The following is a 54638-nucleotide window of genomic DNA, read 5'->3' on the forward strand; positions in this document are numbered from 1 at the left end:
CATGAACCTGCTGCGGCGCGGCGGCTACCGCTCGATCCGACGGGGGCTCCGGGAACTGGCTTACGACATCAGAGGGATGCTGGCGTTGGGCGGGGTTCAGCTCGCGGGAGCGAGGTTGGAGTGACTTTCAGGCAACCCTGCCTGGGGCCTGTTGCGGCGAGCCTTTCTCATTCTCCTGGAAGAACCTTTTTTCTAGGGAAGGCAGCAAGAAAGTGGGCTACTATTGCCTCAGTGTTATCTCTCCTGCTCTCGTTTTCAATGCCGCACCTGCGTTATGGCCAAAAAAGCCATCATGGCTTTATTGAGGCAATATTTGAGCCGGTCAGCTCGCCTCTGGTCATCACTCTGACGGCCATGGATAGACAAAGGAGGGAAAAGTCATTTAGTCTTACCGTTGAGTCAGAGTTCAATGGGCATGTCTTCTTCAACAGTTACTATTTAGACGATGGAGGCCATAGGCTGACAATGGCAGTCAATGAATCAAGAACAGGAAATACTTGCACGCTTACCAAGCAGGTCTGCGTCAAGAATGGGGCGTCCGGGTTGGCGCAGTCGCTCCGAGGCGAATTCAGGGGCGCGGAGGGGCGGGCACTTGTTGCTAACAGGCTTGATTCGTCATATTTTCTTCCACTTTCTGACTCCTTTCAAGAGGCTAATTATCCTTTAAGTCATCGGCAGGAAGCACGCCCTCGGGTGTTGAGCTCCCAGCAGATAGCCGACTACGACAGCAATGGCTACATCCAGCTTGAGGGTGTTTTTAGCAGGCGAAGCATGGAGGCTGCCCGCCAGTCCCTTCGCAAAGTCTCTGCATCTGAAAGCCATGGCTTCATGCGGGGAAGCAGTAATCGCATCGTCAACTTGCATCAATCTTTTGATGCGCTTAAGGCGATCTACGCATCCAAGTTAATCTATGACATTGTCAGCGACCTGTTTGGCTGCCAGGCGTTCCCTTGTCAAAGCCTAACCTTTATCAACGGATCAACGCAGGACGCCCATCAAGATACAGTTCACCTGACGCCCTTCCCCAGGGGGCTCATGTGCGGAATCTGGATTGCTTTGGAGGATGTCATCCCTGGCTCTGGAGAATTATTCTATTATCCAGGATCGCACCATCTTCCTGCAGTTCTGTGCAGGTCTCATGGCGTCCCTAAAGTCGATTCTGAGATAGGCGACTACAGAGAGTTCGGGGAAGTCTATACGCCGGCAATCCAAAATCTGCTTGCCGAAAATTCCCATCTACAGCCACAGACTTTTTTGCCCAAGGCTGGTGATGTCTTGATCTGGCAGGAAAACCTCATCCATGGCGGATCTCGGCGCCAAACCAAAGATCAGACTCGTATGAGCATGGTCATCCATGCGTTTGCAGAGCCCGCCCTCGTCTATTATGATTCCACGGGAATCAGCGGGAAAAGAGATATTTAGATGCCACAAGGGGCCTCGGGCGTGGCTGTGCGCATCAGCTTGCAGGTGAATGCCTGAATGCTTCTGGCTGGGCTTCTACGGCGTGTTCCACACGAATCGCGAAGACGCCGCGTAATTCCAGACAAACACCACGAGGATGCCGGCCAGTTGAGCCAGGAAAGTATTACGGGAGACCAGGTTGTAGAAGCTGGAGGCCACACCCACATTGGCCAGGACCGGCAGGGAGGCCACCAGCAGGAACTTGAGCAGGCCCTTCAGCAGCGCCGTTCCCTGCTGCCGCTGGAAGCGGAAGGTGAGGGCATTGTTGATCAGATAGTTGGAGCTCGCGGCCACCACCACCGCGATCGGCAGGGCCTGTTTGAAGGCCAGCCCCGTTCCGCCCATCAATGCCTGTACCGCCAGCATCTGAACCGCCACACCGCTGAGCCCCACAAGGGCGAAGCTGATGGCGCGCCGGGGAATCGAGCGCAGCAGAAGGGTGTGCAGGATCGAGACCCCCAGATCCCAGACGATCGCCAGATCCAGCTTGGAATCCCCAGCCACCCGGGCCTGGAAGCGCAGGGGAATTTCACTCACCCGCAGGGACCCGCGGCAGATCGAGAGCAGCTCGTAGAGAAACTTGAACCCATTCACATCCACCCGTCGCACATAGGGCAACGCGGCATCGGGCCGGAGGGCAAAGAAGCCGCTCATGTAGTCGGTCAGCCTGCGGTAGCTGGGCAAGCTAAAGCGGGCGATCGTGTTCGCCCAGGTGGAGTTGCGGGTGCGTTTCACACTCAGGCCATGAATGGCGGCGTCGGGGTGGAAGCGGCTGCCCACCACAAGATCGCTTCCCGTGCTCAGCAGGGTCTCCACCGCTGCCTCCACGGCGGCCGGCTCGTGCTGGCCGTCGCAGTCCATCACCACGATCACATCGCCTGTGGCATCGAGAATGCCTTCCTTGATGGCACTGGCGAGGCCAGCGCGCCCCACCCGGCGGATCAGATGCACTCCGGATTGGCCATGGGCCAGCTGCTTGATCAGATCAGCTGTGCCATCCGCCGAGTCATCGTCGACAAAGAGGACTTCGAGATCGAAGCGCTGCTGCAGCGGCAGCAGTTCCTCCAGGATCCTGCCGACGTTCTGCCGTTCGTTGTAGGTCGGCAGAACGATCGACAGGCGTTCCGGTGCGCTCATCGCCCCTTGGGCCAGGGTGGCTGACGGGATGCGGCTCAGAGCGCCTTGGCCTTGGCGACCACGTTCTCCACGGTGAAACCGAACTTCTCCAGGCAGACAGCGCCAGGAGCCGAAGCGCCGAAACGGTCGACGGAAACGGTGTCACCGTCGAGGCCGACGTACTTGTGCCAGCCGAAGGACCCGGAGGCCTCCACCACCAGACGCTTGCGCACCGCAGCCGGCAGCACCGACTCGCGGTAGGCGGGATCCTGCTCTTCGAACAGCTCCACGCAGGGCATCGAGACCACACGCACGTTGTGGCCTTCGCTGCTCAACACCTTCGCAGCTTTGACGCAGAGATCCAGTTCGGTGCCGGAGCCGATCAGAATCAGGTCGGGGCTGCCGTTGCTGTCTTCGAGGATGTAACCACCCTTGGCCACATGCTCGGGAGCGGAGTTGGGCTGGTTCACCATCGCCTGGCGGCTGAGGGCCAGCACTGTGGGCCGTTTGCGGTTGGTCACGGCCACCTGGTAGGCGCCACTGGTTTCGTTGCCATCGCCAGGGCGGATCACCAGCAGGTTGGGGATCGAGCGCAGCGAAGCCAGAGTTTCCACAGGCTGGTGGGTGGGGCCGTCTTCACCGAGGCCGATCGAGTCGTGGGTGAGCACGTAGATCACACCCAGCTCGGAGAGGGCCGAGAGGCGCATGGCGCCCACCATGTAGCCGGCGAACACCAGGAAGGTGCCTCCGTAGGGGATCAGGCCGCTGTCGTGATAAGCGATGCCATTGAGAACCGCCGCCATGGCGTGCTCGCGCACCCCGAAGTGCAGGTAGCGGTTGGCTTCGCTGCCCTTCTGAAAACTCTTCTCGCCCTTGATGTCGGTGAGGTTGGAGTGGGTGAGGTCGGCGGAGCCGCCGATCAGCTCAGGCAGGTCGGGGCCGATCGCATTGAGCACGTTGTAGGAGTACTGGCGGGTGGCCAGGCCCTTGTCCTCGGGGGTGAAGCGGGGCAGATTCCGGTCCCAGCCCTCGGGCAGCTCACCGCGCAGCATCCGCTCGAATTCAGCCGCTTCGGCAGGGTGCTGGCTGCGGTAGGCGGCCAGGCTGTTGTTCCACTCGGCTTCCAGTGCCGCACCGCGCTCACGCGCCTTGCGCCAATGCTCATAGGCCTCCTCGGGCACCTCGAACGGTCCGTAGCTCCAACCCAGCGACTTACGGGTGAGATCGGCTTCCTCGGCGCCCAGGGCCGCGCCGTGCACACCGGCGGTGTCGGCTTTGTTGGGGGAGCCGTAGCCGATGGTGGTGGTGACCTTGATCAGGCTGGGCCTGTCGGTGACGGCCTTCGCCGCCTCGATCGCCCTCCCGATCGCCTCGATGTCGGTGTTGCCATCGGCCACGTGCTGCACGTGCCAGCCGTAGGCCTCATAGCGCTTGAGCACATCCTCGGTGAACGACACCTTGGTGTTGCCGTCGATCGTGATGTGGTTGTCGTCGTAGAGGGCGATCAGCTTGCCCAGACCCAGGTGGCCGGCCAGGGAGGCGGCTTCCCCGGAGATGCCCTCCTGGTGGCAGCCGTCGCCCATGATCACGTAGGTGTGGTGATCGACCAGGGAGACGTCGGGGCGGTTGAATTTCGCGGCCAGATGGGCCTCGGCGATCGCCAGACCAACCGCGTTGGAGATCCCCTGGCCCAGGGGCCCGGTGGTGACTTCAACCCCGGGGGTTTCGAAGGTTTCGGGGTGGCCGGGAGTCTTGGAGCCCCACTGGCGGAACTGCTGGATGTCCTCGATCGAGACGCTGTCGTACCCGCTCAGGTGCAGCAGCGCATAGAGCAGCATGCAGCCGTGGCCGGCGGACAGCACGAAGCGGTCGCGGTTGAACCACTTGGGGTTGGCCGGGTTGTGGCGCAGGTGCTTGTCCCACAGGGCATAGGCCATCGGTGCCGCGCCCATCGGCAGGCCGGGGTGCCCCGAGTTGGACTTGTTGATCGCGTCGATCGCCAGGAAGCGAATGCTGTTGACGCAGAGGTTGTCGACGGACAGGGTGTCCACTGTGGGGGCGGCGACCATGGTTTGGGAAAGGGGTTGGGAGAGTGAGGCGTTCCGGGCGGCGGATGGCTGGTGGTACCAGGCCCTCAGCGCATCCGACGGAAAGCGAGGCAGACGTTGTGACCGCCAAACCCGAACGAATTCGAGAGCACGACGTTCAGTTTCTGTTCCCGTGCCTGATTGGGCACGACATCCAGATCACAGGCCGGATCCGGATTTTGGTAATTGATGGTAGGTGGTACGAGGTTGTGGCCTATCGCCAGGACGGCGGCCACCGCCTCGATTCCGCCGCTCCCTCCCAGCAGGTGGCCGGTCATCGACTTGGTGGAACTGACGGGGATGCGATGGGCGTGCTCGCCCAGGGCCGCCTTGATCGCCGCAGTTTCGTTGCTGTCGTTGGCCTGGGTGCTGGTGCCGTGGGCATTGACGTAGTCGACTTGCTCGGGTTCCAGTCCCGCATCGACCATCGCCAGCCGCATCGCTTCGGCGCCGCCGAGGCCCCCTGGGGTTGGTGATGTGATGTGGTGGGCGTCGCAGGTCATGCCGTAGCCCACCACCTCGGCCAGGATCTCGACGCCGCGGGCGCTGGCGTTCTCCAGGCTTTCCAGCACAAGAATCCCTGAGCCCTCGCCGATCACGAAGCCATTGCGCTCCGCATCGAAGGGGCGGCTGGCGGTGGCGGGGTCGTCGTTGCGAAAGGACAGAGCCTTGGCACTGGCGAAGCCCGCGACCCCAAGGGGTGTGATCGCCGATTCGGCTCCACCGCAGACCATGGCGTCGGCCAGGCCGAGCTGAATCAGGCGGAAGGCATCGCCGATGGCGTTGGATCCCGCTGCACAGGCGGTGGCCACCGCGCTGCTGGGACCCTTGGCACCGAGGGCGATGGCGGTCAGCCCGGCCGCCATGTTCGGGATCATCATCGGAACGCAGAACGGGCTGACCCGGTCAGGACCCCGTTCGGCGAGCACATGGGCCTGGCTTTCCATCATCAGCAGACCGCCCACGCCGGAGCCAATGGCCACACCGATGCGGTGCTGGGTGCTCTCGTCGAAGACAAGCTGCGCCTGGTTCACCGCCTGCTTGGAGGCCACCACACCGAACTGGCAGAAACGGTCCCAGCGCTTGGTCTCCTTGCGATCCAGCATTCCGCTCGGATCGAAATTCTTCACTTCGGCCGCGAACCTGCAGGCATGCCGTGAGGCATCGAAGAGGGTGATCGGTGCCACCCCGTTTCTGCCGAGCCGTAACCCCTCCCAGTACTGGGAGACGTCGTTGCCGATCGGTGTGACCGCGCCGAGGCCCGTGACCACGACACGGCGGAGACCCTCCACCATCGACACCCTCAGGCCTGCTTGTCCAGGATGTACTTCACGGCGTCACCCACAGTGGTGATTCCTTCGCCCGACTCGTCGGGGATCTCGATGTCGAAGGCCTCTTCCAGGGCCATGACCAGTTCCACCGTGTCGAGCGAGTCGGCACCCAGATCATTCTGGAAGTTCGACTCGGGCTTCACTTCAGCGGCATCGACGCTGAGCTGCTCGGCAACGATCGAACGGACTTTCTCGAAGATCGCTTCCTGTGACATGGCCGGTGTGTGGGAGGCCGCATCCTACGGGTCCGCCCTGAGCCGACCCCCGGCCCGTATGAAAAAGGATGACGGCATGGGGCCCGTGCCGGTGGGCTCCCGAACCGTTTGAGTACTTTGACCGGACGCCGTTCGCTTTCCGGCCGGGCATGTCCCATTCCGTCAAGATCTACGACACCTGCATCGGCTGCACCCAGTGCGTCCGTGCCTGCCCTCTCGATGTGCTCGAGATGGTTCCCTGGGACGGCTGCAAAGCTGGCCAGATCGCCTCATCGCCCAGAACCGAAGACTGTGTGGGTTGCAAGCGCTGCGAAACCGCTTGTCCCACCGATTTCCTCAGCATCCGTGTCTATCTCGGAGATGAAACCACCCGGAGCATGGGTCTGGCCTACTGAGGCCATCCCCCTGCTTCTCACCCTGAGCCCGGCCCTGCCGGGCTTTTTCATGGGTCAACCTCTGGCTCAGGCCTTCCGCTGCAGTGCCAGCAGGGTTTGCGGGCGGGCGTTGATCCTTTAGAAACAGCCGAAGTCCGGCCCCTCAGCCATGTGCGGCATCGTTGCGGTCATCGGCTCCCGTGAGGCGGCCCCCCTGCTGCTGGAAGGTCTGCGCCAGCTCGAGTATCGCGGCTACGACTCCGCGGGCATCGCCACCGTCCAGGCGCCTGGCGCCGGCAGCGGCATGTCATCCGGTCACCTCACCTGCCTGAGGGCCGAAGGCAAGCTCATCAACCTCACAGCCCGCTACGACGCGCTGGGAGCCCTGGGCCACTGCGGCATCGGCCACACCCGCTGGGCCACCCACGGCAAGCCGGAGGAGCGAAACGCCCACCCCCATCTCGATGGCAGCGGCAGCCTCGCCGTGGTTCAGAACGGCATCATCGAGAACCACCGCCCCCTGCGTGAGGCGCTGCAGTCGGAGGGGGTTCAGTTCCGCTCGGACACCGACACCGAGGTGATTCCCCACCTGATCGCCCGCCGGCTGAGGGAGTTGCGCCAGGCCGGGGCTGAGGCCTCGCCCCAGCTGCTGCTCCAGGCGGTGCAGGAGGTGCTTCCACAGCTGCACGGGGCCTATGCCCTGGCCGTGATCTGGGCGGAGATCCCCGGAGCGGTGGTGGTGGCCCGCCGTCAGGCGCCGCTGGTGATCGGTCTGGGCGAGGGGGAATTCCTCTGCGCCAGTGATACTCCTGCCCTGGCGGGCTTCACGCGCACCATCCTTCCTCTTGAAGATGGCGAAACGGCCCTGCTCACTCCCCTGGGCATTGAGCTCTACGGAGCACAAGGCGAGCGGGTGCAGCGCTCCCCCAGCTTGCTGCAGGGCACCGAGCACGTGGCGGACAAGCGCAGCTTCCGCCATTTCATGCACAAGGAGATTCATGAGCAGCCCGAGACGGCCGCGCTCTGGGTCGCCAGGCATCTGCCCACCCAGTCGATCGGCGCCCCCGGCACCCCTTCCCTGGTGGCCCTGCCTCTGCAGGATCAGCTGTTCGAGGGGGTGGAGCGGATCCAGATTCTGGCCTGCGGCACCAGCCGCCATGCGGCCCTCGTGGGGGCCTACCTGCTGGAGCAGCTGGCCGGTCTGCCCACGGCGGTGCATTACGCCAGCGAATTCCGCTATGCGCCGCCGCCCCTGGTGCCCCACACCCTCACCATCGGTGTGACCCAGTCGGGCGAGACCGCCGATACTCTCGCGGCGCTGCAGATGGAGCAGCAGCGGCGGGAGCTGATCGCCGATCCGGCTTTCGCCCCGAGGTTGCTGGGAATCACCAACCGGCAGGAAAGCTCCCTCGGTCGGCTGGTGCCCCACCTGCTGGACATCGGCGCCGGAATCGAGGTGGGCGTTGCCGCCACCAAGACCTTCCTCGGCCAGCTGCTCGCCTTCTACGGCCTGGCCCTGTCCTTCGCCGAGCGCCGCTCCAGCCGCTCCCCCGCGCAGTTGCTCGAGCTCGTGGCCGGACTGCGGGCCCTTCCTGCCCAGCTGCAGACGCTGCTCGAGGAGCAGGATCTGCTCTGCGCCGAGCTGGCCCACCAGTTTGCCGACACCCAGGATGTGATCTTCCTGGGACGGGGCATCAACGTCCCGATCGCCCTCGAAGGCGCCCTGAAGCTCAAGGAGATCAGTTACATCCACGCGGAGGGCTATCCGGCCGGTGAGATGAAGCACGGACCCATCGCCCTGCTCGACGCACGGGTGCCTGTGGTGTCGATCGCAGTGCCAGGCAGCGTGTTCGACAAGGTGCTCTCCAATGCCCAGGAGGCCAAGGCCCGGGATGCGCGGCTGATCGGCGTGGCTCCCCGGGGACCCGACACGGAGATCTTCGATGTGCTGCTGCCGGTGCCGGAGGTGGATGAACTGCTCAGCCCTCTGTTGACGGTGATTCCGATGCAGTTGCTGAGTTATCACATTGCCGCCCACCGTGGCCTCGATGTGGATCAGCCCCGCAATCTGGCCAAGAGCGTCACCGTGGAGTGAACCTCAACCCGCTCGCTGTTCTCCTTCCGATGCGCCTGCTCGTTCTGCTGGTGGCCCTGCTGGCGTTGCTGGCCTTTTTTGCGGCCAGCGAGTTCGCCCTGATTCACCTGCGCCCCAGCCGGGTCAAGGTGCTCGCCGCCGATGGCCACCCCGGTGCTCTGTCGGTGGAGCGACTGCAGCAGCGCCTGCGGCGGGTGCTGGTCGCCACCCAGCTGGGGGCGGCCCTGGCCCTGGTGGCCCTCGGCTGGGCCGGTCGCGGCCTGGCGGTGCGGTTCGATCCGATGGCGGAGCGCCTCTGGGTCGATGTGCTGGTGTTCCTGGCTCTGGTGGCCCTGGCCACAGTGCTGGGCGGTGTGGCCCCCAAGGCCTGGGTGCTCCACCGACCGGAGCGATCGGCCCTGCAGCTGGCGCCGCTGCTGGAGTGGGTGATCCGCACCCTCTTCCCCCTGCTGGTTCTGGTGGAGCGCTGTGCCAATGGCCTGTTGCGTCTCCTGGGCCTGCCCCGCAACTGGGACGAGCTTGTGCCCGCCCTCTCCGCCGGCGAGCTGGAAACGCTGATCGAATCGAACAGCGTCACCGGCCTGCTGCCGGATGAACGCAGCATCCTCGAAGGGGTCTTCTCCCTGCGGGACACCCAGGTGCGTGAGGTGATGGTGCCCCGCTCCGGCATGGTCACCCTTCCCCTTGAGGTGACCTTCGCCGAGATGATGGAAGCTGTGCACGCCACTGCCCACGCCCGCTTCCCCGTCATCGGCCAGTCGCTCGATGATGTGAGGGGCGTGCTCGACCTGCGCCGTCTGGCCGAGCCGATCGCCCATGGGCTGCTGCAGGGCGATACGCCTCTGGCCCCCTACATCACACCGGTGGCACGGGTACAGGAAACCGTGTCCCTGGCGGTGCTGCTGCCGTTGATTCGCAGTGGTCAGCCCCTTCTGGTGGTGGTGGATGAACACGGCGGCACCGAAGGTCTGGTCACCGTGGCCGATCTCACCAGCGAGATTGTCGGCGATGAGGACGATCTGGTCACGACCCGCCAGAACCTGCAGCGGCTTCAGGACGACACCTGGCTGGTGGCAGGGGATCTGGAAATTTTCGAGCTCAACCGCCAGCTGGACCTCTCCCTGCCGGAGGCCGACGGCCACCACACCCTGGCCGGCTTCATGCTCGAGCGGTTGCAGCACATTCCCGCACCCGGCGAGAGCCTGCGCTGGAAAGGGCATCAGTTCGAGATCAGCGCCATGGACGGCCCCCGCATCGAGCGGGTTCAGATCACCCGACGCGGCTCCGACTAGGACGGCTCAGCCTCCGGGCTGGAGCCGCCGGAGCGGGTGATCATTGATAATGCCTGCACTGGAGCGGCGGGAGTTCACGTTGGCGGGTGTGCTGGTGCGGCGATGAGCAGCGATCCCATCACCCCGGTCAAGGTGGGGGTCATCGGCATCGGCAACATGGGCTGGCACCACGCCAGGGTCCTGAGTCTGCTCAGGGATGCCGAGCTGGTGGGAGTGGCCGATCCAGATCAGCGCCGCGGCCAGCTGGCCGTTGAGCAGTTCGGTTGCCGCTGGTTTGAGAACTTCGACGACCTGCTCCCCGAGGTGGAGGCGGTCTGCATCGCCGTACCCACCCTGCTGCACCACCGGGTGGGCATGGCCTGCCTCCAGGCCGGGCTGCACGTGCTGATCGAGAAGCCGATCGCCGCCAGCCGGGAGGAGGCCAGCGAACTGATCCAGGCCGCCGAACAGGCCAGCCGACAGCTTCAGGTGGGCCATATCGAGCGCTTCAACCCCGCCTTCCGCGAGCTGCTCAAGGTGGTGGCGAACGAGGAGGTGGTGGTGCTCGAAGCGCGCCGTCACAGCCCCCATGCCGATCGCGCCAACGACGTGTCGGTGGTGCTTGACCTGATGATTCACGACATCGACCTGGTGCTCGAACTCGCCGGTGCTCCGGTGGTGCGGCTCGCGGCGGCGGGCGGCCGCAGCGCGGAAGGCCCGATTGATTATGTCAATGCCACCCTCGGCTTCAGCAATGGTGTGGTCGCCAGCCTCACGGCCAGCAAGATGGCCCACCGCAAGATCCGCAGCCTCAGCGCCCACTGTCGCGCCAGCCTGGTGGAAACCGACTTCCTCAACCGCCGGCTCCATGTCCATCGCCGCGCCCATGAGTGGGTGTCGGCCGACCATGGCGAGCTGCTCTACCGCAACGACGGTTTCATCGAAGAGGTGAGCACCACCTCGATCGAGCCGCTCTATGCCGAGCTGGAGCATTTTCTGCTCTGCCTGCGCGGCCGGGAAGTGCCCGCCGTCGATGGGCAGCAGGCCTCCAGGGCACTGATGCTGGCCAACCTGATCGAGCTGGCGGTGGATCAGCCCTCGCTCTGCATGGCCCTCGACGCACCGATCTGAGCCCCGACCTCCACGGTCTCCACGGTTTCGGTGAGGTCACGCAGGGCCATGATCTGCCAGCGGCGGCAGCTGGCCGGTGAGGAGGTGTAGAAGAGATCCCAGGCTGCAGCTTTGTGCTTGGCGTAGTCCTCGCCGGCCAGTTCAGGGTGTGACAGCTGCCAGCCCACCCGCACCGCGTGGCCGATCACCACGTCAAGGGCCAGGTAGTCGTCGAAGCGCACCTGGGGGTTGGCCCCCACGAACACGACGAGGGAGAGGAGGGTCTCGGTGCAGAGCTGGCGGTATTCCGGCGCCTCGATCTTGCTGAGCAGGTGATCCACCAGGGCCGCGAAGTTGCGCTCCCCTGGCGTCTTCTCCGAGAGCAGGGGCTCGCTTTCCAGGCGGTTGCGTCGCTCCAGCTTGTCGCCGATCACCAGGCCGCGGCAATGGTGCAGCAGGTCCCAGATGCCGGCGTAGAAATCGCGCGGTACCCGCTGCAGGGCCCCCAGGCGCTGGCGGTGCTGCATCCAGCCACAGCCACTTCCCAGCGGCAGGTCGTCGAGGGGATCGGGCACCTCCCAGAGCACGCGCCCGCTCAGGTGGAGCTGTTCCTTGCGGCGCAGGGCCTCGCGGGCATGATCCACATCCTTCAGCACCGAGCGCAGGCGCCGCCGGATGGCGTGGGGCGGCAGATCACAGAGCGCTTCGAAGGCAGCGTCGGCGGTGAGATCCAGTTCAGCCGCCAGTTCACCGGTGAGCAGAAGCAGCAGTTGTCCCAGCTGGATCGTCAGACTGCCGCTGAGCAAGGTCGGCTCCGAGCGGGCCAGGCCGTCGAGGGCCAGCAGCAGTTCCTGCTGCAGCATCCACTCCCGGCCGTCCTCTCCGCTGAAGCGGCGGATCATGGCGCCGATCATCGCGCTGCCCTGGGGTTGGCTGATCAGCGACTCGTGGGTGTAGTTGCGGCCCACCGCCAGCTGTTTCTGGCGCACCAGAAGATCGGTGAGAGCGTCTTCCAGCTGGGGATGCACCAGTTGCATCAGGCCGGCGCAGCGCCGCACCACGTTCCAGTCGCCTTCCACCAGGCCCCGGCGGTAGATCTCCTCCACCAACGCCTGAAGCTTCAGCGGCCCTGCGCTCTCTGGACCCTGCAGGATCGCGCTCTGGCCCAGCCGCTGGACCAGCTGTTCCAGCACCTCCGCCTGCTCGGGCAGGGAGGTGCTGCGCCAGAGCAGATCCGCCAGAGCGGGAATGGCAATGTCCTCGAGTTCCTGTTCCTGCTGGATCGTCAGCGGCTTCTGGCTGGTGCTGCTGTGCAGCACCGGGGCCGCCGGCTGGCTGAGCCTCGGCGGGGCATGTCCCGGGGGTGGTGGCAGCTCTTCCCAGCAGACCTGATCGATCAGGCCCTCGAGGCGATCAAGCTGAACCGGGACTCCTTCCACCGTTCCGCTGCCCAGGGTTTCACCCAGGCGGATCAGGGCGGCGGGATCCCGTTGGAACGGGCTGGCGGCCAGGGGGATCATCAGCAGGGGCAGGCCATCGCCCCGCCATTGCCGCTGCAGCAGCCGCAGTTCACTGGTCACCGCGTCGACCAGTTGCTCCGGGTCGTCCGCCAGGTAGAAGGTTCCCTCTTCCAGCACCGAAGGCAGAAAGGCCATCACCTCCTCGCCGCTGCCATCCGGCCCTCTGCCGGCGGGGCTGCGGTACAGCAGGGCTGTGGCCATGGTCTCCATCCGCACCGGCGGGTAGCCACTCAGACCGAGCCTGGTGTTGGCGCCCACCGAAGCCATGCGGTGTCCAAGCTCCCTGGAGCTGGCCACCCGCAACGGGCCGTGCGGATCGGTCACCGGCAGACCCGCCTGTTCCAGTGCCGCGGCGATGGCATCGTTTTCAGGCACGAGGGCAACGAGCACCCGCTCGGCCCCGAGGGCAGCCGGCAGGCGCCGGCCGCAAGGATCGATGTCCTCCGGGCTGAGCAGACCGTTGAGCAGCAGATCTCCCAGCCAGGTCAGACTCTGGGTCCAGAGCAGGGGCACGTTCTCATTGGCGATCCTCGCCTGTGTGCCGGGATGGCGCCGCTCCGCTTCGATGGCATCGGCCGGCACCAGGTAGAGCTCGGGCAGCTCGGGCACGCCATCGACCTCCACGCTCACCGCTTCCAGGCGCCGCCGCCAGTGCCAGGCCTCGCCCCAGCGTTCCTCACAGCAGGCCGTGACCAGCTCATAGGCGAAGAACAGGGGCCATTCACATTCGATGCCCTCGAACTGAGCCAGTTCCTCGGGCTCGTAGTGCAGGCGTTCGTGGTCCTCCACCAGGGTCTGGTGCCCGTCGCGACGAAAACGCTTGTAGCCGTAGGCGCCGCCCAGGTCACGGCGGATCTTGCGGCGTGTGCGCTCCACCAGCTCGGGGTCCTCCACGGCCCAGGCGGGGTAGCCGATCACCGAGAGACAGGCGCTGTCCACCTCCTTGCTGGCCGACTCCCGCGGCAGCAGGGCCTTGAGGGCCCGCCGCAGCCGCACGATCGCCGGGTGGGGGATGTGCAGGCAGCAGCTGCCGTCACCGTGGGGGCCGTAGAGGTCGAGGCCCTCGAGGGCCTCCAGGGCCGCCTTGACCAGGCCGATGGAGCTGGCGTTGCGTTCCGGTTCACCATGGTTGCCTTTGTCGCCCCGCTCCCAGATGCCGTAATCGGCAATGCGATAGGCCCGGGCCACGTAGTAGACGAGGTTCTGCAGGAAATCCCGCTCATGGCTGCTCTGCACCACCACCAGCCCCGCCCGGGTCAGCTGGGCCAGCTGAAGCAGGTAGAGGGCCGTGGCGTCGAGCTGGAGGTGTCCCCAGCCGTCATCGGGCACCACCGGATTGCCCGTGCTGGTGTCGAATTTGGCGTGGATGGCGTCGAGCCGGTCGAGGCTGTGCTTGAAGCGCTCCACCTTCGCGGCCTGGCGCAGCATGGCCGTGAGCAGGCCACGCATCAGTTGCAGCACCCGCTGGTTCAGCTCATGGCCGCGGGTGCACGGGCCATTCAGGCGGCGGTGAGCCTGGGCCAGACCCCAGACGCACTGAATCGAGTAGACGCAATCACGCACCCAGGCATCGCCGTAGTTGCCGTGCACCGTGTTGGCGGTGCTGGCCGGAAGCAGTCCGCTGATCGGGTGCTGACGCGCCAGCACCACCCGCTCGATCTGCTCATCGAGATGGTGAAGAAGATTACGGGCGTCCTCGTCGCTGAGCTGGCGCGGTCCCAGCTGCTCCCGCAGGGGTGGCTCCACGCTTGCGTCGCTCGTCCACTCGCTGGTCATCGTCGGCCTGGCTGCGAGGTTGATGGAGGAATCTGCGCTGCAGATGGGTACTCTCCCTAGATTCTCCCCTGCGGTCCGATCGGACCTGGCCGTGATGGTGACCGAAACTCAGGCTCCCGGGGGACTGCGCTCAAAGGTGCTCGGTCTTCCGGTTGACGTCTGCAGGGATGTGGCCGATGCCGCCTTGGCGCTCCATTCCCGCGGCGGCGGTCAGATCGTCACCCTCAACGCCGAGATGACGATGGCGGCGCTGGAAGATCCCGCCCTCGGGGATGTGATTCGTGCCGCCGAACTGGTCATCCCCGATGGTGCCGGGGTGGTCTGGGCCTTGGGGCGGCAGGGACATCGGGTGAGACGCAGCCCCGGCATCGAGCTGGCCGATCGGCTGCTGGTGGAGGCGGCCGAGCGGGGTTGGCGGGTGGCCCTGGTGGGGGCGTCTCCGGCGGTGATGGAGCGCCTGCGGGAGCGCCTGCTGCAGCGGCTGCCGGCACTCAGGCTCGTTGCCACGGTCCACGGTTATCAGCCCGCTGAGGCCTGGGCGGGGCTGGAGGAGGCGCTGCAGGCCAGCCAGCCGGATCTGGTGCTGGCTGCGCTGGGAGTCCCCCGCCAGGAGACCTGGATCCAGCGGCTGCATCAGGGCCAGGGCGGGCTCTGGATGGGGGTGGGCGGCAGCTTCGACGTCTGGGCCGGAACAAAAAAAAGAGCTCCCAGCTGGATGGGAGCCCTGCAGATCGAATGGTTGTACCGCCTAATCCAGGAACCCAGCCGCTGGCGGCGGATGCTGGCACTGCCGGCTTTCGCCTGGGCGGTGCTGCGGGGAGGCTGAGATTCGGAGGTTTGGCTTCAGAGGCTCAGCGGAAGCCGACCGAGGCCTGCCAGACGAAGGCCAGCAGCAGGAAGAACAGGGGGATGATCGGCAGGACATCGACCAGGGGACCGAAGGCCTGGTAGGCCTCAGGCAGCTCGGCCAGGGTGATGGCGGTGATCAGTGTGGAGAAGACCATCCCTGAAGGGCAATATCGTTCGTTGGGCTGGACGCTACCACGTGTGAGCGGCAGGGGAGCCGGGCTCCCAGGGAGTGAAATCCTCTGCAAAGCAGCCGTCGGTGATCGCCCTGCCCATGGCCGAGCTGAAACGAATCAGCTGGGTGAGATTGTGCAGACTCAGCAGGATCCGGCCCAGCATTTCACCGTTGCGGATCAGGTGGTGCAGGTAGGCCCGGCTGTGACCTGCGCAGGCCTCACAGGCACAGCTTGGATCGAGTGGGCTGTGGTCGTGGCGGAAGCGGGCGTTGCGCAGGTTCCAGCGTTCGCCCGCCACCAGGGCGGTGCCGTGCCGGCCCAGACGGGTGGGCAACACACAGTCGAAGAGGTCGACGCCCTGAGCCACGGCGATGGCCATCTCCCGCAGGCTGCCGACCCCCATCAGGTACCGGGGGCGATCCCTGGGCAGCAGCGGAGCCACCTGACGCACGATCCGGTGCATCGCTTCCACGGGTTCCCCCACGCTCACACCGCCGATGGCGATGCCGGGCAGATCCATGGCGCTCACCGTCCGCGCCGCCTGCTCGCGCAGGTCGGGGTAGGTGCCTCCCTGAACGATGCCGAACAGGGCCTGGTCGCTGCGTGTATGGCTGGCCATGCAGCGCTCGAGCCAGGAGTGAGTGCGCCGGCAGGCCTCGGCCACATCGTTTTCGCTGGCGGGATAGGGCGGACACTGATCGAAGGCCATGGCCACGTCAGCCCCGAGCGCCATCTGGATCTGCATCGAACGCTCGGGTGTGAGGCTGATGCGTGAGCCGTCCCTCGGCGAGCGGAACACCACCCCCTCGTCGCTGATGGTGTTGATATCCCCGAGGCTGAACACCTGGAATCCACCCGAATCGGTCAGCAGAGGCCCTTGCCAGCCCATGAACCGATGCAGCCCACCCGCTTCGGCCACGATGGCCTCACCCGGCTGGAGGTGCAGGTGATAGGTGTTGGCCAGCACCATCTGGGCGCCGGTGGCCGCCAACTGGGCCGGTGTCACCCCCTTGACGGTGCCGAGTGTGCCCACCGGCATGAAGCGCGGCGTGTTGATGAAGCCGTGGGGGGTGTGAAACAGACCGCAGCGGGCCTGGGTTCTGGGGCAGTGGGCGGTGGTTTCGAACCGAAAAGGGCTGGCCGCTGTGGTGGAGCGGGTCACGGCGGCGGGAACGGTTCGGCAACGAAGCTAGAGGGTGCTCAGGGAGAGGGCCGATGAGACCTCTGGCGGCGCCCCCCTGGCTGCGTGATCTGGCCGGGGCCTGGATCTTCTACACCGTGTTGCCTGCCTGGCCCAGGCCCCAGCCACGCTTCGAGCGGATTGCCCGATTCGCCCCCTGGATCGGTCTCTTGCAGGGCTTGCTGCAGGGTCTGCTCTGGTGCTGGGCGGAACCCTGGTTACCGTCCGGCGCGCGGGTGGCCCTGGTGCTGGCCCTGGGCCTCTGGCTCACGGGCGGGATCCATGCCGATGGGGCGATGGACACGGCAGATGGCCTGGCCGCCGGCGAGCGGGCCCTCGAGGCGATGGACGACAGCCGGATCGGGGCCAGCGGGGTGCTGGCGCTGGTGCAGGTGCTGTTGCTGCGCGGGGCGGCGCTGCTCACCATGGCGGAGCTCAACCTCGGCCCCCTGGTGGCTCTCGCCCTTGTCTGGGCTGGAGTGTGGGGCCGCATCGCTCCGTTGCTGGCGATGGAGCGTTTCCCCTACCTGCGCCCGGCCGGCACGGCCGCCTACCACAAGCGGCACTGGCTTGGCCTCGGTCGAGAGCTCAGGCCATCGCTGCTGTTGCTGGTGCCCCTCACCCTGGTGGGGGCGTCGATGGGTTGGCCCTGGCAAGGCTGGCTGGGCCTCCTGCCGGCATGGCTGGTGCCCCACCGACTGGGCCGTCGCCTGGGGGGGCACAGCGGTGACACCTACGGCGCCTGCGTGGAGTGGGTGGAGACCCTGACACTGTTGCTGCTTGCCCTGACCGTGCTCGTGGCTGGGGTCGGCTAGGCGCTGGGGGGCAGCTCAAGCAGGAAGGCGTTCCCGGAGTCGGGCAGCTCGCTGGCGACGAGGCTCGGGGGACAGAGCAGGCTGAGCTCCCCGCCGAGGCTGCGGGCCAGATCCCTGGCCAGGGCCAGACCCAGGCCACTCCCGGGCAGGGCCTTGCCCCGCTCCCCCCGGATGCCCCGCGCGAAGATGGTCTCCCGTTCTTCTGGAGCGATCGCCACACCGTCGTCCCAGACCGTGAGACTGGGGCGGCCGTTCGGGGCCTGTGCGCTGTGCAGGCCCACGCTGCTGCCCTCGGGGCTGTAGCGGAAGGCATTCTCCAGCAGGTTGGCCAGAATTTCGGCCACTGCGGCGCTGTCGCCCCGCCAGCCGGGCAGGGAGTGTGGGCCCAGCCAGGGGCGTCCCTGCAGGGCAGCTGTGGCGGCGGCTCGCTGGAGCAGCGGTTCCACGCGCTCTCCCAACGGCGTGGCGTCGTCTGTCCTCAGGGACGGCGGCAGCAGCAGGGGGCCTGCCGCCAACAGCCCCGGTTGGATCGCGGCGGAATCCGTGAGCCCGTCGATCGCTTCGATGTAGCGGTGGAGCTGTTGCCCCTCCACCAGCAGGTTGTCGACCAGGGCCCTCTTCTCAGGATCTCCCTCCAGCCGTCGTTTGAGCAGCTGGGCGAAGGTGCGCAATGCGGCCAGTGGGTTGCGCATCTGGTGCACCAACAGGCGCAACTGCTGCTGTTGCCGCTCCAGCTGCTGGGCCAGTTGCTGGTGCTCCAGATCCAGGAGCAGCGCCTCCGTGAGGCCCTGGGCCACGGCCTGGAGGCGTGGATGCAGGCTGGGTGGCCACGTGGTCCCCGCCAGCTCGACCCTCAGGGCGCCCAGCAGGCTGCTCTGATGGCGGAGGGGGAGCCAGCGGCGCTGCTCGCTGGGAAGCAGGAGGCTCCGGTCCTCATCGACGGCCGGCAGGACCCTGCGTTGTTGAGGCCAGTGGCCCATGGGCACGAGGGCCGGTTTGCCGTCGTCGCGTGGAACCGCCAGGTACACCACCAGGCTGCGGACGTCGCTGCGGTCAGAAAACTGCTCAAGCTGCAACTGCAGCAGGGTCAGAAAACGCGGCGACACCTGCATCGGGGACTGGCCGGGGGAGGCTGCGAAAAAAGTTCCGGGAACCGTGGTTGAAATCCGAGAATTAGCCTTAAGATTTACGTATCGACCACTACTTCGCGGTCCGCGAGCGGAACACCAGGAGGATGGGCGGTCGCATCGGTTGCACTTTCCTGCAAACGAGGCTACAGCAGAGGGAGACCCGTTCCTCCTCTGTTCGGAGGCCCTCCTGGGGTGCCTCCGGGCTGCTTCCTGTCTGGCGATTCTTGGTGCAGCTGGCCGCAGCAGCCCCAGGACTTCCGCTCCCGGTAGCCAGATGTCTGGACGTGCCTGCGCTTCCCTCTGAAGCGCTCAGTCGGTCTGTCTCGTCCAACGAGACCGGCCATCCTTCCCATCCCTCTCCATCTCCCCCTCGGGAGTTGTTTCATGTCCAAGAAGCGCAAGCGGATCAGTCGCCGTCGTCTCGCCGGTCAGCGCGTGCTCGCCCACGTGCCCACCCATCACCTCGAAACCGGACAGCACAAGCCGGTCACCGCGGCTCGCCGCTACATCGCCGAAACCGGCCTTGAGGCGCCCGCCCTGCTCAACGTCCGCCGCAACGAGCACACCACCGATCGCTTCTTCTGGGGTGAGAAGGGCCTGTTCAGCGCCCAGTACGCCGAGGAGAACCACTTCCTCTTCCCCTCCCTCCGCCTGATCGTCGATCAGATCGGTGAAGACAGCCTCTTCGCCGGCCTCGAAGCCAACGGCTCCGACGACTGGGAGGAGATGGAAGAGTACGAGTACGCCTTCGTCTGAGCCTTCCGCTCCCCCGACGGGACCCGATCAACCCCCGCGGATCCTGGGATTCGACGGGGGTTTGTTCATGTTGAGGGTGTTGGCCAGTGCTGCTCCATGAAGCGGCGCAGGGCAGGAAACAGGGCCGTGTCGATGGTGTGCTCCCCTGGAAATCCCAGCAGTTGGCTGTCCCCACCGGCGTTCCGCCAGAGGCGCTGCAGCTCCTCGCTGGCGGCATAGGGCACCATCGGGTCCGCGCGGCCATGGGTGAGCAGGATCGGAGGCAAGGGGGCGCGCGGGTTCCAGCCGGGATGGGGATAGCCGCTGCAGCAGATCACGCCGGCCACCGGCAGGTCGCTGGCCACATCCAGGGCCATGGCAGCTCCCTGGGAGAAGCCGAGCACAACGGTCCGCTCCAGGGGCAGGCTCTCCGCCAGGGCCTCGAGCCGCAGCTTCAGCTGCTGCCGTGCCCCCGCCAGTCCTGGCCACTCGGACTGCTGCAGGTCGTACCACTGGCGACCCACTCCACAGGGATGGGCTTCGGGGGCGCGCAGGCTCACAACCCCCGTGCGGCGGCCGGCCAGTTCCTCCCCCAGATCGAGCAGGTCATCGGCATCGGCGCCCCAGCCATGCAGCAACACCAACCGCTGCTCGGCGTCGGCGGGTCCGCGGATCAGAAGGTCGTCTGTCATGGAGCTGGGTCCTGGTTCAGGGGGTTCCGGCGGCAGGGCCGGAGCTGGGGCCATGGTGCTGGGTGCCCGGGGCCGTTGGGGTGAGGCCGCTGCGTAAGTTGTGGCCAGCACGCTCTCACGACACCCCATGGCCCCCACTGCCCTGCTGAGTGTGTCGGACAAGCAGGGCGTGGTGGAACTCGCCACGGCCCTGCACCACCGGCATGGCTACAGCCTCCTCTCCAGTGGTGGCACCGCCGCCGCCCTGGCTGCCGCCGGCCTGCCCGTGACCCGTGTGGCTGACCACACCGGAGCGCCCGAGATGCTCGGCGGACGGGTCAAGACCCTGCATCCACGGATCCACGGCGGCATCCTCGCCCGCCGGGAGGATCCGGCCCACAGGGCCGATCTTGAGGCCCAGGCGATCACCCCCATCGATGTGGTGGTGGTGAACCTCTATCCCTTTCGCGAAACGGTGGCTGATCCCTCCGTCACCTGGGACAAGGCGGTGGAGACGATCGACATCGGTGGTCCGGCCATGGTGCGGGCCGCCGCCAAGAACCACGCCGATGTGACGGTGCTCACCGATCCCGGCCAGTACGGCGACTTCCTCGCGGCCCTGGCGGCCGATCGGGTCGATGCCGGCCTGCGCCGCCGGCTCGCCCTGGAGGCGTTCCGCCACACCGCCAGCTACGACACTGCCATCAGTGCCTGGCTGGAGGAGCGGCTGGAGGCCCCACTGCGGCTGGAGTTGCCCTTGCGCCAGTCCCTGCGCTACGGCGAGAACCCTCACCAGCAGGCCGGCTGGTACAGCGAACCCGGAGTGGGCTGGGGCGGGGCCCGGCAGCTGCAGGGCAAGGAGCTCAGCTTCAACAATCTGCTCGATCTCGATGCCGCCCTGGCCACCGTCCGGGAGTTCGGCTATGGCGCCGATGTCCCACCAGCAGCTGTCGTGGTCAAGCACACCAACCCCTGCGGGGTGGCCGTGGGCAGTAGCGCCACCGAGGCTGTGCAGCGGGCCCTGGCGGCGGATTCCGTCTCGGCCTTCGGCGGCATCGTGGCCCTCAATACAGGGGTGGATGGGCCCAGCGCCGAGCAGCTCACCAGTCTGTTTCTGGAGTGTGTCGTGGCGCCTGGTTACAGCGAGGAGGCCCTGGCCCGTCTGGGGGCCAAGACCAACCTGAGGCTGCTGGAGCTGGCGCCTGAGGCCGCCGAGCGGGCACCCCGCCGCCAGTTACGGACGGTGCTGGGTGGCCTGCTGGCCCAGGACCTCGACGATTGTCCGGCCAGCGAAGCCGATTGGCAGATCGTCACCCAGCGGGCGCCCAGCCCGGCTGAGCTCGATGATCTGCGCTTCGCCTGGCGCCTGGTGCGTCATGTCCGCTCTAACGCGATCGTGGTCGCCCGTGGCGGGGTCAGCCTGGGGATCGGTGCCGGTCAGATGAACCGGGTGGGCTCCGCCCGGCTGGCCCTCGAGGCGGCCGGCGAGGGTAGCCGGGGGGCGGTGCTCGCCAGTGATGGCTTCTTCCCCTTCGGCGACACCGTGCGCCTGGCGGCGGCCCATGGCATCACCGCCGTGATCCAGCCGGGTGGCAGCCTGCGGGATGGGGAGTCGATCCAGGCCTGTGATCAGCTCGATCTGGCCATGGTCTGCACCGGCCGCCGTCACTTCCTGCACTGAGCCGACGCTTGGCTGTGCTGAACGGCGCGGGGAGGGGTTCGAGCAGTAGTTTCGCTGCCAACGGCCTCACCCCGTGACCATGCCCGACGCCCTCGCCTTCAACCTCAATTTCCTGCACCCCCTGTTGATGTGGGTGTTGCTGGCTCTTTCCGGCTATGCCCTGTTCCTGGGCATCAAGGCCAAGAAGACCCGCACCGCCGATCCGGAGCAGCGCAAGGAGCTGATCAAAGGCAAATTCGCTCAGCGGCACTTTCAGATCGGCTCGATCGTGCTGGCGGTGATGGTGCTGGGCAGCTTCGGCGGCATGGCCGTCACCTACATCAACAACGACAAGTTGTTCGTGAGCCCGCATCTGCTGGTGGGCATCGCCATGGTCAGCCTGATCGCCGTGGCTGCTTCCCTTTCTCCGCTGATGCTCAAGGGCAACCTGATCGCCCGCAAGGCGCATGTGGGCCTGAACATGACCCTGATGACCCTCTTCCTCTGGCAGGCGGTCACCGGCATGCAGATCCTCAACAAGATCTGGACCAACCGCTGAGGCCTGGTGCGGCTGAGGATCGCTCAGGCGGTCCTCAGAAGGGTGCCCGCCTGCGCGGCGGGCAGGTCAGCTCGTGGGTGGCGTGAAAGTCTTCCTGGACCTTCCAGGTGAGCTTGCGTGAGATCTGTCGCACGATCTGTCGCAGCAGATGGTCGCCGCTGGATTGCACCAGCTTGTCGGGAAGCAGACCGATCACCGCCGGCAGCCGGATCCAGACACAGAGGTCGAGTTCCCAGCGCACCTGGGTGAGAGAGCCCTCAGCGGCGCCGTCAAGGTCAGGATCCGCCTCTGCAGAGGCCTCCTCGAGCTGCAGGGAGGCATTGAATTCGACGTCGTAGATCTCCTGCAGGTTGACGTCGGGATCATTCAGCGCCGCTGTGACGATCCGGTAGACCCCTTCGCTCTGGGGCAGGAGCTCCAGGCCGATGGTGGGCTCCACCTCGAAACCGAAATTGCCGAAGCGCCCCAGGGTCAGGGCATAGCCATTTGGGCCGAGCGGTTGCACCGTCATCGGCGCCGCACAGCGTCGGAACCAGCCGTCGTGGTGATCCAGGTAGTCAGCCACGGTGCGGGAGGGCGCCCGCATCTCCATCACATCGGCGAAGCGGCTGCTGTAGCGGTTGACCCGGAGATCATCGCTGTGGCGCAGGGGCATACCTGCCGCAGGGGAGCCCTGGTCAGACTCGGGATCATGGGCAGGGGCCACAGCTGTCGAGGCGTCGCGGGACAGGGCGGTGCTCAAAACTGTTCGATCTCCTCGATGCCCGAGCGGGAACCCCGTGGTTGCGGGAGCCGATGAACCAATGTAATTGCGGGCTGAGCGGGCGATCGCAGCGCTTGTGACAGCAACGGTGCTGAAGGGTCAGGGCTTCTCGGTGCTCAGCTGCCGCAGAGTTCCATCAGGTGGCGGATCACGTCCTCCACCACCCGGTCAGGCGTGGAGGCGCCGGAGGTGATGCCCACCCGCAGGGGACCTTCCGGCAGGAAGGGCGCCACCAGCTCCAGATTGCCCCCCAGGGGCATGTGCTCGATGCGGTTGCCTGGCCCGATTCGCTCGGGGGTGTCGATGTGGAAGGAGCGGATGCCGCGGCTGATGGCGATCTCCTGCAGGTGTGTGGTGTTCGAAGAGTTGTAGCCGCCGATGACCACCATCAGATCGAGCGGTTCATCCACCAGGGAGAACATGGCGTCCTGCCGCTCCTGGGTGGCGTCGCAGATGGTGTTGAAGGCCAGGAAGTGGTCGTTGAGCTCGGCAGGGCCGTAGCGCTGCAGCATGGTGCGCTCGAACAACCGGCCGATTTCCTCGGTTTCGCTCTTGAGCATCGTGGTCTGGTTCGCCACTCCGACACGAACCAGGTCGAGGTCGGGATCGAAGCCTGGCGAGGAGGCTTTGGCGAAATGAGACATGAAGGCCTGGCGATCACCCTTGCCCAGGATGTAGTCGCAGACCATCTGGGCCTCGGCCAGATCCAGCACCACCAGGTACGTGCCGGCGAAGGAGCTGGTGGCGAGGGTTTCCTCGTGCTTCACCTTGCCGTGGATGATCGAGCTGAAGGCGTGCTTCTTGTGCTTCTCCACGGTGTTCCACACCTTCGACACCCAGGGGCAGGTGGTGTCGACGATGTGGCAGCCCCGCTCGTTCAGCAGCTGCATCTCCTGCACGGTGGCGCCGAAGGCCGGCAGGATCACCACATCACCGGTCCCCACCTCGGAGAAGTCCTTCACTCCCTCCTCAACACGGATGAAGCGCACATTCATGTCGCGCAGGTGCGCGTTCACCGAGGGGTTGTGGATGATTTCGTTGGTGATCCAGATCCGCTCGCTGGGGTAGTGACGTCGGGTTTCATAGGCCATGGCCACGGCCCGCTCCACGCCCCAGCAGAACCCGAAGGCCTCAGCGAGACGAACGGTCAGGCGGCCATGCCGCAGCTCGTAGCCATTCTCCCGGATGGTGGCGATCAGTTCGCTCTGGTAGGCCTGCTCCAGGCTGACCGCCACCTGCTCGCCGAGGCCGAAGCCGCGGCGGTTGTAGCGCTCGGAGTGGTGCAGCGAGCGTTTGAAGGCGCGGGTGTCCATGGCGTCGCCGCAGGGCAGGCAGGTGCCGACTCTATGGGCTGGTGCCCATCGACGGGCGAAAAAAAGCCCCGGTCGAAGCCGGGGCCAGAGGTGACCGTGGGGTCGGAATTGAAACAGCTGAGGGCTCAGTTTGCCGTGGAGGCAAAGTCGGGGTAGGCCTCCATGCCGTGCTCGGAGATGTCGAGACCTTCGATCTCTTCCTGCTCGCTGACACGGATGCCACCGAAGAGGGAGCCGATGATCGACCAGAGGATCAGGGACGACACAGCAGCAAAGATGCCGTAAGCCAGAACCCCAACGATCTGGTAGCCAAACTGGCCCAAGCCATGGCCATAGAACAGACCTTTGTCCTGGTTGAACAGGCCAACGGCCAGGGTTCCCCAGATGCCACAGGTGCCGTGCACCGAAAAGGCGCCCACAGGATCATCGATGTTCATCGAATCCAGAATGGCCACGGAGAGGACCACCAGGCCACCACCGATGAAGCCGGCGACCCAGGCACCCGCCATGGAGAAGCCATCACAACCGGCGGTGACGCTCACCAGACCGGCAAGGATGCCGTTGATGGTCATCGTGAGATCAGGCTTGCTGCCGCGGATCTGGGAAACCAGGGTCCCTGAGATGGCACCACCGGCTGCACCCAGGGTGGTGGTGACGGCCACGTAGGGAACGGTTTCGTCCATCGCCAACACCGAACCAGGGTTGAAGCCATACCAGCCGATCCACAGGATCAGGCAGCCGAGGGTGGCCATGGCCATGCTGTGGCCAGGCAGGGCCTGGGTCTTGCCACGGACGAATTTGCCGATCCGGGGACCGAGAAGAATGGCGCCGACCAAGCCGGCCCAGGCACCGAAGGAGTGAACGATCGAAGAGCCGGCAAAGTCAATGAAGCCGCCGTCCTCACCACCGAGGGTGGTGAGCCAGCCTCCATTCCACTGCCAGGATCCGGAGATGGGATAGAGGAAGCCAACCAGCACCAGAGAGAACACCACGAATTCACCGAACTTGATCCGCTCAGCAACAAGACCGGAAACGATCGTTGCGGCGGTGGCGGCGAAGGCGACCTGGAAGAAGAAATCGACAGTCGGAACAAGGGAGGCTTCCGTGACCATGTCCGGGGTTACCGCTGGGTCGAAGAAGAGGCCCTTGAAGAACAGCCAGCCGTCAACAACGGCATCGCCATACATGATGGAATACCCGACGAACCAGTAAGCCGTTGCGGCAAGCGCAAAAACAATCAGGTTCTTGAGAAGGATGTTGACGGCATTCTTCTGGCGACACATTCCTGATTCGACCATGGCGAAGCCCGCGTTCATGAAAACGACGAGGATCGCTGCGACGAAGATGAAAAGGTTGTTGATCAGAAAGGCTGGGGTCAGGTCAGGCAGCTCGGCGGCCCGGGCTGAGAGCGTGAACACGCCAAGGCCGAACAGGGCCAGGGGCACACAGGCCAGCCAGGTGAGCGTGCGGGGATTGGAGAGTCCACGGATGCTGCGGAGCAGCAGTTCGGGAGCCTCAAGCAAACTCGCCTCCTGGAGCCGCCGCGGCCGGCGTCGCCCAGGGGCGTGAGGAGCAACTGTCATGGAGCGGAACGTCGCACAGAATTTTGCGGAAAGTGATGGATCACGCCCGGAAGCGTTCCTACAGGGCAAAAGTGCGCGAAGTGGAACCAACCGCTGGTGGCATCCGCTACAAAATTCCCGATCCGTTCACGCAGGGATGGGCCTAAAGCTCCTGAGGCACCAGTTCCGCCACACCGATCCAGGTCACGGCCTCGGCGCTGAAGCGGTAACGCAGAGGCAGCACCTCCACTCCCGCCGCCAGGGCCTGCCGGAACAGCTCGCCGTAGCGGGGATCGGCTGAATCCCCGGGCGCGAAGCGCGTGACGTCGGCGCGGCTGAGGCAGGGAACCAGCAGGCCCCTGGCTTCGGGGCCAACGGCCATCAGCTCGCGCAGGTGCTTCTGTCCCCTTTCCGTGACCGTATCCGGGAACAGGGCCAGATCCCCCCGGCTCCAGGTGGTGTTCTTGACCTCCAGGTAGATCGGTCGCGGATCGCTGGCCTCGGCTGCAGGGCTGAGGAGCAGATCGATCCGACTGCGACGGCCTTGGCCGTAGGCCACCTCGGCACGGATCGAGCCGATCGGTCCCAGCCAGGGCTCCAGGCAGCCGGCTTCGATCGTGGCTCGCACCAACCGGTTGGGCAGGGCCGTGTTCACCCCCACCCAGCAGGGCGAGCCGTCCCTGTCCGCCACCATGGCCTGCTCCCAGGTCCAGGCCAGCTTGCGTTCCGGTCTGGGGTCGTGGCGCAGGCGCACCCGCCCGCCCGGGTGGAGAACCCCGGTCATGGGACCGGTGTTGGGGCAATGGGCCGTCACCACCTGGCCATCGGGCAGTTCCACATCCGCCAGGAAGCGCTTGTACCGCCGAAGCAGCACGCCCTCCACCAGGTTCTGCAGCGGCAGGATCAGCGTCCCGTCGGCCTGGGCACCGGCACAGCTGGGGATGTTCTGGGGGACCGGCATCGATTCAGGGTCTGGCCGTGGGCGGCAGGGTGGAGAATCCCACGGTGGATGGGGGCCGACGGCCTGACCGGATGGCGAAATCCCTGCGGCGCATCGCCCTGATCGTGGCGATGGCGACCGGCCTGAGCAAAGTGGCGGGTCTGCTGCGCCAGCAGGTGATTGCCGCCGCCTTCGGGGTGGGGGCCGCTTACGACGCCTACAACTATGCCTATGTGCTGCCGGGATTCCTGCTGATCCTGCTGGGAGGCATCAACGGGCCCTTTCACAGCGCCATGGTCAGCGTGCTGGCCCGCCGCCCCCGCCAAGAGGGAGCCCACGTTCTGGCGGCCATCAACACGCTTGTGGGACTGGGTCTGCTGGTGGTGACGGTGCTGCTGCTGGTTGCCGCCGATCCCCTGATCACCCTGGTGGGGCCAGGGCTGGATGCGGAGCGCCATGCCATCGCTGTGGTGCAGCTGCGCTGGATGGCGCCGATGGCCCTGTTCGCCGGGCTGATCGGCCTGGGCTTCGGGGCTCTCAATGCGGCCGATGTCTTCTGGCTGCCCTCGGTGAGCCCACTGGTGTCGAGCGTGGCGATGATCGCCGGCATCGGCCTGCTCTGGTTCCATCTGGGTGCCGCGATTGCCCTGCCGGCCACGGCGGTGCTGGGGGGGATCGTGCTGGCAGCCTCCACCACCCTGGGGGCTGTGTTGCAGTGGCTGATCCAGTTGCCGGCCCTGGCGAAGCAGGGCCTGCATCGCTTCCAGCTGGTGTGGGACTGGAAGCACCCGGGCGTGCGTGAGGTGCTGCAGGTGATGGGCCCGGCCACCCTCTCCTCGGGGATGCTGCAGATCAACGTCTTCACCGACCTGTTCTTCGCCTCCGGCATCGTCGGGGCCGCCGCTGGCCTGGGCTACGCGAACCTGCTGGTGCAGACGCCCCTCGGCCTGCTCTCCAACGCGTTGCTGGTGCCCCTGCTGCCGGTCTTCGCCCGACTCACGGCCCCGGCCGATCGCCCGGCCCTGGTGGACAGGATCCGCCAGGGCCTGATGCTCTCCACCGCCAGCATGATGCCGCTGGGGGCCCTGTTCGTGGCCCTGGCCGTTCCGATCGTGGCTGTGGTCTACGAGCGGGGGGCATTCGATAGGGGAGCGGCGCTGCTGGTGGCCAGCCTGCTGATGGCCTACGGCGTGGGCATGCCGGCCTATCTGGGGCGGGACGTGCTCGTGCGGGTGTTCTACGCCCTTGGGGACGGCACGACGCCGTTCCGTTTCTCCATGGCCGGCATCGGCTTCAACGTGATCTTCGACTGGGTGCTGGTGGGCGGTCCCAGCCCCTGGGGGCTTCAGCTGCCTGGGCTCAACTTCGGGGCCCCGGGCCTGGTGCTGGCCACGGTGGGGGTCAACCTGCTCACCTGTGCCGGCTTGCTGCTGGCCCTGCAGCGACGTCTGGGGCGCCTGCCCCTGAGGGTCTGGGGCCGCGACAGCCTGCTGCTGCTGCTGGCGGCTGTGGCCGGGGGGCTGGCCGCCTGGGCGCTCTCAGGACTCGTGGCCTGGCCCGACGGGCTGCTGGGCCAACTGCTGCAGTGCGGTCTGAGTGCCGGACTGGGGCTGGGTCTCTACGGGCTGCTGGCGAGCTGGGCGGGTGTGCCGGAGGCCCGAGATCTGGCCCGACAGCTGGCTGGCCGTCTCAGTCGGGGTTCGTGATGGTCACCCGTCGCTCCTCGCGCACCTGCACCGGGATCTCCAGGTGACTGCGTCCCAGCATCTGAGGGCCATCCACCGAGAAGATCCGCGCCTCGATGCCGAAGTCCCGAAAAGCGTTCTCCAGTTCCTGAATCAATGCCTTCTCCACCTGGGCCTCGGCGTCGACGACCTTGCCGATCAGGCGACCTCCCAGCGGGCCGATGCGCTGCCTGACCACCTCACGGGCATTGGTGACCTCGATGACCAGCATCCAACGCCTGCAACGGGTTTGACCTTATCCGCAGGTCAACGCCAAGGCCGGCACTGTCGTGCTTCTTCAGCCGGGCCGGCTCAGCGGCCCACGTTCTCCAGCACGTCCTCGAGATCCCGTAACTGCCCTGGGGGCAGCAGGCGGGCCAGGGGCAGGCGGCCTGAACCGCCACCGATCGGCACCTGCACCGCCTCGAGGGCCTGGCGGGCGCAGACCCCAGGCCCCTGATCGAGCCGGGCGGAGCATTCGATCGCCAGGGTCATCGCCAGACCCGCGTCACCCAGGTAGAGATGCCAGCCGGCCACCTGGATGTAGAGGCGATCCGCCAGGGCCAGGCTCAGCTCCTCGAGTTCGCTTGCCGTCAGGCTCACAGGGGTGGTGTGCGCTCAGCCTTCACCTTGCTCCAGCCCGTCGGCCCGTGGCCGCAACCGCAACACGATGATGAGGTGCAGCAGCCAGCCAGCCCCCCAGGCCAGAGTCAGCCAGCTCAGATGCAGCCAGGGATGGCGCAGCCTCTGCACGAACCAAAGACCACTGTTCACGGCGGCGAACAGGCCGCCATGGAGGCAGAGGTTCACGACCCGCTCGTAGTGGCGGTAGGTGGGATCGGAGGGGTCGGCGGGGCCGTACCAGCGGATCGGCATGGGGGAGGGGAGACGCAGCGCCTGCGGTGGCTGGCCCGATTGTGCCCGGGCGACAGTTGACGGATGGCCCCCCCGTGCGGTGAGAATGAAACCACAGGCGCTTGTAGCTCAGCGGATTAGAGCATCTGACTACGGATCAGAGGGTCGGGAGTTCGAATCTCTCCAGGCGCGCTTGTCAACCGTCCGTACCGGGCGGTTTTTTCTTGGCTGTTCATCCCCAACGTCTTCCGCCCGCGGCGCCCCTGCCGGCCAGGACACCCGGGACTGCGGACGTGCCGGGGTGATTTCTTACGATGGATTTCTTGCACCTTTTCGTCGACGCCATGGTGGATGCCACCGGTACGCCCCTGAACCAGTCCCTGGCGGCCGGTGACCCTGCCATCGCCGCCCTGATCGGCCGGGAACTGGAGCGGCAGCAGAGTCACCTCGAGCTGATTGCCAGCGAGAATTTCACCTCCAGGGCCGTGATGGAGGCCCAGGGGTCGGTGCTCACCAACAAGTACGCCGAAGGCCTGCCCCACAAGCGCTACTACGGCGGCTGCGAGCACGTCGACGCGATCGAGGAGCTGGCGATCGCCCGGGCCCGGCAGCTGTTCGGTGCCGCCTGGGCGAATGTGCAGCCCCACAGCGGTGCCCAGGCCAACTTCGCGGTGTTCCTGGCCCTGCTTCAGCCCGGCGACACGATCCTGGGCATGGACCTCTCCCATGGCGGCCATCTCACCCATGGCTCACCGGTGAATGTCTCGGGCAAGTGGTTCAAGGCCGTCCATTACGGCGTCGATCCCCACACCCACCAGCTCGACTACGACGCCATCCGGGCTCTGGCCGAACAGCACCGCCCCAGGCTGATCATCTGCGGCTACTCCGCCTATCCCCGCACGATCGATTTCGCGGCCTTCCGCTCGATCGCCGATTCCGTTGATGCCTTCCTGCTGGCCGACATGGCCCACATCGCCGGCCTGGTGGCGACGGGAGCCCACCCCAGCCCCATCCCCCATTGCCATGTGGTCACCACCACCACCCACAAGACCCTGCGCGGCCCCCGCGGCGGCCTGATCCTCTGCAATGACGCCGAGTTCGGCAAGCGCTTCGACAAGGCCGTCTTCCCCGGCAGCCAGGGGGGCCCCCTCGAGCATGTGGTGGCGGCGAAGGCCGTGGCCTTCGGCGAGGCCCTGCAGCCCGCCTTCAGGACCTACAGCCAGCAGGTGATCCGCAACGCCCAGGCCCTGGCCACTCGGATCCAGGAGCGCGGCATCGCCGTGGTTTCCGGTGGCACCGACAATCACCTGGTGCTCCTCGACCTGCGCTCGATCGGCCTCACCGGCAAGGTGGCCGACCTCCTGGTGAGCGAGGTGAACATCACGGCCAACAAGAACACCGTGCCGTTTGATCCTGAATCGCCTTTCGTCACCAGTGGCCTGCGCCTCGGCACCGCCGCCCTCACCACCCGCGGCTTCGATGCCGAGGATTTCATTGAGGTGGCTGATGTGATCGCTGATCGTCTGCTCCATCCCGACGACAGCGTCATCGAACTGCGCTGCCGTGAGCGGGTGCGTGCGCTCTGCCAGCGCCATCCGCTCTACGCACCCAGCCGCATTCCCCTGCCTGCCTGACCCCTGCTGCCTAAGCTTTCCGCTCGATCCGGTCCTTGCATGGCTCGCCCCGCGACGTTGCCACCAGCGTTGCCCAGCCCAGGGCCGTGCTTCCTTTTCTGGCTGCTGGCCGATCCTGGAGCCCCGATGCGGGGCCGAGGGGCGTGACGATGGCCTCCAGCCCGCTGGCCGCGGCACTGCTCACCTTCGTGATCGCCGCCCTGCTCACGGCGCTGATCGTGCCACTGGTGCGCTGGATGGGGCTCCGGTATGGCCTGTTCGATCCACCCGATTCGCGTAAGCAGCACGACATCCCCATGGTGCGGCTGGGGGGGATCGGCATGGTGGTCGGTTTTTCCCTGGCCCTGGCGCTCACCTGGGCCCTGGGAGGGTTCGGCACCGTGGCTCCCGACCGGGATCAGCTGATCTGGACCACCCTGGCCGGCGCACTCTGTTATTTCGTGATCGGTCTGGCCGATGACCTCTTCGCCCTGCCGCCCCTGCCGCGCCTTGCCGGCCAGGTGGCCGTGGCGGTGGTGGTCTGGAGCGAGGGCGTACGGATCGGAGCGATCGATCTGCCGCTGGGCCTGTTCGGCCTGCCGTCCCTGGCCTTTCCCCTGCCCGATGGGCTCAGTCTGCTGGCCACGGTGATCTGGTTGGTGGGCATCACCAACGCCATCAACTGGATCGATGGACTCGATGGACTGGCCGCCGGCGTCGGTGGCATTGCCGCAGTCGGGCTGCTCTCGGTGAGTTTCAGCCTGCAGCAGAGCGCTGCCGGTCTGCTGGCGGCCTCCCTGGCCGGAGCCTGCCTCGGCTTCCTGCGCCACAATTTCAATCCCGCTCGCATTTTCATGGGCGATGGCGGGTCCTATTTCCTCGGGTTCGCCCTGGCGGCGATCAGCATCGTCGGCCCGGCCAAGGGCCTCACCACCGTCAGCCTGCTGTTCCCGCTGCTGATCCTGTCGCTGCCCCTGGCCGACATGTCGGCGGTGATCATGGGCCGTCTCAGTGAAGGTCACTCCCCCTTCTATCCCGACCGCCGCCACCTTCATCACCGCCTGCTGCGGGCGGGCTTCAGCCATCGCCGCACGGTCCTGCTGATCTATGCCTTCACCCAGTGGCTGGCGGCCCTGGCCCTGGTGGTGGCCAACGTGGAAATGCGCTTTCTCTGGCTGGCCCTGGCCACCGCCGTGCTGATCGGAGCGGTGCTGGGATCCCGCCGCCAGCGCCACCTGCTGAGTGATCCCACCACCGGCTCAACCACCGCCACCGACGCCTCCCCGTCATTTCCCTGTGATGCCGGCCGTGACCCCCAGCCCTGAGATCGGGCCCCGCCGGGGAGGCGACATCCCGGGCAGCGAAACCCGCTGCACCGAAATCCTCTGCATCGGCACGGAGCTGCTGCTGGGCAACATCCTCAACGGCAATGCCCGCTGGCTGGCGGAGCAGCTGGCCGGCCTTGGACTGCCCCACTACCGCCAGACGGTGGTGGGGGACAACCGAGAGCGCCTGATCGCCGAGGTGCGGGAGGCCTCCCGCCGCTGCCGTGTGCTCATCTGCACAGGCGGCCTCGGTCCCACCCCCGATGACCTCACCACCGAGGCCCTGGCTGCCGCCTTCGACACTCCGCTCCAGGAGCGCCCGGAGGTGTGGGACGACATCCAAACCAAATTCGCAGCCCTGGATCGGACCCCGTCGCCAAGCAACCGCAAACAGGCCCTCCTGCCGGTGGGAGCAGAGCTGTTGCCCAACCCGGTGGGCACGGCTCCCGGCATGATCTGGACCCCCAGGCCCGGCTTCACCCTGCTCACCTTCCCGGGAGTGCCCGCCGAGCTGCGGGCGATGTGGGCCGCCACGGCGGCACCCTGGCTGAAGGGTCAGGGGCTGGTGGAGGGGGTGTTCTCCAGCCGGATCCTGCGCTTCTGGGGCGCCGGGGAATCACTCCTGGCCGAGCAGGTGGCCGACCTGCTGGAGCTGGAGAACCCCACCGTGGCCCCCTACGCCGGCACCGGCGAGGTGAAACTGCGGATCACGGCCCAGGCACCCACGCTCCAGCAGGCCGAGCAGCGCCTTGCCCCAGTGGAAGCCGAGCTGATCCAGCGGTTGGCTTCCTGGTTCTACGGGATCGATGACGACAACCAGGCCTCTCTCTGCCTGGAGCTGTTGCGGAGGCGGGCGGAGACGCTGGCGGTGGCGGAATCGTGCACGGGCGGTGGGCTGGGTGCGGCCCTGACGGCGGTGCCCGGGGCTTCAGATGTGTTCCTCGGCGGGGTGATCGCCTATGCCAACGTCGTCAAGCAGCAGCTGCTGGGGGTGCCTGCCGCCATGCTCGAAGCCCATGGGGCCGTGAGCGATCCGGTCGCGATTGCCATGGCCGAAGGGGCGCGGCGGGTCACGGGCAGCACCTGGGCCCTGGCCCTGACCGGCGTGGCCGGCCCCGGTGGCGGCAGCCCCGGCAAGCCGGTGGGGTTGGTCCACATCGCCCTGGCGGGCCCCGGGGGCAGCACCAGTGAGGGGGTGCGTTTCGGTGGAGGCCGCAGCCGCCACTGGATTCAGACGGTCAGTGCCGGCGAAGCCCTCAACCGCCTCAGGCGTCGTCTGCTGGCGGAGACTGAGGCGAAGGGCCTGGCCCCTGCGCCCTAGGTTGGACCGTCTTGGGCATCGGGGGCACGGTGAGCGCCGGCACGCTGTACGACAAGGTCTGGGACCTGCACCGCGTGGCGGAGCTGCCTGGAGGATCCACCCAACTGTTCATCGGTCTGCACCTGATTCATGAGGTGACCAGCCCCCAGGCCTTCGCCGCCCTGAAGGAGCTTGAACTGGGCGTTCGCCATCCCGAGCGCACCGTGGCCACGGTGGATCACATCGTGCCCACCACCTCCCAGGCGCGTCCCTTCGCCGATCCCCTCGCTGAGGAGATGCTTGCCACGCTGGAGGGCAACTGCGCCGAGCATGGGATCACCCTGCATGGCCTCGGCAGCGGCCGTCAGGGGATCGTGCACGTGATCGCACCGGAGCTGGGCCTGAGTCAGCCGGGAATGACGGTCGCCTGCGGTGATTCCCACACCTCCACCCATGGAGCCTTCGGGGCGATCGCCTTCGGCATCGGCACCAGCCAGGTGCGCGATGTGCTCGCCAGCCAGAGCCTGGCGATGAACAAGCTGAAAGTGCGCCGGATCCTGGTGGAGGGCACCCTGCAGCCGGGGGTCTTCGCCAAGGACCTGATCCTCCACGTGATCCGCAGCCTGGGGGTAAAGGGGGGTGTGGGCTACGCCTATGAATTCGCCGGATCCTGCATCGAGTCCCTCTCGATGGAGGAACGCATGACCCTGTGCAACATGGCGATCGAGGGGGGCGCCCGCTGCGGTTACGTCAACCCCGACGCCACCACCTTCGCTTACATCAAAGGCAGGCCCTTTGCCCCGGAGGGGGCGGCCTGGGATCGGGCGGTGGCCTGGTGGAGCGCCCTGGCCAGCGGCCCTGACGCCCGTTTCGACGACGAGGTGCGTTTTGAGGCCGCCACGATCCCCCCCACCATCACCTGGGGGATCACACCGGGGCAGGGGATCGGGGTCGATGAAGCCGTGCCCACTCCCGAGCAGATGCCCGCGGAGGAGCGCCCGATCGCCGAGGAGGCCTACCACTACATGGGCCTGGCGCCGGGAGCTCCGATCCTGGGACTGCCGGTGGATGTCTGTTTCATCGGCAGCTGCACCAATGGCCGCCTGAGTGATCTGCGAGCGGCGGCGGCGGTGGCTCTTGGCCGCCATGTGGCCCCGGGCATCAAGGCTTTCGTGGTGCCCGGCTCCGAGCAGGTGGCCGCCCTGGCCGAGGCCGAGGGGCTTGACACCCTGTTCGAGGAGGCGGGCTTCGAATGGCGTGAACCCGGCTGCTCGATGTGCCTGGCGATGAACCCTGACCGGCTCGAGGGTCGCCAGATCAGCGCCAGCTCCAGCAACCGCAATTTCAAGGGCCGCCAGGGCTCAGCCTCCGGCCGCACCCTGCTGATGAGCCCGGCGATGGTGGCCGCGGCGGCCGTCACCGGCCAGGTGAGCGATGTGCGTGAGCTGCTGGAGAGCCACCCCGTGGCTGGGTCCGCTTCGGCCGAGCCTCGGCCCGTTGCCGTCTCCCCATCCCCGTTGCCATGAGCGCGTCGCCCTTTCCCTTCGGCCCGATCCCTGAGGTCGCTGGCCGCATCGTCGTCGTCGCCGGCGACGACATCGACACGGACCGGATCATTCCGGCCCGTTTCCTGAAGTGCGTCACTTTCGAGGGGCTGGCCGAGGGGGCCTTCGCAGACGATCGCCTCGAGCTGGCCGGCTCCCACCCCTTCGATCGCCCTGAGCATCAGGGGGCCACGATCCTGGTGGTCAACCGAAATTTCGGCTGCGGCTCCAGCCGGGAGCATGCACCCCAGGCCCTGATGCGCTGGGGCATCCGAGCCGTGGTGGGCGAGAGTTTCGCCGAGATCTTCTTCGGCAACTGCCTGGCTCTGGGGATCCCCTGCCTCAGCGGCGATCACGCCACGATCCTTGCGCTGCAGCAGCAGGCTCTCGCCGATCCTGCCGCCGGTTTTCTGCTCGATCTGGCCACGGCGGAGATCCGCGCCCAGGCTCCTGCAGCTTGCCTGGAGCCAGCGCGGCGATGGAACCTCTCCCTGGCAGCCGGCCCACGTCAGATGTTGCTCAGCGGCCAGTGGAATGCCACCGGCCAGCTGCTCTCCCACGAGGAGGAGCTGCAGCGGACGGCGGCACGGTTGCCCTATCTGGCCACCTTCGCCCTGGGCTGAGGCTCAGAACGGGGTCCGGCGTCCTGTTGCCCCTCGGAGCTCCGGTCGGTAGGGGGCAAACGGAACCCCCGTGCCCTTGAAGCCGAAGTCGTTGAGGCGCACCCGCACACCGCCTATTCCTTCGTAGGGGCTGTAGAAAACGCTGAAGGCATAGGAACGGCGCTGCCAGCGCAGCTCCACGTAGGACCCGGTCACTTCGCCGTAGTTCTCGGAAGCTGGATCCACGTTGATGCCAACCCCCCCGTCGAACAGAAGCGGACCGGCGATCTGCTGGGTGAGGCCGATGCCCACCGTGCCCAGATCGACAGCGGCGTCGAAGCTGAAGGGGCTGAGGCCGTCACGGAGGGTGATGCCGCCGGTGATCGTGAGCTGGGTGAAATCAAAGAAGCGCTTGTTGAAGTGCCCCAGGGTGAGGGTGGGCCCTCCGGAGAACGAGAAGGTGTTCTGGTAAGACCCGTCGCCGAAGTAAGCCGCACTGCCCGAGAGATTGGTGCTCAGGGTCAGGCCAGGCACGATCGGCTCGGGGGAGTAACGCAGGGCGCCCTCCGGGGTGGACGGCAGTGCCTTGCCCCGCCAAAGCCGGAGGGAGCTGTTCAGCGACCCCACCGCGTTGGCCCGCCAGAGCTGGGCGAAATTCCTGGATTCCTCCCCGCTGTTGAGGAACTCGTTGCTCTGGTAGTTGCCAAGGCCCAACCGCCAGAAGTAGCGGTTGGTGAGTTTGCCCCAGTTCGGCAGGGTGTCGTCTTTCTCCAGTGAGGCGCCGTAAGCCGAATAGACGTCCTGCTCACCGAGCGTTCCATTCCAGATCCGGAAGCGGTAAGCCCCGAACAGACGGGCCGTGGTGTCGCCCACCAGGGGCAGGGTGATGTTGCGGTTCAACTGGCCCCAGCTGCGGGTGCCGTTGGCGATGTTCTCGGGATTGAAGGTGGAGACATCCAGATTCAGGCTGGCATCGAAACCCAGCAGCGGCGTCTTCAGCCTGGCCTCCAGGCCGAAGAGGTCCCCCAGGGTGTTGTCCTGGCTGACGGAGGGTCCACCGGCCTGGCCGCCAGGGCGGGGGTAGCTGTCGGTGGTGCCCTGGTAAGCGCGCTCGAGCATGAACTGGGGCTCCAGTTCCAGGGTTCCTTTCTCCCCGATCCGGATCGGCTTCAGGCGCCGGCCCACGAAGAAGCCGTCGCGGTCGTCCTGATCAACTCCCAGCACCCAGCGGTTCTCCACTTCCTGTTGCTTGCGGATGCGGGTTCGTGAGCTCACCGGAATGGCGAAACGGTCTTCGAGGATCAGCCGATTGCGCTTGGAGGTGATCAGGAGGTCGCCGTTGGTGTCCTGGTTGACCACCACCTGATCCGCATCCATCCACGACTGGGAGGGCGTGAAGGGGTCGTTGCTGAAACTGGCGCGGTCGCTGCGCCAGCCATTGGGGGTGAACACGATCCGGGCCGCCTGATAGCGCAGGTGGGTGAGGGTGCCCTGCACCGCCTGGCGGTTCTTCTCCGAGCGCAGGCGCCGCACCTGGCGCGGCGTTGCAGGGCCGAAGTCGCTGTTCTGATCGGCGGTCAGGTCGTCGTTGCCGCCCACTTGCCCGCGACGCTCGATCACCAGCCCTTCGCGCTTTTGTACGTCAGAAATCCTTTGCTCGATGGCGGCGGCGGCGGCGGCCCGCCGTTGCTCCTGCTCTCGCATGGCCCGGAACGAGGGTCGCTCGTCCTGGGGCGAGTCCGTGCTGTCGTCTGGGGTTGGTGGTTCTTGCTCCGGTACCGGTGCCTCGCCGCCCATGGCCACCTGTTCGAGGGCCTCCGGCAGGGAGCGGGGGAGATCCGGCGGCTCCGCTCCGCGGTTGGGGCATCCTTTGGCCGGCCGCAGGCTGGCCTGGGGATCATCCGTGGGCTCCGGATCCCCTCCGAAGCGATAGCGCAGGCCGAGCAGGTAGGCGTTGCTGCCTTCCCGGACGCCGTTATAGGTGCCGAAGGCGCCGGAGCGGTGGTGAATTCTGCCCACCATCGACCACTGGGGCGAGAAGGAGCCCTCGATCTCGAAACCCAGGTAGTTGAGAAACCGGGCCGACCTCTCCCGGTAGGTGTCTTCGTAGTTGCTGAGGTTGGTGTTGAGGCTGACGCCCTGGACGAACCCCAGGCTGAGCCAGGGTTGCAGCCAGGCCCTCAGGCCGATGCCGGCGGTGAATTCACCGAAGGTCTGCGCGGAGGTGGAGAGGTTGGCCACCTCGCTGGCGGTGAAGGGTCTTGTGTAGCGCCCGCCCTTCTGGGCCGAGGCCCAGTGGCCGAGAGCATTGAAGTCCAGTTCCAGGGCGAACGGTCCGGATTTGATCAACCGCTTCTGCAGACCGGCGCCCAGGACCCGCTCCGGGCGGAAGACGCCCTGGCCGAAGAAGGTCTGTCCAAAATCGGAGTGGAACATCTGTCCGCCCCAGAGGGTGGCGCTCCAGGGGTGGGGGTGCCAGTCGGGAATCTCGGGCAGCACCGTCGGGCAGGCGACGGGGGCAGGCTCAGGCAGCGGGATGGAGGGGGCCTGCTCGGGGTCGAGGTCCTCCAGGCTGGTCTCCAGATCGAGAACGCCGTAGACGTCCTCCATCTCCCCTTCCCCTTCGATCAGGCTGTAGCGGAGCATGCTGGCCTGCACGTACTGCCGGCCGCGCCAGAAGCGCACGCTGCCCGTGGCATAGAGGGTGCGGGTGGTGGTGTCGTACTCAAGACGATCCGCCATCAACCGGCCTCCAGCCAGAACCGCTTTGGCGTTGCCGGTGGCCACATAGCGGTTGATCACCAGGTCGAATCCCTGCTGATCAGCGCTGATGTCCAGTTCCTTGGGAGGAGTCTTCTCGGGGGAGCTCTCCCCATCGTTGTCGCCGGCGGCTGCGGGCGCTGAGGGTTCGGCTGGACTCGCGATCGCCTCGGGCGTCAGCTCAGCGGGGCTGAGTTCGCCGGCGTCGGCGTCGGCCTCGGGGGCGTTGGTCTCGATACCCCTGGCGTCTGCGGACACAACCCCCTTGGATCTCGCCTCCGGACGGTGCTGGGGGGCGGGCAGGGTCTGAGCAGCAGGGGCCTGATGCTGAGCTTCTGTAGCGAGCGGGTCGGTAGCGCCGGCTCCCGCTTCACTGACGATGGCTGGGGTGGACTCTGACTCCAGGGTCCTGGCCCGGCTGACCGCCGGTGTTGCCAGGGTTGCCGCGCCCACGAGTCCGATGGCCCATCGGATAAGCGTTGCTGAGGGCACCACGTCTCCAGGACCGCGGCCGATCCTGCCATGCCCTGGTTGGCGCGGGGGGCTCTCTCAGGTGGGTTGAGGTAGTGACCCCACCCGACCGGAGCGTGGATTCAGTCTTCGAGGTCTTTGCGGCTGGGGGTGCGGCTGGGATCACTGGCCAGAAAGCCGAAGACGAAAATGCCGATGAAGAAGAAAACGACCGAGTAAACGGAGATCTTGAGGGCGAGCATGAATCCGTCCGGCGGGTGACAGGGAGTGACAGGCGCCAGGTGGGGCCTGAACGACCCTTCGGCAGCCGCATCATCCTATGGGTCACTGACGGCCGGGATCGATGACGCAGGGCCTGGACCCCCAGCAACCCCCCGAGATTGAAACGTTTCGATCACGTTCGAGGCTCGATCTGCTCTCCGCCTGGCAGCGGCGTGGCCCTGATGGTTCCTGGCAGGGAGCCCTGGCCGACCCCTGGGCTCGGCTCCATCGCCCCGACTGGCATGCCCGCGGTCTGATCGCCTGGCCGCGGGGCGGGCAGACACAGCATCTGGTGCTGGAGCTGAGCTGTCCTCCCAGCTGGCGGGGCCGGTCCCCGGCCCGCGCCCGGTTGGCCTTGCGCTGGTGGGCCACCGCCGCCGAGCTGCGGGTCGATGGCCGCACAGTTCACCGTGGTGACCTGTTCGACAGCTCCTGCCGCTGGGCCCTTCCGCAGCACTGGTGGCAGGGGCAGCCCCTGCGCCTGGAGCTGGAGCTGCGCAGTCCACTGCACGACGACGGCGCCCTGATCCTGAGCGCGATCGAGGCGGAGCCCCTCGATCCGTCGGACCCTGATGGTCTGCTGACGGCCACACGGCTGGAGCTGGAGCAGCTGCGCCAGCCCTTCCCAGGCGTGGCCGGCAGCTTCCATCTGCTTGGCCACGCCCATCTGGACCTGGCCTGGCTCTGGCCGGTGGCCGACACCTGGCAGGCCGCTGAACGCACCTTCCGCTCAGCCCTCGATCTGATCGACCACCACCCCGACCTGCACTTCGGCCATTCCACCCCGGCGCTGTATGCCTGGCTGGAGCGGCATCGTCCCGCCCTGTTCGCGCGGATCCGCGCCGCGATGCGCGCCGGCCGCTGGGAGCCGCTCAACGGCCCCTGGGTGGAAGCCGATTGCGTGCTGGTCGGCACCGCCTCCCTCTTGCGGCAGTTTCAGGAAGGACAGGCCTACAGCCGCCGGACCTTCCCGGAGTGGGAGCATCAGCTGGCCTGGCTTCCCGACAGTTTCGGCTTCAGTGCCGGCCTGCCGGCGGTGGCGGCGGCCACGGGCGTGCGCTGGTTCTGCACCCACAAGCTGGCCTGGAACGCCACCACCCCCTTCCCCCACCGGTTGTTCCGCTGGCGCAGTCGCTGTGGCGCTGAGGTGCTGGCCCTGATGACCGCCCCCATCGGCACCGACGGGGATCCACTGGCCATGGAGCGCTACCGGCTGGCGTGGCAGGAGGCCACGGGAGACCCCACAGCTCTCTGGCTGCCGGGGGTCGGGGACCACGGTGGCGGACCCACCCGCGAAATGCTGGAGCAGCTGGATCTGTGGCGCAACAACGAAGCCACCGCTCCGCAGCGGCACGGCAGCCTGCGCGACTACCTGCAGCGGCTGGAGCCCCTCAGCGGCCAGCTTCCCGTCTGGCGCGATGAGCTCTACCTGGAGCTGCATCGCGGTTGCGCCACCAGCCGCCCCGACCAGAAACGCCACAACCGCACCCTGGAGCGGTTGCTGCGCGAGGCCGACCTGGCCGGCGCCCTGCTCGGGGCCACGGGTGAGAGATCAGAGACCTCCGGCTGGCGTGAGCTTCTCTTTCAGCAGTTCCACGACATCCTGCCGGGCACCTCCATTCCCGAGGTGTTCGAGCAGGCTGAACCCCAGTGGCGGGCGTCCCGCCGCCGGGCGTCCCGCTGTCGTGATCGATCGTTGCGCGCCTGGCTGGAGCCTGCTGGTGCTGGTGCTGGTGCCGGTGCCGGTGATCAGGCTCAGGGGGCCTCCAGAGCGGTGGAGTCGTGGTGGTGGGCCCAGCTGCAGCCCCTGCCGGCGGCCCCCCTCACCCTGCGCCTTCCCGCGGGCCGCTGGAGCCTGGAGGAGCAGCCCCTGCCCTCCCAGCCCGTCGCATCGGGTGGTCACTGGGTGCAGCTGCCCTCCCCCGCCGGCGTGGCGGTGCTGCGGCTGCGGCGACAGCGCTCCGGCCCGGACCCTCTGCCGGCCACCGACGACGACGCGATCGAGAATCCGGTGAAGCTCGAGACCCTCACCGCCGGCGAGCGCTGGCGGCTGGGCAATGGCCTGATCTGGGCTCAGCTCGGCCCGCTGGGCCTCGAGCAACTCTGGGGGGGCGACCACAGCCCACAGCTGGCTGGACCGCTGCAGTGGCGGCGTTGGCTGGATCGGGGCGAGTTCTGGGATGCCTGGGATCTGGCCGCCGATTACCGCCAGCACCCCCTGCCCCTCGACTGGGAACCCGTTCCGGCGCTGGCGGAAGTCGGTCCGCTCTGCTGCCGGCTGGTCTGGCGCGGCCGCTGCGGCGCCAGTGCCCTGCGCCTTGATCTGCAGCTGCGGGCCGGCTGCCCCTGGCTCGAGCTCACCCTGCGGGTCGACTGGCGCCAGCGCCACGAACTGCTGCGGCTGGAGCTGCCCCTGCAGCATCCGGCCGTGCGCTGGGCCGCCGACACCGGTGCCGCTGTGATCGAGCGGGCCGCTGCGGCCACCAATGCGCGCGAAGCGAGCCGCTGGGAGGTGCCGGCGATCAGCTGGGTGGCGAGCCAGGCCGCCACCGGTGGATTGGCGGTGCTGCTCGATGGGCCGCAGGGGGTTTCAGCGTGTCCGGAGGCTCTGGGGGTGTCCCTGTTGCGCGGTCCGACCTGGCCAGATCCAGGCGCCGACAACGGAGCACAGCGCCTGCGCCTGGCTCTGATGCCCTGCGGCGAGGGCTGGCGTCAGGCTGGTGTGGCGGCTGCGGCGGTCCGCTTCCGGGAGCCGTGCTGGCTGCGGCCTGCCTTCTCTGCGGGAGAAACCATGCCTGGCTCAGTGCTGGAGCTGGGTCACCGCGATCTGCGTCTGATCTCCCTTGAGCGCGAAGGCGGTGGCGGTCTGGCCCGGCTGACGGTGCAGAACCTCTCTCCCTGTCGTCACCAGCTGGAGCTGGGAGCCGACTGGCAGGTGCTGGAGCGCCTCGATGGGCTCGGGGATCCGCTCCCCTCTTCTGCCGGAGCGGAGGACGTTGGACCAGAGTCCGAAGTACGCACCCGCGTGGGACCTTGGCAACTGGCCAGCTGGCGGATCAGTCGTCGTGATCGTCGAAGGGATCCGTGAGCTGTTTCGAGGGTGGCCCGAAGGCGGTGTAGACGCCGAAGCCGGTGAGGGCGAGGAGGGCCACCAGAACGGTGATCGCCACGGAGATGGCTGGGGAGGTTTCGCTCAAGGGTGGTGGTGGAGGGGGACAGACCGGAGACGATCCGGGATGTGGCGGTGAGGGGGTTGTCCAGCGGAGCCATCGGCCGAAGCCCGACGGCGAACCGGACCGTCACAACTCTCGGCGAGGGCTGCGCCGGTGAACCCTTGCCCCTTACAGTAACGGCCCTATCCCATGTGCCAGAGAGGACACCACAGCCATGGCCCAACGCACCCGACTGGGAAATCTGCTGCGCCCCCTCAACTCCGAGTACGGCAAGGTTGTCCCCGGCTGGGGAACCACCCCGGTCATGGGCGTCTTCATGGCCCTGTTCCTGGTCTTTCTGCTGGTGATCCTGCAGCTCTACAACCGTTCGCTCCTTCTCGACGGCATCACCGTCAACTGGAACGGCATGGGCTGATCGGCGGTTCCCTCCCTCAGCCGCTCCCCTCCACCTGAGACCCCCCCTTCCATGAACTTCTTTGGGATCGGTCTTCCGGAGATGGCGGTTATCGCCGCCATTGGCCTGCTCGTCTTCGGACCGAAGCGTTTGCCTGAGCTGGGCCGCACCCTCGGCCGCACCCTCAAGGGGTTTCAGTCGGCCTCCAGCCAGTTTGAGCAGGAATTCCGCAAGGCCGTCGACACCGAAACGGTCTCCACCACCATCCTTGAGTCTGAAGCCGGTGCTGCCGATGCCAGCGCCGGCGATCCCAACCCTCCGTCCCCGTCAAGCTGAGCGTTGTCTCTGCAACTCGCTGCCGACCTGCAGCTGCTTGTCGGGCTCGGCAATCCCGGCGAGAAGTACGCCCAGACCCGCCACAACGTGGGCTTCATGGCCCTGGATCAGCTCGCTCAGCAGGAAGGCGCCCAATTCCGGCAGAACGGCAAGCTGCAGGGGGCCATCGCCGAGATCGGCCATGGCCCCACCCGCCTGCGCCTGCTCAAGCCCAGCACCTACATGAATGAGAGTGGCCGCTCGATCCGGTCCACCCTCAACTGGTTCGGACTCCGTCCCGATCAGATGCTGGTACTGGTGGACGACATGGATCTTTCCCTGGGGCGCCTGCGCCTGCGCCGCTCCGGCAGTGCAGGTGGCCACAACGGCCTGCGCAGCGCCATCAGTCATCTGGGCAGCCAGGACTTCGCCCGGCTGCGGATCGGCATCGGTGCCCCGGCCCAGGATCCCGCCCTGCGCAAAGCCCGTACGATTTCCCATGTGCTGGGTCGCTTCGAAGTCGCTGAGCGGCCCCTTGTGCAGGAGGTGCTGGCCGAAGTGCTCGAGGGGGTCGGCCTCATCCGCACCCGGGGGTATGAGCGAGCCGGCACCCGTCTGAACAGTTTTCAGCCCACCCCTGCCTGACGCTGGAGGCGTCACTGTGCCCCATGCCCTGATCCCGTGAGCCGTCTGCCCGCCACCACCGCCCAGCTGCGGGTGCTGCACCAGAGCTTCAGCCATCAGCTGCTGGAGGGCGAGGTGGCTGCCGGTGGCTTCCACTGGACCTTTCGCTGGGCGTTCGGCCGGGGAGAACTGACGGTGGAGCCTTCCTTGGGCCGTGCCCTGATCCAGGACGCCCTGCTTCGTTTTCTGCTCCAGCTCGACTATCAGCTCGAGCCCGGTGGCGACTACGCCTTCACCGTGCGGGCCAAGTTCTAGGGCGGCGCCAGGGGGTGGTTCAGGAACCGCTCCAGCAGCAACTGGGCCACCACATCATCCCAGTCGCGGGGAGGTTGGCGCAGCCCCCTGGGCAACAACCGGCGCCAGCCCGTTGCCGGGTGGAGTTCCCAGAAGCGCTGGCGTGCCGCCAGGGTGGTCCCATGCTCCTCCACCAGCAGCACCGGCAGTGGCCATTGGTCCAGCCGCCGTTTCCAGCAGTCGCTGCCGGTGCCATTGCCGAGGATCACCGCCACCACGTCCCCCTGCTCCAGCCAGCCTTCCAGCCGGCCCCAGGCCTGCTCGGGCGACATCACCGCGGCTTCGAGCACCTGGTGCCGCAGCTGGTCGGTGCGCACCAGTCCACACTTGCTGAGACCCGGATCGAGCCCGGCCAGAGCGCCCTCGCCTGGCAGATCGGCTGGATCCTGGAGAGCCGAGCGGATCATGGCCGCCCCGGGCCCATCCGTTCCGGCCGTGGTTCGCTGGGGACCGCGGCCAGGCGGAGCTCGAGCACCAGAGGGTCAGGGGTTTCCGCGTCGCGGAGTGCCACAGCCTCCAGGGTCACGGTCTGCCCGAGGGGCCGCTCACTCAGTTCTCGCCCCAGCCGGTTGAAGGTGGCCACATCGAACTGGACCCCATCGGCGATCGAGCCCTGGCGCTGGGCCTTCGCAAAGGAGGCCGCCAGCAGCAGATTGAGGCGGCTGCGCACCTGTTCGCTGGAGCGCTCATTGCCCTCCAGCACCGTGGACGCCATCAGATCGCCCTGGCGCAGCACCTGGCGGTTGGGCCTGAGGTCGGGGAATCCCAGCACCTGGTCTTCGCCGCGCAGCACGTTGGCAGCCGAGAGGATGCTCACCACCCAGGGCCCTCCCCGGGAGATGCGGGCTTCGAGCGTGGCGATGTCCTGCCGCGGTACCAGCAGGATCTGCCGGTTGGGGTCTTCCCCGGGCAGAACCCGCTGGAAGGCATTCAGATTGGCCTGACGCAGCAGCGCCACGACCGCTTCCCTGGCCTCGGCCCCGTTGCGGGGCTTCACCTTGGCCGTGGCCAAGGGCTGACCGCTGCTGAGCACCACGTCGCCGCGACGCAGGGCGATCAGTTTCTCCTCCAGTCCCTTGAGCTCGGCCTCACCGGCACTGATCAGGCCGCGCACCCGGGCCAGTTCCGTCTCGGTCCTGTGGATGTCCTGGTCCCTGGCGCGGATGTCCTGGTTGAGTCGATTGCGCTGGGCCAGCAGTTGCTGTCGCTGGGTCTGCAGGGGCTTCAGTTCCCCGCGCAACCGGCGCGCCTGGATCTCGGCGGCCGTGAGCTGACGGCGGGTCTGCTCCCGATCGCGGCGGGCACGCTTCAGGGCCGCCTCCACGCGGGCCTGCTCCTGCTTGCTCAGGCGCAGATTTTTCTCACTGCGGCGCAGGGTGGTGCGGCTCTCGAGCAGCCGTGCCTGCAGGGCGTCGAGTTCGAACAGCCCGACGCGCAACCGTTCGCTCACCGCCAGCATCAGGCCGAGGGAGACGGCACTGATCAGGCTGCCCGTGAGCACGGTGATCAGCACGGCCGTGTTGCGCGGCCGCAGGTTGAACAGACTGAGCCTGGCCTTGCCGACCCGGCTCCCGAGCCGGTCGCCCAGGGTGGCCAGCACCCCTCCGAGGGCCAGGAGCGCCAGAATCAGCAGCCAGCCGGACACAGCGCCGTGCGTGTGGTCCCAGTATCAGTGGCGGTGGCAACCGGCTCAGCTGAAACGCTTGGCGAGGGCGACCGGATCGAAGACCGTGATCTTCTTGCGATCGATCTGCACCAGCCCTGACTGGCGCAGATCGCCCAGCAGGCGGGTGATCGTGACCCGGGTTGATCCGATCGCCTCGGCAATCGCCTGATGGGAGAGGCGCAGGTCGATCGTGATGCCTTCGCTGCCTGGCACACCGAAATCCCGGCAGAGCACCAGCAGAAAACTCACCAGCCGCGACGACATGTCCCTGTGGGTGAGGGTCTCGATCATCGTTTCGGTCTGCAGGATCCGGGAGGAGAGGCCCAGCAGCAGCAGCAGCCCCACGCTCGAGTCCTGCTCGATGGCCCGCCGCACCGAGCCGGCCGGGGCGGCCACCAGCTCGACCCGGGTGAAGGCCACCGCGTGGTAGAAGCGATCGGACCGTTGACCGGTGAGCAGAGAGAGCACCCCGAACAGGCTGTTTTCCCGCAGCAGGGCCACGGTGATCTCCTCGCCCGATTCATAGACCCGCGAGAGGCGGACCGCTCCGCGACGCAGCAGGTAGACCCGCTCGGCCGGATCACCGGGGAAGAAGATCGTTTTGCCCCGCTCCACGCTTTCGATCACGCAGCCGCTCAGCCCGCGCATCACATCCAGAAGCGTGTTGGCGCCGTTGGCGGCTGCGGCCAGTCCGACGGGAGCCGGTGTCGAAGGGCCGCCGGTTCGGCTGAATCCGCGCATCGCGCCAACCATGTTTCGGCGGAGCAGGTGTGAGATGGACGGTAAGGATCGCCAATGGCGCGCCTTGTAGTGTCCGACACCTATCAACAGTATCAACGCAGGCCCGGCGAGAGCAGAGCTCGGAGAGTGGTACGGACGTTCGCACTAGGGATGGTGGCGAAGTCTTGCTGGCGGCCCGGACGCCGCTACATTCAGGACCGCGCTTCCCTTGGGGTGTTGATGACGGCCAGCCTGCGCAACGCCTCCCATGAGTCGCGCCATCCCCTGCGCGCCGTGCCGGCCTCCCGGCCGGTGCCGCCGCCCCGCCCCCGGGCAGCGCTGGCCAGGCCCGAAGGCCTGCTTCAGGTGCACACAGCCCCCTTCCGCGGGAGTTTCGGAGGGGTGTTCAGCCAGGCCCTGCGCACAGCCGGGCTGGGCAGTCGGGTGCTGATCAGCCAGTTCCTCAAGGGTGGGGTCGACCAGGGGCCTGGCCGCAGCCTCAGCCTCTGCGGCCGCCTGCAGTGGTTGCGCCCGGCCGTGGCCTCCTGTCTCACCGAGCCTGCCGACCGGGAGCAGGTGTCGGTGCGCGCCGCCGTGGAGGAGGTGTGGGCTTTCAGCCGTGATCAGCTGATGGAGGCGGCGGTGGATCTGATGGTTCTCGACGAACTTGGACTGGCGATCGAGCTGGGGTACCTCCCAGGGGGGGAGGTGATCAGCACCCTTGAGCAACGACCGGCCCACCTGGATGTGATCCTCACGGGTCCGGCCATGCCCCTGGAGCTGCTGGGCATGGCCGATCAGGTCACCCAGCTGCGGCGCGGGGGTGCCCCATGCTGAAGAACGACCGCTGGATCAATGCCAGGGCCGTTGAAGGGATGATCGAGCCCTTCCAGCCTGACCTGGTGAGGCACCTGGCTCCGGACACCGCCTCCCGGCCGGTGCTGAGTTTCGGCTGTTCCTCCTACGGCTACGACCTGCGCCTCTCGCCTCGGGAATTCCTGATCTTCCGGCACGTGCCTGGCACGGTGATGAACCCCAAGCGGTTCAACCCAGACAACCTTGAGCCTGCGCCACTCCACCACGACGACGACGGTGATTTCTTCATCCTGCCGGCCCATTCCTATGGACTCGGCGTCGCACTGGAGAAACTGAAAGTCCCCCCAACGATCACTGTGATCTGTCTGGGCAAGAGCACCTATGCCCGGCTGGGCATCATCGTGAACACCACGCCGGCCGAGGCCGGCTGGCAGGGCCACCTCACCCTCGAGTTCAGCAACTCCTCCGGGGCCGACTGCCGCATCTATGCCAACGAAGGTATCACCCAGCTGCTGTTCTTCGAAGGAGATCCCTGCGAAACCACCTATCAGGATCGTGCCGGTAAATATCAGCATCAGCCGGAGCGCGTCACTCTGGCCAAGGTCTGAATCAGTGGAGGGGCCAGCTCGGGCTCAGGGCAGCCCCATGGCCCGGCGCACCTGACCGATGCAGGGCAGCCCGCTCGGGCAGAGACGAATCACCCGTCCATTGACCACAAACAGGGTCTCGCTCTCCTGCAGGGCAGAGCCTCTCCCCGCCTGGGAACCTCGTGCGCCCGGCGCTGAGAGCATGCCGAAGGAATCGCTGCCGCCGCCTGCTCCAGGAGTGAGCATCCAGCCTTCGACGGATCTGAGCAGGTTGGTGTATCCCGGAGCAGAGGCCCCTTGCAGGGTTCCCTGGATGGCGGCCGCTCCCGCTGCATCGATCAGCGTCTGGCCGTGGGCGGCCGGGGCGATCAGCAGCAGGAGCAGCAGCAGCGGCGGCATCGATGGGCTTGCAGAGGGTCTTGCAGGCACAGGTGGTCAGGGGGCCAGGCGCGCTTTGTGCAGCCGGGAACGGCCATACCAGGTGGCGATCTCCGGAGCCCACGACTCCAGGTGGGGCCAGATCAGATCACAGAGCTGGCGGATCTCCAGCTGTGCATCCAGCTTGGCCCGCAGATCGAGAAAATGCAGCAGTGCGCGCAGGCTGAAGCTCGCCACGAAGTGCTGGCGGTAGTCGAAAGGGAGGATGCCGCGGGCGTGTTCCTCGGCGAAGCCTGCCGCCAGCAGATCCCGATACCGCTCTGCCGCCTTCCGGCAGAGGTCGAGGTCGAGGGCTCGCTGCTCGGCTGTGTACTCGTATTTCTTGCCCTGGCGATCGCTGTAGGACCCCACCGGGCGCAGGTAGAACACCTCCTCCAGCTCCAGGTCTCCGTTGGCGGCGCGGCAGATGCGATCGCCGGTGTAGCGCATCGACTGCACATCGAAACTCACCCCGACCCGGTGGGTGCGGGCCTGCTGCATGACCGAGTGGGGAAACCAGCCCACGTTGAGCACGATCTGGGCATGCTCCAGAGGGCCGTAGTGGCCGCGCTCGCCCGAGAGCAGCCGCTTCACACAGATCTCACCCGCCGTGCGTTCGTCGGGCCAGTCGGCCCGGTCGGCGGCAACGAATCCCTCGCTGTAGTCCTGATGCATCGCGGCATAGACGCACTGCTGGGGATTGGGGGTGGCAGCGATCAGCTCGACCCGGAAACGGTCCATGGGGCAGCGGGCAGGGGTGGGGGCGGTGGTTTTCAACCGTGGCTGCGGGGACCGGCCTGGGCCGGTACGGCCTGGCTGGGGTTCTGGGCCTCGCCGCCTGCCAGGGGCGAGAGGCTGCCGACGCCCGCCAGCAGTGGCAGGGGCGTCTCCTCGATCAGGGCGGTCATGATCGAAGCCAGCTCGGGTCGGCTGCGGGCCCCGAGGGAGCGCCCGATCGAGCTGCCGCTGCCATCGAACAGCTCCAGCTGGGGGATGCCGTTCACCCGGTAGCGATCGATTTCAGGACTCCAGCGCGGATTGTCCACATTCAGCAGCACCACATTGAGCTCGCCGTGGTGCTCACTCTCCAGGGCCGCCATCGCCGGAGCCATCGAGCGGCAGGCTTCGCACCAGTCGGCGTAGAACTCCACGATGGTGGGGCGACCACTGGAGAGGGCCAGGGGCAGCTCAGGCGAACGACGGGCCAGCTGCTCCAGTGGTGCCTGGGGCTGCAGTCCCCCGCGCAACCAGAACAGCAGCAGCGCCAGGGCGGCGGCGACGGCAGCCAGCACCATCCTCTCGCGGCGCCCAAGGGGGGAGGGACCAGCTGGAGCCGCTGGGTCGGGCTGAGTCATCGTGGCGCTCGAGGGGCCTGAACCACGGGCACTCTGGCAGTTCTGTGTCAGGAGCTCGATAGCATGGCCCAACACTCCTGGCTGCGGTGAAGCGTCGCCTCACCATCCACTTCCCGCGCGAAACGGTGCATCACCCGATCACCTATCGGCTGGCTGTGGATTTCGACATAGCCGCCAAGATCCTGCGGGCCCAGATCGCTCCCAACCAGAGCGGCACCATGGTGGTGGAGCTCTCAGGTGACATCGACGAGCTCGATGCGGCCGAGCAGTGGCTCGAGGATCTCGGGCTGGGTCTTGATCGCGCCCCGGGAGAGATCCGCATCGACCGCAGCCGCTGCGTTGATTGCGGCATCTGCGCCAGCGTCTGCCCCAGCGGTGCCCTTCGCAGTCGACCGCCGGCCTGGCGGCTGGAATTCACGGCCCAGCACTGTCTGGTCTGCGAGCAATGCATCCCCAGCTGCCCCCTGGACGCCATCGATCTGGTGCTGGAGGCCCGATGACCAGGGTGATCGGCAGCATCCTGCGCCTCGCCCTGCTGCCCCTGCGGGCGCCGTTCCTGCTCGTGCTCCTGCTGGTGAGCATCTATCTCGGCGTCGACTGGGTGGTGAATGCTCCGGTCCAGGACCTGGTCAATCCCGACCAGAATCCTGTCCATGGGCTGTACTGGACGGTCGCCTGCCTGCAGGCGATGGTCGTGGTGGTGGTGGCGTCGGTCCCCGACCTGCTCCTGCGTCAGCTTTCGCTGCTGATGGCTGCAAGCCGGGTGATCACCCTGATCGTCAGCCTGCTCCTGGTCACTGTCGGGGGCCTCTACCTGCTCCACCTCAGTGCCCTCTCCGATGTGCTGATCCTGGCCACGGCGGTGCTGCTGGCCCGCCTGGATCTCACACGCATCAGGGTGGTGCCCTCACCGCTGTTCACGGCTTTTTTCCTCTGCGGGTACGTGATGCTCGGTGTCTGGATCGGCCGGCTCTTGCAGCTGGGGGGTCTGCTGGGACAAGCGGCCTGACGGTGAGGCCCGTTCAGCAGCTCCGCCTGGGCCGTTCCTGGTAGCCCCAGAGATTGCCGAGCACCTTCTTCACGTAGAGGCGGGTCTCGGGGTAAGGAATCGCCTCCACCCAGAGTTCGGGGCTGGCCTGGAGCCTGCCGTCCTGCCAGTCGGCCACCGCGCCCGGCCCGGCGTTGTAGCTGGCGATCGCCAGAAAGGGGTTGTCCTTCCAGAGGTCGAGCATCTGGCTGAGGTACGCCGCCCCCAGCTCCGCATTGAAGGCAGGCTCGCGCAGCTGATCCTTGCTGACCACCCCCCCGGCCAGCTCCGCGGCCGTGGCCGGCATCAGTTGCAGCAGGCCGATGGCCCCCGCCACCGATCCCACCCCGGGGGTGAAGCGTGATTCCTGTCTGGCCACGGCCAGCAGCAGGGTTGGATCCAGCCCGTGGCGGGCCGCGGCCGTGCTGAAGGCCTCGCCGTGACGGATCGGCAGCAGGGCCCGCTCCAGGGGCAGTTTGGCCTGGCAGTCGCCACCGGCCCAGCGCAGGCTCGCCTGCTCCAGCTGGCCCAGGCCGGTCCAGTCGTCCCCGACCCCCTGCCGCAGCCGCCCCTCCAGCATCAGCTCCTCGGGCGAGGTGAGGGTTGCCGAGGGGCGTTCCTGACGCCATTGCTCCCAGGCTTCCAGGTGGAGAGCCAGGCGCCAGAGCCGGTCGAGATCAGGCTGGCCGCTGTTCAGGGGCTGCCAAGGGTCGGCCGCCAGGGCGACCGGGCCGGCGGCGCGCAGCCGGAGTTCGGGTTGTTCGCCCAGCTGGACCCGGCTGCGCCAGGCGTAGTAGCTCCAGGGCAGACGCCGCAACACAGCATCCCAGCTGCGCCGGGCCGCGGACGGCTGGCCCAGCTGGCGCTGGGCCATGCCACGCCAGAAGAGGTGTCGGGCGGCCAGCGGCGGCGGCAGAGCGGTGGCGGGCAGGGCCTCCAGCAGGGTCAGGGCCCGCTCGGCCTCTCCCTTGAGCAGGGCGGCCCGGGTCAGGTCCCACTGCAGGTCCCAGCTGGCGGGATCCCGTGGCCAGCGCTGCAGCACCGGACGCCAGTCTCCGCCGGCATCGAGCACCAACCGCGCCTGCACAGGCGCACTCAGCCGCAGGGGTTCAGGCAGCTCACTCAGCTCGGCTGGGGTGACCGTGGGAGCGGGGGTCTGGGCCAGCAGGCGCACGGCCTCGAGAGCTTCTGGCCGCTGGCTTCGCTCTCGGCTCAGGGCCAGCAGGCGCGCAGCCCCGGCCCTGGCCTCGGCGGGACCACCCCGCAGCAGGGCCCGGCCGATCTCCAGCTCCTGCCTGGGCTCCCCCCGAGTGGAACCCAGGCAGCCCAGGGCTCGACGCCCATCCCCGACCCTGGCCAGCCCCGCGGCCAGGCTCCCCCGCTGGGCGGCACTCAGAGCCGTGGCCGGCTGTGCGCAGATCTGGCGCAGGCGTGCGTCGGCACCGGGCCAGCGGGGCCCCCAGCGGGCCAGATGCAGGGCTCCCTGCTGGCGCTGGCTGGCCTGGGGACCCAGTTCCAGGGCCGCGGCCAGGGCCGCGGGGTGGGCCGGGAAGCGGCGCAGCAGCTCCCGACGCTGGGGCGGGTCTTCGCGGCCGAGAGCGTAGAGGGCATCGGCGCTGGGAGGCGCCATGGGAAAGCGCTCCAGCAGCTCGCGCCACTGGAGGGTGGCAGCGAGCCCCTGGGCTTCGCGGGCGAGGGCCGCCCGCTTGAGCGCCACCGCCGCCAGTGGGCCCGGTCCCCAGCCCTGCCCTCGCAGCAGGCGCCTCTGGCCTGAAGGGTCCTCGCTGCTGCTGGCCGGCAGCAGCAGCAGGCTGGCTTCCCGGCGCCGCTCGGGATCGGGATCCCAGCGGCGGATTCTCTCCAGGTCGAAGGCAGGGGTGTCAGGGGTGGGAAGGGGCCGTTGTTGCAGCAGCAGTCGCCCCAGCAGCAACAAGGCCCCGCTGCCGATCACGGTGAGAGCCAGGGTGAGCGGGCCGCGGCGACCGGCAGGGGACGGGTTGGGCAAGGTCAGGCAGCGGCGCTCCGGTACGGCTTTGGCATTCTGGGGTTCCCGTCTGCCGGTCATGCCCGCGCCACCTCCCTGGCTCCGCCGGTGGACCACCCTCCCCGGTGCGGCCGGGAGGGTGAGAGCCTTGGTGGCGCTTGGCCTGGCCCTGGGCGTGCTGCTGCTCAGGCCGCTGTGGCCCTTGCTCTGGCTGCCGGGTTGGCTGGTGGGCGGTCTGCTGCTCTGGGCGGTCTTCGAGCTGCTGCGCTGGGCCTGGTGGCCGAGGCGCTGGCGTTGAGGCCCAGGGGTGCTGCTGCTGAGCCGCTTAGCCTGATTCCCTTCCTTTCTCGCCAGATGCTGGAGCCAGCCTCTTCCCCGATCGGAGCTCCCCTCGGGGAGGGTTGCACCGGCTTCGGCACCGATGGCATCCGCGGGCAGGTGGGCAGCCTGATCACGCCCCTTCTGGCCCTTCAGGTGGGCTACTGGTGCGGTCGGGTGCTGCCGCCCGAGCGCCCGGTGCTGATCGGCATGGACTCCCGCAACAGCGGCCCGATGCTGGCCGCCGCCCTCACCGCCGGCCTGACCGCCGCCGGACGGGAGGTGTGGAACCTGGGCCTCTGCCCCACCCCCGCGGTGCCCGGCACGATCCGCCGGGTCGCGGCGGCCGGCGGCCTGATGGTCTCCGCCAGCCACAACCCCCCCGGCGACAACGGCATCAAGGTGTTCGGGCCTGGTGGCGCCAAGATCGACCGACCGCTGCAGGAGGCGATCGAAGCGGGCCTGCGCGGCGATCTCCCCGCCACGATCGAGGCCACGGGGCTGAGCGGCCCCCGTGGCTGTGGGCCGGCCTTCCAGCGGCCGGATCTGCTCGACGACTACAGCGCCGCCTTGCTCGCCAGTGTCGGTGGGCGGCGACTGGACGGCTGCCGCATCGTGCTCGACCTCTGCTGGGGGTCCGCCACAGCCTGTGGTGCCGCGGTGTTCAGCGCCCTCGGGGCGGATCTGACCGTGCTGCATGGGGATCCCGACGGGCAGCGGATCAACGTGTCGTGCGGCAGCACCCATCTGGAGGCCCTTCGCCAGGCGGTGCTGCAATCAGGTGCCCAGATGGGCTTCGCTTTCGACGGCGACGCCGATCGGATGATGGCGGTCGACGGCAAGGGCCGGGTCGTGGATGGCGATCAGGTGCTGTACCTCTGGGGCGGGGCCCTGCTGGAGACGGGCGACCTCCCCGGTCGGCTGCTGGTGGCCACCGTGATGTCGAACCTGGGCTTCGAGCGGGCCTGGCAGGCCAGGGGTGGCTTGCTGCAGCGCACCGACGTGGGCGACCAGCATGTGCACGCCGCCATGGAAGCCAGCGGAGCCGGACTGGGCGGGGAGCAGTCGGGTCACATCCTCTCGGCCCGGCACGGGATGAGCGGCGATGGTCTGCTCACCGCCTTGCAGGTGGCCACGCTGATCCACAACGGCGCAGGGTCCCTGGCCGACTGGATGGAAGCCAGTTTTCAGCCTTACCCCCAGGCCCTGGTCAACGTCACCGTGCCCGATCGGGGCCGGCGCCAGAAGTGGCACCACTGCGATCCCCTCAGGCAGGCCGTCGAGCAGGCCGAGACGGCCATGGCCGGCAGCGGTCGGGTGCTGGTGAGGGCCAGCGGCACCGAACCGCTGCTGCGGGTGATGGTGGAGGCGGCCGAGCAGGAGGCCGTCGACCACTGGTCGTCCCATCTGGCGGCCCTGGCCGCGGCTCATCTCAACCGGAGCTGAGCGTCGCCGTGGTCTCCAGCAGCTGCGCGGCCAGCTGCAGGGCCCCCTGGCAGGCATCCCCCCGGGGAGGCACCAGCCGTGCCTGCGGCAGGGCCAGCGCGAGGCTGCGCTGATACGCCCCCGCGAACCAGCTCAGATGCTCGAGGGCTCCGCCAAGACCGCAGACCTCACCGTCTTCGAGGCCCAGGGTTCGGGCCACGCCAGCCACCATTGCCGCCAGCCCCGCCGCTGAGCGCTCCAGCACCGCCATGGCGTCGGGATCAGCCGCTTCCGCCAGGGCA

At 67.3% G+C, this 54638-nt stretch carries 54 protein-coding genes and 1 tRNA gene (1 of these 55 running past the window's edge); 28 read left to right on the forward strand and 27 right to left on the reverse strand.

Going from position 1 to position 54638, the window contains the following annotated elements:
* Nucleotides 1-258: 258 nt before the first annotated feature.
* The gene (locus KQ297_RS09420) at nucleotides 259-1422 is read left to right on the forward strand and encodes a phytanoyl-CoA dioxygenase family protein (protein ID WP_259739194.1); all 1164 of its coding nucleotides are present in this window, start codon (nucleotides 259-261) and stop codon (nucleotides 1420-1422) included.
* Between the two features lie 75 nt (nucleotides 1423-1497).
* On the opposite strand, the gene KQ297_RS09425 is transcribed toward KQ297_RS09420, so the two are convergent.
* The 4 genes from KQ297_RS09425 to acpP form a co-directional block, all read right to left on the reverse strand.
* On the reverse strand, nucleotides 1498-2598 hold the full coding sequence (locus KQ297_RS09425) for a glycosyltransferase family 2 protein (protein ID WP_259739195.1): 1101 nt from the start codon (nucleotides 2596-2598) through the stop codon (nucleotides 1498-1500).
* 35 nt (nucleotides 2599-2633) lie between these two features.
* Nucleotides 2634-4646 (reverse strand): transketolase, encoded by a 2013-nt coding sequence (tkt, locus tag KQ297_RS09430; protein WP_259739196.1) that lies wholly within the window; start codon nucleotides 4644-4646, stop codon nucleotides 2634-2636.
* 65 nt (nucleotides 4647-4711) lie between these two features.
* Complete coding sequence (fabF, locus tag KQ297_RS09435) at nucleotides 4712-5959, reverse strand: beta-ketoacyl-ACP synthase II (RefSeq protein WP_259739197.1); 1248 nt, start codon at nucleotides 5957-5959, stop codon at nucleotides 4712-4714.
* An 8-nt stretch (nucleotides 5960-5967) separates the two neighbouring features.
* Entirely contained in the window at nucleotides 5968-6210 is a 243-nt protein-coding gene (acpP, locus tag KQ297_RS09440) for an acyl carrier protein (protein ID WP_259739198.1), read from the reverse strand.
* A 149-nt stretch (nucleotides 6211-6359) separates the two neighbouring features.
* Between acpP and psaC the strand changes: the two genes are divergently transcribed.
* The 4 genes from psaC (at nucleotide 6360) to KQ297_RS09460 (ending at nucleotide 11081) form a co-directional block, all read left to right on the forward strand.
* A complete protein-coding gene (gene psaC / locus KQ297_RS09445) occupies nucleotides 6360-6605 on the forward strand; it encodes a photosystem I iron-sulfur center protein PsaC (protein WP_011934551.1) in 246 nt (81 codons plus the stop codon).
* 148 nt (nucleotides 6606-6753) lie between these two features.
* Nucleotides 6754-8679, forward strand: a complete 1926-nt coding sequence (gene glmS, locus KQ297_RS09450; RefSeq protein WP_259739199.1) for a glutamine--fructose-6-phosphate transaminase (isomerizing) — start codon at nucleotides 6754-6756, stop codon at nucleotides 8677-8679.
* 29 nt (nucleotides 8680-8708) lie between these two features.
* Nucleotides 8709-9971 (forward strand): hemolysin family protein, encoded by a 1263-nt coding sequence (locus tag KQ297_RS09455; protein WP_185466519.1) that lies wholly within the window; start codon nucleotides 8709-8711, stop codon nucleotides 9969-9971.
* Between the two features lie 102 nt (nucleotides 9972-10073).
* Nucleotides 10074-11081, forward strand: coding sequence for a Gfo/Idh/MocA family protein (locus KQ297_RS09460; RefSeq protein WP_259739200.1), 1008 nt, complete (start codon nucleotides 10074-10076; stop codon nucleotides 11079-11081).
* On the opposite strand, the gene KQ297_RS09465 is transcribed toward KQ297_RS09460, so the two are convergent.
* Nucleotides 11042-14356 (reverse strand): glycoside hydrolase family 15 protein, encoded by a 3315-nt coding sequence (locus KQ297_RS09465; RefSeq protein ID WP_259739201.1) that lies wholly within the window; start codon nucleotides 14354-14356, stop codon nucleotides 11042-11044. The two genes, KQ297_RS09460 and KQ297_RS09465, sit on opposite strands and share 40 nt — an antisense overlap.
* 94 nt (nucleotides 14357-14450) lie before the next feature.
* Here KQ297_RS09465 and KQ297_RS09470 point away from each other — a divergent pair, with 94 nt between their 5' ends.
* The gene (locus KQ297_RS09470) at nucleotides 14451-15182 is read left to right on the forward strand and encodes a WecB/TagA/CpsF family glycosyltransferase (RefSeq protein ID WP_259739202.1); all 732 of its coding nucleotides are present in this window, start codon (nucleotides 14451-14453) and stop codon (nucleotides 15180-15182) included.
* A 25-nt stretch (nucleotides 15183-15207) separates the two neighbouring features.
* On the opposite strand, the gene KQ297_RS09475 is transcribed toward KQ297_RS09470, so the two are convergent.
* Together KQ297_RS09475 and tgt are read right to left on the reverse strand one after the other, a co-directional pair.
* Entirely contained in the window at nucleotides 15208-15360 is a 153-nt protein-coding gene (locus KQ297_RS09475) for a photosystem II reaction center protein K (protein ID WP_185466528.1), read from the reverse strand.
* Between the two features lie 34 nt (nucleotides 15361-15394).
* Nucleotides 15395-16540, reverse strand: a complete 1146-nt coding sequence (gene tgt / locus KQ297_RS09480) for a tRNA guanosine(34) transglycosylase Tgt (protein WP_259739203.1) — start codon at nucleotides 16538-16540, stop codon at nucleotides 15395-15397.
* A gap of 53 nt (nucleotides 16541-16593) precedes the next feature.
* Here tgt and cobS point away from each other — a divergent pair, with 53 nt between their 5' ends.
* Nucleotides 16594-17373 carry an adenosylcobinamide-GDP ribazoletransferase gene (gene cobS / locus KQ297_RS09485; protein WP_259739204.1) on the forward strand — a complete coding sequence of 260 codons (780 nt, stop codon included), beginning with the start codon at nucleotides 16594-16596 and terminating at the stop codon, nucleotides 17371-17373.
* On the opposite strand, the gene KQ297_RS09490 is transcribed toward cobS, so the two are convergent.
* Nucleotides 17370-18485: a sensor histidine kinase KdpD gene (locus tag KQ297_RS09490; RefSeq protein WP_259739205.1), complete on the reverse strand. Its 1116-nt coding sequence runs from the start codon at nucleotides 18483-18485 to the stop codon at nucleotides 17370-17372. The two genes, cobS and KQ297_RS09490, sit on opposite strands and share 4 nt — an antisense overlap.
* 402 nt (nucleotides 18486-18887) lie before the next feature.
* Between KQ297_RS09490 and KQ297_RS09495 the strand changes: the two genes are divergently transcribed.
* On the forward strand, nucleotides 18888-19259 hold the full coding sequence (locus tag KQ297_RS09495) for a DUF3155 domain-containing protein (protein ID WP_185466536.1): 372 nt from the start codon (nucleotides 18888-18890) through the stop codon (nucleotides 19257-19259).
* A 65-nt stretch (nucleotides 19260-19324) separates the two neighbouring features.
* Here KQ297_RS09495 and KQ297_RS09500 read toward each other — a convergent pair whose 3' ends face one another.
* Complete coding sequence (locus KQ297_RS09500) at nucleotides 19325-19930, reverse strand: alpha/beta hydrolase (protein WP_259739206.1); 606 nt, start codon at nucleotides 19928-19930, stop codon at nucleotides 19325-19327.
* Nucleotides 19931-20057: 127 nt separating this feature from the next.
* Here KQ297_RS09500 and purH point away from each other — a divergent pair, with 127 nt between their 5' ends.
* Both purH and KQ297_RS09510 read left to right on the forward strand, forming a co-directional pair.
* Nucleotides 20058-21590 carry a bifunctional phosphoribosylaminoimidazolecarboxamide formyltransferase/IMP cyclohydrolase gene (purH, locus tag KQ297_RS09505; protein WP_259739207.1) on the forward strand — a complete coding sequence of 511 codons (1533 nt, stop codon included), beginning with the start codon at nucleotides 20058-20060 and terminating at the stop codon, nucleotides 21588-21590.
* 79 nt (nucleotides 21591-21669) lie between these two features.
* A complete protein-coding gene (locus tag KQ297_RS09510; protein WP_259739208.1) occupies nucleotides 21670-22128 on the forward strand; it encodes a DUF4079 domain-containing protein in 459 nt (152 codons plus the stop codon).
* A gap of 34 nt (nucleotides 22129-22162) precedes the next feature.
* Here KQ297_RS09510 and KQ297_RS09515 read toward each other — a convergent pair whose 3' ends face one another.
* From KQ297_RS09515 to sfsA, 4 genes are all read right to left on the reverse strand, one after another.
* Nucleotides 22163-22783 (reverse strand): DUF1997 domain-containing protein, encoded by a 621-nt coding sequence (locus KQ297_RS09515; RefSeq protein ID WP_259739256.1) that lies wholly within the window; start codon nucleotides 22781-22783, stop codon nucleotides 22163-22165.
* A gap of 224 nt (nucleotides 22784-23007) precedes the next feature.
* Nucleotides 23008-24204 carry a 4-hydroxy-3-methylbut-2-enyl diphosphate reductase gene (locus KQ297_RS09520; protein WP_259739209.1) on the reverse strand — a complete coding sequence of 399 codons (1197 nt, stop codon included), beginning with the start codon at nucleotides 24202-24204 and terminating at the stop codon, nucleotides 23008-23010.
* Nucleotides 24205-24329: 125 nt separating this feature from the next.
* On the reverse strand, nucleotides 24330-25787 hold the full coding sequence (locus tag KQ297_RS09525) for an ammonium transporter (RefSeq protein WP_259739210.1): 1458 nt from the start codon (nucleotides 25785-25787) through the stop codon (nucleotides 24330-24332).
* Nucleotides 25788-25929: 142 nt separating this feature from the next.
* Complete coding sequence (sfsA, locus tag KQ297_RS09530) at nucleotides 25930-26727, reverse strand: DNA/RNA nuclease SfsA (protein WP_259739211.1); 798 nt, start codon at nucleotides 26725-26727, stop codon at nucleotides 25930-25932.
* Between the two features lie 71 nt (nucleotides 26728-26798).
* Here sfsA and murJ point away from each other — a divergent pair, with 71 nt between their 5' ends.
* Nucleotides 26799-28412 carry a murein biosynthesis integral membrane protein MurJ gene (gene murJ / locus KQ297_RS09535; RefSeq protein ID WP_259739212.1) on the forward strand — a complete coding sequence of 538 codons (1614 nt, stop codon included), beginning with the start codon at nucleotides 26799-26801 and terminating at the stop codon, nucleotides 28410-28412.
* Here the strand turns inward: murJ and KQ297_RS09540 are convergent.
* From KQ297_RS09540 to KQ297_RS09550, 3 genes are all read right to left on the reverse strand, one after another.
* Nucleotides 28396-28662 (reverse strand): cytochrome-c oxidase, encoded by a 267-nt coding sequence (locus KQ297_RS09540; protein WP_185466551.1) that lies wholly within the window; start codon nucleotides 28660-28662, stop codon nucleotides 28396-28398. The two genes, murJ and KQ297_RS09540, sit on opposite strands and share 17 nt — an antisense overlap.
* An 80-nt stretch (nucleotides 28663-28742) precedes the next feature.
* Nucleotides 28743-29033 carry a DUF3181 family protein gene (locus tag KQ297_RS09545; RefSeq protein WP_185466553.1) on the reverse strand — a complete coding sequence of 97 codons (291 nt, stop codon included), beginning with the start codon at nucleotides 29031-29033 and terminating at the stop codon, nucleotides 28743-28745.
* 15 nt (nucleotides 29034-29048) lie between these two features.
* A complete protein-coding gene (locus tag KQ297_RS09550) occupies nucleotides 29049-29306 on the reverse strand; it encodes a hypothetical protein (protein WP_259739213.1) in 258 nt (85 codons plus the stop codon).
* Between the two features lie 97 nt (nucleotides 29307-29403).
* Between KQ297_RS09550 and KQ297_RS09555 the strand changes: the two genes are divergently transcribed.
* From KQ297_RS09555 to KQ297_RS09580, 6 genes are all read left to right on the forward strand, one after another.
* Nucleotides 29404-29477: transfer RNA gene (locus KQ297_RS09555), tRNA-Arg, on the forward strand.
* Nucleotides 29478-29629: 152 nt separating this feature from the next.
* A complete protein-coding gene (glyA, locus tag KQ297_RS09560; protein WP_311133997.1) occupies nucleotides 29630-30919 on the forward strand; it encodes a serine hydroxymethyltransferase in 1290 nt (429 codons plus the stop codon).
* 143 nt (nucleotides 30920-31062) lie between these two features.
* Entirely contained in the window at nucleotides 31063-32223 is a 1161-nt protein-coding gene (locus KQ297_RS09565) for a glycosyltransferase family 4 protein (RefSeq protein ID WP_259739214.1), read from the forward strand.
* The gene (locus KQ297_RS09570; protein ID WP_259739215.1) at nucleotides 32198-33544 is read left to right on the forward strand and encodes a competence/damage-inducible protein A; all 1347 of its coding nucleotides are present in this window, start codon (nucleotides 32198-32200) and stop codon (nucleotides 33542-33544) included. Before KQ297_RS09565 ends, KQ297_RS09570 begins: the two co-directional genes overlap by 26 nt.
* 29 nt (nucleotides 33545-33573) lie before the next feature.
* Nucleotides 33574-35049, forward strand: coding sequence for a 3-isopropylmalate dehydratase large subunit (gene leuC / locus KQ297_RS09575; protein ID WP_259739216.1), 1476 nt, complete (start codon nucleotides 33574-33576; stop codon nucleotides 35047-35049).
* Entirely contained in the window at nucleotides 35046-35690 is a 645-nt protein-coding gene (locus tag KQ297_RS09580) for a 3-isopropylmalate dehydratase small subunit 2 (RefSeq protein ID WP_259739217.1), read from the forward strand. The genes leuC and KQ297_RS09580 overlap by 4 nt, the downstream gene beginning before the upstream one ends.
* Before the next feature lie 3 nt (nucleotides 35691-35693).
* Here KQ297_RS09580 and KQ297_RS09585 read toward each other — a convergent pair whose 3' ends face one another.
* Nucleotides 35694-38687, reverse strand: a complete 2994-nt coding sequence (locus tag KQ297_RS09585; RefSeq protein ID WP_259739218.1) for a DUF3769 domain-containing protein — start codon at nucleotides 38685-38687, stop codon at nucleotides 35694-35696.
* A 335-nt stretch (nucleotides 38688-39022) separates the two neighbouring features.
* Nucleotides 39023-39142: a photosystem II reaction center protein I gene (locus KQ297_RS09590; RefSeq protein ID WP_006172424.1), complete on the reverse strand. Its 120-nt coding sequence runs from the start codon at nucleotides 39140-39142 to the stop codon at nucleotides 39023-39025.
* A gap of 101 nt (nucleotides 39143-39243) precedes the next feature.
* Here KQ297_RS09590 and KQ297_RS09595 point away from each other — a divergent pair, with 101 nt between their 5' ends.
* On the forward strand, nucleotides 39244-42249 hold the full coding sequence (locus KQ297_RS09595) for an alpha-mannosidase (protein WP_259739219.1): 3006 nt from the start codon (nucleotides 39244-39246) through the stop codon (nucleotides 42247-42249).
* On the opposite strand, the gene psbN is transcribed toward KQ297_RS09595, so the two are convergent.
* Complete coding sequence (gene psbN, locus KQ297_RS09600; RefSeq protein WP_006172418.1) at nucleotides 42218-42358, reverse strand: photosystem II reaction center protein PsbN; 141 nt, start codon at nucleotides 42356-42358, stop codon at nucleotides 42218-42220. The two genes, KQ297_RS09595 and psbN, sit on opposite strands and share 32 nt — an antisense overlap.
* 190 nt (nucleotides 42359-42548) lie before the next feature.
* On the opposite strand from psbN, the gene psbH reads away from it, so the two are divergent.
* Genes psbH through KQ297_RS09620 form a run of 4 tightly spaced genes read left to right on the forward strand, consistent with a single transcriptional unit; the run spans nucleotide 42549 to nucleotide 43982 of the window.
* Complete coding sequence (psbH, locus tag KQ297_RS09605) at nucleotides 42549-42749, forward strand: photosystem II reaction center phosphoprotein PsbH (protein ID WP_006172417.1); 201 nt, start codon at nucleotides 42549-42551, stop codon at nucleotides 42747-42749.
* Nucleotides 42750-42800: 51 nt separating this feature from the next.
* Complete coding sequence (locus KQ297_RS09610; RefSeq protein ID WP_259739220.1) at nucleotides 42801-43064, forward strand: TatA/E family twin arginine-targeting protein translocase; 264 nt, start codon at nucleotides 42801-42803, stop codon at nucleotides 43062-43064.
* 3 nt (nucleotides 43065-43067) lie between these two features.
* Nucleotides 43068-43688: an aminoacyl-tRNA hydrolase gene (gene pth, locus KQ297_RS09615; RefSeq protein WP_399251566.1), complete on the forward strand. Its 621-nt coding sequence runs from the start codon at nucleotides 43068-43070 to the stop codon at nucleotides 43686-43688.
* A gap of 36 nt (nucleotides 43689-43724) precedes the next feature.
* The gene (locus tag KQ297_RS09620) at nucleotides 43725-43982 is read left to right on the forward strand and encodes a DUF3146 family protein (RefSeq protein ID WP_185466568.1); all 258 of its coding nucleotides are present in this window, start codon (nucleotides 43725-43727) and stop codon (nucleotides 43980-43982) included.
* Here the strand turns inward: KQ297_RS09620 and KQ297_RS09625 are convergent.
* Genes KQ297_RS09625 through ntcA form a run of 3 tightly spaced genes read right to left on the reverse strand, consistent with a single transcriptional unit; the run spans nucleotide 43979 to nucleotide 46440 of the window.
* On the reverse strand, nucleotides 43979-44428 hold the full coding sequence (locus KQ297_RS09625; protein WP_259739221.1) for a resolvase: 450 nt from the start codon (nucleotides 44426-44428) through the stop codon (nucleotides 43979-43981). The two genes, KQ297_RS09620 and KQ297_RS09625, sit on opposite strands and share 4 nt — an antisense overlap.
* Nucleotides 44425-45666: a DUF3084 domain-containing protein gene (locus KQ297_RS09630; RefSeq protein ID WP_259739222.1), complete on the reverse strand. Its 1242-nt coding sequence runs from the start codon at nucleotides 45664-45666 to the stop codon at nucleotides 44425-44427. The genes KQ297_RS09625 and KQ297_RS09630 overlap by 4 nt, the downstream gene beginning before the upstream one ends.
* Before the next feature lie 45 nt (nucleotides 45667-45711).
* On the reverse strand, nucleotides 45712-46440 hold the full coding sequence (gene ntcA / locus KQ297_RS09635) for a global nitrogen regulator NtcA (RefSeq protein WP_259739223.1): 729 nt from the start codon (nucleotides 46438-46440) through the stop codon (nucleotides 45712-45714).
* Nucleotides 46441-46647: 207 nt separating this feature from the next.
* On the opposite strand from ntcA, the gene KQ297_RS09640 reads away from it, so the two are divergent.
* Both KQ297_RS09640 and dcd read left to right on the forward strand, forming a co-directional pair.
* Entirely contained in the window at nucleotides 46648-47244 is a 597-nt protein-coding gene (locus KQ297_RS09640) for a cob(I)yrinic acid a,c-diamide adenosyltransferase (RefSeq protein WP_259739259.1), read from the forward strand.
* Complete coding sequence (gene dcd / locus KQ297_RS09645) at nucleotides 47238-47831, forward strand: dCTP deaminase (RefSeq protein ID WP_185466576.1); 594 nt, start codon at nucleotides 47238-47240, stop codon at nucleotides 47829-47831. Before KQ297_RS09640 ends, dcd begins: the two co-directional genes overlap by 7 nt.
* Nucleotides 47832-47855: 24 nt before the next feature.
* Here the strand turns inward: dcd and KQ297_RS09650 are convergent, their stop codons facing one another.
* The 3 genes from KQ297_RS09650 to KQ297_RS09660 are packed head-to-tail and all read right to left on the reverse strand — an operon-like array spanning nucleotide 47856 to nucleotide 49582.
* Nucleotides 47856-48209, reverse strand: a complete 354-nt coding sequence (locus KQ297_RS09650) for a hypothetical protein (RefSeq protein WP_259739224.1) — start codon at nucleotides 48207-48209, stop codon at nucleotides 47856-47858.
* 36 nt (nucleotides 48210-48245) lie between these two features.
* Nucleotides 48246-48968 carry an FAD-dependent thymidylate synthase gene (thyX, locus tag KQ297_RS09655; RefSeq protein WP_259739260.1) on the reverse strand — a complete coding sequence of 241 codons (723 nt, stop codon included), beginning with the start codon at nucleotides 48966-48968 and terminating at the stop codon, nucleotides 48246-48248.
* Nucleotides 48969-49000: 32 nt separating this feature from the next.
* Complete coding sequence (locus KQ297_RS09660; RefSeq protein WP_259739225.1) at nucleotides 49001-49582, reverse strand: thioredoxin domain-containing protein; 582 nt, start codon at nucleotides 49580-49582, stop codon at nucleotides 49001-49003.
* Nucleotides 49583-49668: 86 nt separating this feature from the next.
* On the opposite strand from KQ297_RS09660, the gene KQ297_RS09665 reads away from it, so the two are divergent.
* Together KQ297_RS09665 and KQ297_RS09670 are read left to right on the forward strand one after the other, a co-directional pair.
* Nucleotides 49669-50082 carry an NIL domain-containing protein gene (locus KQ297_RS09665; RefSeq protein ID WP_185466583.1) on the forward strand — a complete coding sequence of 138 codons (414 nt, stop codon included), beginning with the start codon at nucleotides 49669-49671 and terminating at the stop codon, nucleotides 50080-50082.
* Nucleotides 50079-50591: a hypothetical protein gene (locus KQ297_RS09670; RefSeq protein WP_259739226.1), complete on the forward strand. Its 513-nt coding sequence runs from the start codon at nucleotides 50079-50081 to the stop codon at nucleotides 50589-50591. Before KQ297_RS09665 ends, KQ297_RS09670 begins: the two co-directional genes overlap by 4 nt.
* A 13-nt stretch (nucleotides 50592-50604) precedes the next feature.
* On the opposite strand, the gene KQ297_RS09675 is transcribed toward KQ297_RS09670, so the two are convergent.
* Entirely contained in the window at nucleotides 50605-52674 is a 2070-nt protein-coding gene (locus KQ297_RS09675; RefSeq protein ID WP_259739227.1) for a lytic transglycosylase domain-containing protein, read from the reverse strand.
* A 67-nt stretch (nucleotides 52675-52741) separates the two neighbouring features.
* Here KQ297_RS09675 and KQ297_RS09680 point away from each other — a divergent pair, with 67 nt between their 5' ends.
* Together KQ297_RS09680 and glmM are read left to right on the forward strand one after the other, a co-directional pair.
* Nucleotides 52742-52891: a hypothetical protein gene (locus tag KQ297_RS09680; RefSeq protein ID WP_311133998.1), complete on the forward strand. Its 150-nt coding sequence runs from the start codon at nucleotides 52742-52744 to the stop codon at nucleotides 52889-52891.
* 56 nt (nucleotides 52892-52947) lie between these two features.
* Nucleotides 52948-54357, forward strand: coding sequence for a phosphoglucosamine mutase (gene glmM, locus KQ297_RS09685; RefSeq protein WP_259739229.1), 1410 nt, complete (start codon nucleotides 52948-52950; stop codon nucleotides 54355-54357).
* On the opposite strand, the gene KQ297_RS09690 is transcribed toward glmM, so the two are convergent.
* On the reverse strand, nucleotides 54344-54638 hold the final stretch of the coding sequence (locus KQ297_RS09690) for an N-acetylglucosamine kinase (RefSeq protein WP_259739230.1). It continues 707 nt past the right edge of the window; only the last 295 of its 1002 coding nucleotides appear in the window; its start codon lies off the right edge, out of view; it ends in the stop codon at nucleotides 54344-54346. The genes glmM and KQ297_RS09690 overlap by 14 nt on opposite strands.

It is taken from the genome of Synechococcus sp. CS-205, assembly GCF_025128255.1.
In the GTDB taxonomy this organism is placed as follows: Bacteria; Cyanobacteriota; Cyanobacteriia; order PCC-6307; family Cyanobiaceae; genus Regnicoccus_A.

What these genes read in the sequence shown, in the direction of transcription:
- acpP (WP_259739198.1), bottom strand. Translation starts at nt 6,210, where the DNA reads ATGTCACAGGAAGCGATCTTCGAGAAAGTCCGTTCGATCGTTGCCGAG.
- glmS (WP_259739199.1), top strand. Translation starts at nt 6,754, where the DNA reads ATGTGCGGCATCGTTGCGGTCATCGGCTCCCGTGAGGCGGCCCCCCTG.
- KQ297_RS09520 (WP_259739209.1), bottom strand. Translation starts at nt 24,204, where the DNA reads ATGGACACCCGCGCCTTCAAACGCTCGCTGCACCACTCCGAGCGCTAC.
- KQ297_RS09550 (WP_259739213.1), bottom strand. Translation starts at nt 29,306, where the DNA reads ATGCCGATCCGCTGGTACGGCCCCGCCGACCCCTCCGATCCCACCTAC.
- KQ297_RS09650 (WP_259739224.1), bottom strand. Translation starts at nt 48,209, where the DNA reads ATGCCGCCGCTGCTGCTGCTCCTGCTGCTGATCGCCCCGGCCGCCCAC.
- psbH (WP_006172417.1), top strand. Translation starts at nt 42,549, where the DNA reads ATGGCCCAACGCACCCGACTGGGAAATCTGCTGCGCCCCCTCAACTCC.
- KQ297_RS09465 (WP_259739201.1), bottom strand. Translation starts at nt 14,356, where the DNA reads ATGACCAGCGAGTGGACGAGCGACGCAAGCGTGGAGCCACCCCTGCGG.
- dcd (WP_185466576.1), top strand. Translation starts at nt 47,238, where the DNA reads ATGCTGAAGAACGACCGCTGGATCAATGCCAGGGCCGTTGAAGGGATG.
- glmM (WP_259739229.1), top strand. Translation starts at nt 52,948, where the DNA reads ATGCTGGAGCCAGCCTCTTCCCCGATCGGAGCTCCCCTCGGGGAGGGT.
- psaC (WP_011934551.1), top strand. Translation starts at nt 6,360, where the DNA reads ATGTCCCATTCCGTCAAGATCTACGACACCTGCATCGGCTGCACCCAG.
- KQ297_RS09590 (WP_006172424.1), bottom strand. Translation starts at nt 39,142, where the DNA reads ATGCTCGCCCTCAAGATCTCCGTTTACTCGGTCGTTTTCTTCTTCATC.
- KQ297_RS09675 (WP_259739227.1), bottom strand. Translation starts at nt 52,674, where the DNA reads ATGACCGGCAGACGGGAACCCCAGAATGCCAAAGCCGTACCGGAGCGC.
- KQ297_RS09420 (WP_259739194.1), top strand. Translation starts at nt 259, where the DNA reads ATGCCGCACCTGCGTTATGGCCAAAAAAGCCATCATGGCTTTATTGAG.
- sfsA (WP_259739211.1), bottom strand. Translation starts at nt 26,727, where the DNA reads ATGCCGGTCCCCCAGAACATCCCCAGCTGTGCCGGTGCCCAGGCCGAC.
- KQ297_RS09460 (WP_259739200.1), top strand. Translation starts at nt 10,074, where the DNA reads ATGAGCAGCGATCCCATCACCCCGGTCAAGGTGGGGGTCATCGGCATC.
- KQ297_RS09500 (WP_259739206.1), bottom strand. Translation starts at nt 19,930, where the DNA reads ATGACAGACGACCTTCTGATCCGCGGACCCGCCGACGCCGAGCAGCGG.
- KQ297_RS09455 (WP_185466519.1), top strand. Translation starts at nt 8,709, where the DNA reads ATGCGCCTGCTCGTTCTGCTGGTGGCCCTGCTGGCGTTGCTGGCCTTT.
- fabF (WP_259739197.1), bottom strand. Translation starts at nt 5,959, where the DNA reads ATGGTGGAGGGTCTCCGCCGTGTCGTGGTCACGGGCCTCGGCGCGGTC.
- KQ297_RS09515 (WP_259739256.1), bottom strand. Translation starts at nt 22,783, where the DNA reads ATGCCCCTGCGCCACAGCGATGATCTCCGGGTCAACCGCTACAGCAGC.
- KQ297_RS09425 (WP_259739195.1), bottom strand. Translation starts at nt 2,598, where the DNA reads ATGAGCGCACCGGAACGCCTGTCGATCGTTCTGCCGACCTACAACGAA.
- KQ297_RS09660 (WP_259739225.1), bottom strand. Translation starts at nt 49,582, where the DNA reads ATGACTCAGCCCGACCCAGCGGCTCCAGCTGGTCCCTCCCCCCTTGGG.
- glyA (WP_311133997.1), top strand. Translation starts at nt 29,630, where the DNA reads ATGGTGGATGCCACCGGTACGCCCCTGAACCAGTCCCTGGCGGCCGGT.
- KQ297_RS09610 (WP_259739220.1), top strand. Translation starts at nt 42,801, where the DNA reads ATGAACTTCTTTGGGATCGGTCTTCCGGAGATGGCGGTTATCGCCGCC.
- KQ297_RS09495 (WP_185466536.1), top strand. Translation starts at nt 18,888, where the DNA reads ATGTCCAAGAAGCGCAAGCGGATCAGTCGCCGTCGTCTCGCCGGTCAG.
- KQ297_RS09470 (WP_259739202.1), top strand. Translation starts at nt 14,451, where the DNA reads ATGGTGACCGAAACTCAGGCTCCCGGGGGACTGCGCTCAAAGGTGCTC.
- KQ297_RS09510 (WP_259739208.1), top strand. Translation starts at nt 21,670, where the DNA reads ATGCCCGACGCCCTCGCCTTCAACCTCAATTTCCTGCACCCCCTGTTG.
- tkt (WP_259739196.1), bottom strand. Translation starts at nt 4,646, where the DNA reads ATGGTCGCCGCCCCCACAGTGGACACCCTGTCCGTCGACAACCTCTGC.
- ntcA (WP_259739223.1), bottom strand. Translation starts at nt 46,440, where the DNA reads ATGGTTGGCGCGATGCGCGGATTCAGCCGAACCGGCGGCCCTTCGACA.
- KQ297_RS09640 (WP_259739259.1), top strand. Translation starts at nt 46,648, where the DNA reads ATGACGGCCAGCCTGCGCAACGCCTCCCATGAGTCGCGCCATCCCCTG.
- KQ297_RS09525 (WP_259739210.1), bottom strand. Translation starts at nt 25,787, where the DNA reads ATGACAGTTGCTCCTCACGCCCCTGGGCGACGCCGGCCGCGGCGGCTC.
- KQ297_RS09595 (WP_259739219.1), top strand. Translation starts at nt 39,244, where the DNA reads ATGACGCAGGGCCTGGACCCCCAGCAACCCCCCGAGATTGAAACGTTT.
- thyX (WP_259739260.1), bottom strand. Translation starts at nt 48,968, where the DNA reads ATGGACCGTTTCCGGGTCGAGCTGATCGCTGCCACCCCCAATCCCCAG.
- cobS (WP_259739204.1), top strand. Translation starts at nt 16,594, where the DNA reads ATGAGACCTCTGGCGGCGCCCCCCTGGCTGCGTGATCTGGCCGGGGCC.
- purH (WP_259739207.1), top strand. Translation starts at nt 20,058, where the DNA reads ATGGCCCCCACTGCCCTGCTGAGTGTGTCGGACAAGCAGGGCGTGGTG.
- KQ297_RS09670 (WP_259739226.1), top strand. Translation starts at nt 50,079, where the DNA reads ATGACCAGGGTGATCGGCAGCATCCTGCGCCTCGCCCTGCTGCCCCTG.
- KQ297_RS09540 (WP_185466551.1), bottom strand. Translation starts at nt 28,662, where the DNA reads ATGCTGGTCATCGAGGTCACCAATGCCCGTGAGGTGGTCAGGCAGCGC.
- KQ297_RS09475 (WP_185466528.1), bottom strand. Translation starts at nt 15,360, where the DNA reads ATGGTCTTCTCCACACTGATCACCGCCATCACCCTGGCCGAGCTGCCT.
- KQ297_RS09570 (WP_259739215.1), top strand. Translation starts at nt 32,198, where the DNA reads ATGCCGGCCGTGACCCCCAGCCCTGAGATCGGGCCCCGCCGGGGAGGC.
- KQ297_RS09490 (WP_259739205.1), bottom strand. Translation starts at nt 18,485, where the DNA reads ATGCAGGTGTCGCCGCGTTTTCTGACCCTGCTGCAGTTGCAGCTTGAG.
- murJ (WP_259739212.1), top strand. Translation starts at nt 26,799, where the DNA reads ATGGCGAAATCCCTGCGGCGCATCGCCCTGATCGTGGCGATGGCGACC.
- KQ297_RS09625 (WP_259739221.1), bottom strand. Translation starts at nt 44,428, where the DNA reads ATGATCCGCTCGGCTCTCCAGGATCCAGCCGATCTGCCAGGCGAGGGC.
- KQ297_RS09580 (WP_259739217.1), top strand. Translation starts at nt 35,046, where the DNA reads ATGAGCGCGTCGCCCTTTCCCTTCGGCCCGATCCCTGAGGTCGCTGGC.